At 68.5% G+C, this 56,480-nt stretch carries 53 protein-coding genes and 1 pseudogene (1 of these 54 running past the window's edge); 20 read left to right on the top strand and 34 right to left on the bottom strand.

The features are described 5' to 3' along the window. From N8A90_RS16930 to N8A90_RS16905, 6 genes are all read left to right on the top strand, one after another. Positions 1-1,729 carry the 3' portion of a non-ribosomal peptide synthetase gene (locus tag N8A90_RS16930; RefSeq protein ID WP_262076141.1) on the top strand. Its footprint begins 233 nt before the window's first position, so only the last 1,729 of its 1,962 coding nucleotides appear in the window; its start codon lies beyond the left edge, outside the window; its stop codon occupies positions 1,727-1,729. Positions 1,730-1,959: 230 nt separating this feature from the next. Beyond that, the gene (locus N8A90_RS16925; protein WP_262076140.1) at positions 1,960-3,765 is read left to right on the top strand and encodes a fatty acyl-AMP ligase; all 1,806 of its coding nucleotides are present in this window, start codon (positions 1,960-1,962) and stop codon (positions 3,763-3,765) included. A gap of 10 nt (positions 3,766-3,775) precedes the next feature. Then, positions 3,776-4,033: an acyl carrier protein gene (locus tag N8A90_RS16920; protein WP_262076139.1), complete on the top strand. Its 258-nt coding sequence runs from the start codon at positions 3,776-3,778 to the stop codon at positions 4,031-4,033. Next, positions 4,030-5,211: a serine palmitoyltransferase gene (gene spt, locus N8A90_RS16915; RefSeq protein ID WP_262076138.1), complete on the top strand. Its 1,182-nt coding sequence runs from the start codon at positions 4,030-4,032 to the stop codon at positions 5,209-5,211. The genes N8A90_RS16920 and spt overlap by 4 nt, the downstream gene beginning before the upstream one ends. Beyond that, a complete protein-coding gene (locus tag N8A90_RS16910; RefSeq protein WP_262076137.1) occupies positions 5,208-6,098 on the top strand; it encodes a hypothetical protein in 891 nt (296 codons plus the stop codon). The genes spt and N8A90_RS16910 overlap by 4 nt, the downstream gene beginning before the upstream one ends. Positions 6,099-6,139: 41 nt before the next feature. After that, complete coding sequence (locus N8A90_RS16905) at positions 6,140-7,021, top strand: hypothetical protein (RefSeq protein WP_262076136.1); 882 nt, start codon at positions 6,140-6,142, stop codon at positions 7,019-7,021. Between the two features lie 28 nt (positions 7,022-7,049). Here N8A90_RS16905 and N8A90_RS16900 read toward each other — a convergent pair whose 3' ends face one another. Both N8A90_RS16900 and N8A90_RS16895 read right to left on the bottom strand, forming a co-directional pair. After that, positions 7,050-8,129: a mitochondrial fission ELM1 family protein gene (locus N8A90_RS16900; protein ID WP_262076135.1), complete on the bottom strand. Its 1,080-nt coding sequence runs from the start codon at positions 8,127-8,129 to the stop codon at positions 7,050-7,052. After that, positions 8,129-9,142 (bottom strand): NAD-dependent epimerase/dehydratase family protein, encoded by a 1,014-nt coding sequence (locus N8A90_RS16895; protein ID WP_262076134.1) that lies wholly within the window; start codon positions 9,140-9,142, stop codon positions 8,129-8,131. Before N8A90_RS16895 ends, N8A90_RS16900 begins: the two co-directional genes overlap by 1 nt. 105 nt (positions 9,143-9,247) lie before the next feature. Here N8A90_RS16895 and N8A90_RS16890 point away from each other — a divergent pair, with 105 nt between their 5' ends. Beyond that, positions 9,248-9,550 carry an HNH endonuclease gene (locus tag N8A90_RS16890; protein WP_262076133.1) on the top strand — a complete coding sequence of 101 codons (303 nt, stop codon included), beginning with the start codon at positions 9,248-9,250 and terminating at the stop codon, positions 9,548-9,550. Positions 9,551-9,568: 18 nt separating this feature from the next. On the opposite strand, the gene N8A90_RS16885 is transcribed toward N8A90_RS16890, so the two are convergent. From N8A90_RS16885 to N8A90_RS16845, 9 genes are read right to left on the bottom strand one after another with little or no spacing between them, the layout of a single operon-like run. After that, entirely contained in the window at positions 9,569-10,081 is a 513-nt protein-coding gene (locus N8A90_RS16885) for a nucleoside deaminase (protein WP_262076132.1), read from the bottom strand. A 17-nt stretch (positions 10,082-10,098) separates the two neighbouring features. Beyond that, positions 10,099-10,863, bottom strand: coding sequence for an alpha/beta fold hydrolase (locus N8A90_RS16880; RefSeq protein ID WP_262076131.1), 765 nt, complete (start codon positions 10,861-10,863; stop codon positions 10,099-10,101). After that, positions 10,860-12,083 carry an MFS transporter gene (locus tag N8A90_RS16875; protein ID WP_262076130.1) on the bottom strand — a complete coding sequence of 408 codons (1,224 nt, stop codon included), beginning with the start codon at positions 12,081-12,083 and terminating at the stop codon, positions 10,860-10,862. The genes N8A90_RS16880 and N8A90_RS16875 overlap by 4 nt, the downstream gene beginning before the upstream one ends. Continuing rightward, positions 12,080-12,502 carry a carboxymuconolactone decarboxylase family protein gene (locus N8A90_RS16870; protein ID WP_262076129.1) on the bottom strand — a complete coding sequence of 141 codons (423 nt, stop codon included), beginning with the start codon at positions 12,500-12,502 and terminating at the stop codon, positions 12,080-12,082. Before N8A90_RS16870 ends, N8A90_RS16875 begins: the two co-directional genes overlap by 4 nt. Then, positions 12,499-13,731, bottom strand: a complete 1,233-nt coding sequence (locus tag N8A90_RS16865) for a lyase family protein (protein WP_262076128.1) — start codon at positions 13,729-13,731, stop codon at positions 12,499-12,501. The genes N8A90_RS16870 and N8A90_RS16865 overlap by 4 nt, the downstream gene beginning before the upstream one ends. Before the next feature lie 25 nt (positions 13,732-13,756). Further along, entirely contained in the window at positions 13,757-14,350 is a 594-nt protein-coding gene (locus N8A90_RS16860; RefSeq protein WP_262076127.1) for a rhomboid family intramembrane serine protease, read from the bottom strand. Positions 14,351-14,399: 49 nt separating this feature from the next. Next, on the bottom strand, positions 14,400-15,605 hold the full coding sequence (locus N8A90_RS16855; protein ID WP_262076126.1) for an MFS transporter: 1,206 nt from the start codon (positions 15,603-15,605) through the stop codon (positions 14,400-14,402). Beyond that, complete coding sequence (aroC, locus tag N8A90_RS16850) at positions 15,605-16,705, bottom strand: chorismate synthase (protein ID WP_262076125.1); 1,101 nt, start codon at positions 16,703-16,705, stop codon at positions 15,605-15,607. The genes N8A90_RS16855 and aroC overlap by 1 nt, the downstream gene beginning before the upstream one ends. Before the next feature lie 58 nt (positions 16,706-16,763). Further along, positions 16,764-16,949, bottom strand: a complete 186-nt coding sequence (locus tag N8A90_RS16845) for a hypothetical protein (RefSeq protein ID WP_262076124.1) — start codon at positions 16,947-16,949, stop codon at positions 16,764-16,766. 122 nt (positions 16,950-17,071) lie between these two features. On the opposite strand from N8A90_RS16845, the gene N8A90_RS16840 reads away from it, so the two are divergent. From N8A90_RS16840 to N8A90_RS16820, 5 genes are all read left to right on the top strand, one after another. Then, the gene (locus N8A90_RS16840) at positions 17,072-17,494 is read left to right on the top strand and encodes a cupin domain-containing protein (protein WP_262076123.1); all 423 of its coding nucleotides are present in this window, start codon (positions 17,072-17,074) and stop codon (positions 17,492-17,494) included. A gap of 114 nt (positions 17,495-17,608) precedes the next feature. Next, a complete protein-coding gene (locus N8A90_RS16835; protein ID WP_262076122.1) occupies positions 17,609-18,613 on the top strand; it encodes a DUF2167 domain-containing protein in 1,005 nt (334 codons plus the stop codon). A 12-nt stretch (positions 18,614-18,625) separates the two neighbouring features. Then, complete coding sequence (locus N8A90_RS16830; RefSeq protein WP_262076121.1) at positions 18,626-19,354, top strand: site-2 protease family protein; 729 nt, start codon at positions 18,626-18,628, stop codon at positions 19,352-19,354. Positions 19,355-19,375: 21 nt separating this feature from the next. Further along, positions 19,376-19,516: a hypothetical protein gene (locus tag N8A90_RS16825; protein ID WP_262076120.1), complete on the top strand. Its 141-nt coding sequence runs from the start codon at positions 19,376-19,378 to the stop codon at positions 19,514-19,516. A gap of 60 nt (positions 19,517-19,576) precedes the next feature. After that, entirely contained in the window at positions 19,577-20,158 is a 582-nt protein-coding gene (locus N8A90_RS16820; protein WP_262076119.1) for a GbsR/MarR family transcriptional regulator, read from the top strand. Positions 20,159-20,242: 84 nt separating this feature from the next. Here the strand turns inward: N8A90_RS16820 and N8A90_RS16815 are convergent, their stop codons facing one another. Beyond that, positions 20,243-20,611, bottom strand: a complete 369-nt coding sequence (locus tag N8A90_RS16815; protein ID WP_262076118.1) for a hypothetical protein — start codon at positions 20,609-20,611, stop codon at positions 20,243-20,245. Between the two features lie 160 nt (positions 20,612-20,771). Continuing rightward, a pseudogene (gene cydX / locus N8A90_RS16810) lies at positions 20,772-20,893 on the bottom strand (cytochrome bd-I oxidase subunit CydX). Between the two features lie 149 nt (positions 20,894-21,042). Here cydX (N8A90_RS16810) and N8A90_RS16805 point away from each other — a divergent pair. Both N8A90_RS16805 and N8A90_RS16800 read left to right on the top strand, forming a co-directional pair. Then, the gene (locus tag N8A90_RS16805) at positions 21,043-21,339 is read left to right on the top strand and encodes a hypothetical protein (RefSeq protein ID WP_262076117.1); all 297 of its coding nucleotides are present in this window, start codon (positions 21,043-21,045) and stop codon (positions 21,337-21,339) included. A 290-nt stretch (positions 21,340-21,629) separates the two neighbouring features. Continuing rightward, positions 21,630-22,757 (top strand): sensor histidine kinase, encoded by a 1,128-nt coding sequence (locus N8A90_RS16800; protein ID WP_262076116.1) that lies wholly within the window; start codon positions 21,630-21,632, stop codon positions 22,755-22,757. 92 nt (positions 22,758-22,849) lie between these two features. On the opposite strand, the gene N8A90_RS16795 is transcribed toward N8A90_RS16800, so the two are convergent. The 13 genes from N8A90_RS16795 to N8A90_RS16735 form a co-directional block, all read right to left on the bottom strand. Continuing rightward, on the bottom strand, positions 22,850-23,455 hold the full coding sequence (locus N8A90_RS16795) for a class I SAM-dependent methyltransferase (RefSeq protein WP_262076115.1): 606 nt from the start codon (positions 23,453-23,455) through the stop codon (positions 22,850-22,852). 324 nt (positions 23,456-23,779) lie between these two features. Then, complete coding sequence (gene cydX, locus N8A90_RS16790; protein WP_262076114.1) at positions 23,780-23,902, bottom strand: cytochrome bd-I oxidase subunit CydX; 123 nt, start codon at positions 23,900-23,902, stop codon at positions 23,780-23,782. Between the two features lie 26 nt (positions 23,903-23,928). Then, entirely contained in the window at positions 23,929-25,083 is a 1,155-nt protein-coding gene (gene cydB, locus N8A90_RS16785) for a cytochrome d ubiquinol oxidase subunit II (protein ID WP_262076113.1), read from the bottom strand. 13 nt (positions 25,084-25,096) lie between these two features. Next, on the bottom strand, positions 25,097-26,710 hold the full coding sequence (locus N8A90_RS16780; RefSeq protein WP_262076112.1) for a cytochrome ubiquinol oxidase subunit I: 1,614 nt from the start codon (positions 26,708-26,710) through the stop codon (positions 25,097-25,099). Between the two features lie 33 nt (positions 26,711-26,743). Continuing rightward, positions 26,744-28,441, bottom strand: coding sequence for an amino acid ABC transporter ATP-binding/permease protein (locus tag N8A90_RS16775; RefSeq protein ID WP_262076111.1), 1,698 nt, complete (start codon positions 28,439-28,441; stop codon positions 26,744-26,746). Then, the gene (cydD, locus tag N8A90_RS16770) at positions 28,438-30,156 is read right to left on the bottom strand and encodes a thiol reductant ABC exporter subunit CydD (RefSeq protein ID WP_262076110.1); all 1,719 of its coding nucleotides are present in this window, start codon (positions 30,154-30,156) and stop codon (positions 28,438-28,440) included. Before cydD ends, N8A90_RS16775 begins: the two co-directional genes overlap by 4 nt. Positions 30,157-30,365: 209 nt before the next feature. Further along, on the bottom strand, positions 30,366-31,523 hold the full coding sequence (locus tag N8A90_RS16765; protein WP_262076109.1) for an acyltransferase family protein: 1,158 nt from the start codon (positions 31,521-31,523) through the stop codon (positions 30,366-30,368). 18 nt (positions 31,524-31,541) lie between these two features. Continuing rightward, a complete protein-coding gene (locus tag N8A90_RS16760; RefSeq protein WP_262076108.1) occupies positions 31,542-32,504 on the bottom strand; it encodes an NAD(P)H-dependent flavin oxidoreductase in 963 nt (320 codons plus the stop codon). 85 nt (positions 32,505-32,589) lie between these two features. Continuing rightward, complete coding sequence (locus tag N8A90_RS16755) at positions 32,590-34,380, bottom strand: acyl-CoA dehydrogenase (protein WP_262076107.1); 1,791 nt, start codon at positions 34,378-34,380, stop codon at positions 32,590-32,592. Positions 34,381-34,452: 72 nt separating this feature from the next. Continuing rightward, the gene (locus tag N8A90_RS16750; protein WP_262076106.1) at positions 34,453-35,397 is read right to left on the bottom strand and encodes an electron transfer flavoprotein subunit alpha/FixB family protein; all 945 of its coding nucleotides are present in this window, start codon (positions 35,395-35,397) and stop codon (positions 34,453-34,455) included. Positions 35,398-35,399: 2 nt separating this feature from the next. After that, positions 35,400-36,149, bottom strand: a complete 750-nt coding sequence (locus tag N8A90_RS16745; RefSeq protein WP_262076105.1) for an electron transfer flavoprotein subunit beta/FixA family protein — start codon at positions 36,147-36,149, stop codon at positions 35,400-35,402. A gap of 146 nt (positions 36,150-36,295) precedes the next feature. After that, positions 36,296-37,576 carry a mechanosensitive ion channel family protein gene (locus N8A90_RS16740; RefSeq protein ID WP_262076104.1) on the bottom strand — a complete coding sequence of 427 codons (1,281 nt, stop codon included), beginning with the start codon at positions 37,574-37,576 and terminating at the stop codon, positions 36,296-36,298. After that, complete coding sequence (locus N8A90_RS16735) at positions 37,576-38,529, bottom strand: histone deacetylase family protein (protein ID WP_262076103.1); 954 nt, start codon at positions 38,527-38,529, stop codon at positions 37,576-37,578. The genes N8A90_RS16740 and N8A90_RS16735 overlap by 1 nt, the downstream gene beginning before the upstream one ends. Positions 38,530-38,615: 86 nt before the next feature. Here N8A90_RS16735 and N8A90_RS16730 point away from each other — a divergent pair, with 86 nt between their 5' ends. From N8A90_RS16730 to mltB, 4 genes are read left to right on the top strand one after another with little or no spacing between them, the layout of a single operon-like run. Beyond that, positions 38,616-39,536 (top strand): AAA family ATPase, encoded by a 921-nt coding sequence (locus N8A90_RS16730; protein WP_262076102.1) that lies wholly within the window; start codon positions 38,616-38,618, stop codon positions 39,534-39,536. 10 nt (positions 39,537-39,546) lie between these two features. After that, positions 39,547-40,524: a DUF58 domain-containing protein gene (locus tag N8A90_RS16725; protein WP_262076101.1), complete on the top strand. Its 978-nt coding sequence runs from the start codon at positions 39,547-39,549 to the stop codon at positions 40,522-40,524. After that, on the top strand, positions 40,515-42,512 hold the full coding sequence (locus N8A90_RS16720; RefSeq protein WP_262076100.1) for a DUF3488 and transglutaminase-like domain-containing protein: 1,998 nt from the start codon (positions 40,515-40,517) through the stop codon (positions 42,510-42,512). Before N8A90_RS16725 ends, N8A90_RS16720 begins: the two co-directional genes overlap by 10 nt. Before the next feature lie 53 nt (positions 42,513-42,565). Next, complete coding sequence (mltB, locus tag N8A90_RS16715; RefSeq protein WP_262076099.1) at positions 42,566-43,651, top strand: lytic murein transglycosylase B; 1,086 nt, start codon at positions 42,566-42,568, stop codon at positions 43,649-43,651. A 144-nt stretch (positions 43,652-43,795) separates the two neighbouring features. Here mltB and N8A90_RS16710 read toward each other — a convergent pair whose 3' ends face one another. From N8A90_RS16710 to glpD, 7 genes are all read right to left on the bottom strand, one after another. Continuing rightward, on the bottom strand, positions 43,796-45,526 hold the full coding sequence (locus N8A90_RS16710) for an ABC transporter substrate-binding protein (protein ID WP_262076098.1): 1,731 nt from the start codon (positions 45,524-45,526) through the stop codon (positions 43,796-43,798). 89 nt (positions 45,527-45,615) lie between these two features. Continuing rightward, a complete protein-coding gene (locus N8A90_RS16705; RefSeq protein WP_262076097.1) occupies positions 45,616-45,924 on the bottom strand; it encodes a DUF2160 domain-containing protein in 309 nt (102 codons plus the stop codon). Between the two features lie 12 nt (positions 45,925-45,936). After that, positions 45,937-46,749, bottom strand: a complete 813-nt coding sequence (locus N8A90_RS16700; protein ID WP_262076096.1) for a carbohydrate ABC transporter permease — start codon at positions 46,747-46,749, stop codon at positions 45,937-45,939. A gap of 328 nt (positions 46,750-47,077) precedes the next feature. After that, positions 47,078-47,968 carry a carbohydrate ABC transporter permease gene (locus N8A90_RS16695; RefSeq protein WP_262076095.1) on the bottom strand — a complete coding sequence of 297 codons (891 nt, stop codon included), beginning with the start codon at positions 47,966-47,968 and terminating at the stop codon, positions 47,078-47,080. Beyond that, positions 47,965-49,035 (bottom strand): ABC transporter ATP-binding protein, encoded by a 1,071-nt coding sequence (locus N8A90_RS16690; RefSeq protein WP_262076094.1) that lies wholly within the window; start codon positions 49,033-49,035, stop codon positions 47,965-47,967. Before N8A90_RS16690 ends, N8A90_RS16695 begins: the two co-directional genes overlap by 4 nt. Positions 49,036-49,057: 22 nt before the next feature. Next, positions 49,058-50,131: an ABC transporter ATP-binding protein gene (locus N8A90_RS16685; RefSeq protein ID WP_262076093.1), complete on the bottom strand. Its 1,074-nt coding sequence runs from the start codon at positions 50,129-50,131 to the stop codon at positions 49,058-49,060. After that, a complete protein-coding gene (gene glpD / locus N8A90_RS16680; RefSeq protein ID WP_262076092.1) occupies positions 50,073-51,704 on the bottom strand; it encodes a glycerol-3-phosphate dehydrogenase in 1,632 nt (543 codons plus the stop codon). Before glpD ends, N8A90_RS16685 begins: the two co-directional genes overlap by 59 nt. 167 nt (positions 51,705-51,871) lie before the next feature. Here glpD and N8A90_RS16675 point away from each other — a divergent pair, with 167 nt between their 5' ends. After that, positions 51,872-52,642, top strand: a complete 771-nt coding sequence (locus N8A90_RS16675) for a DeoR/GlpR family DNA-binding transcription regulator (protein ID WP_262076255.1) — start codon at positions 51,872-51,874, stop codon at positions 52,640-52,642. Between the two features lie 15 nt (positions 52,643-52,657). Next, the gene (glpK, locus tag N8A90_RS16670) at positions 52,658-54,151 is read left to right on the top strand and encodes a glycerol kinase GlpK (protein ID WP_262076091.1); all 1,494 of its coding nucleotides are present in this window, start codon (positions 52,658-52,660) and stop codon (positions 54,149-54,151) included. A 22-nt stretch (positions 54,152-54,173) separates the two neighbouring features. On the opposite strand, the gene N8A90_RS16665 is transcribed toward glpK, so the two are convergent. Further along, positions 54,174-56,480 (bottom strand): calcium-binding protein (locus N8A90_RS16665; RefSeq protein WP_262076090.1); only part of this gene is annotated, 2,307 nt, incomplete at its 5' end.

The raw sequence follows: 56,480 nt of genomic DNA, 5'->3' as shown, positions 1-56,480 counted from the left end.
CGGCGGCATCGTCCCCGTGCCGCTGGCCCCCGGCGCCACCGATGCGCACCGCCAAAAGCTGCTGCGTGTGTTCGCGCAGCTCGGCCCGAAGGCATCGGTCTACATCGACACCCCGTCGCTGGAACGTCTGGACAGCTACGCCGCGGCCCAGGGGCTCGCACAGGACGCTGCGGCGCTGCGTGCCCGCGCCCTGATTCCGGGCAGCCTGGACATCGGCGGCGAACCGGGCCGGCCCCTCCCGCCGCGCCCGGACGACCTGGCGTTCATCCAGTATTCCTCCGGCTCCACCGGCGAACCCAAGGGCGTGCTGCTGACGCATCGCAACCTGTGCGCCAACATCGCGTCGATCATCGAGGCCGGCACCTTCTCCGATCGCGACGTGGCACTCAGTTGGATGCCGCTGTCGCACGACATGGGGCTGATCGGCTTCCATCTGAACATGCTGGCCTGCGGCGCCAGCCACGCGATCATGCGCACCGATCTGTTCGCCCGGCGGCCCCTGCTCTGGCTGGAGCAGGCCAGCCAGCGCCGGGCCACGGTGCTCTGCTCGCCGAATTTCGGCTACCAGCACTACCTGCGGCAGTTCGCGCTGAAGCCGCCTCAGGGGCTGGACCTCGCGGCCGTGCGCTTGGTCTTCAATGGCGCCGAACCCATCTCGGCCGAACTGTGCCGGCGGTTCACCACCGCGCTCGCGCCGCATGGGCTGAAGCCGAACGCGATGTTTCCGGTGTACGGGCTGGCCGAAGCCAGCCTGGCCGTCAGCTTTCCGCCACCATCGAGGGCCCTCGAAACGGTGGACCTCGATCGCACCGCCCTGCGCATCGGCGCACCGGTCCAGGTCGTTCCGCATGGATCGGCCCACGCGGCCGAATACGTGAAGCTGGGCCGCGCCGTGCCGGGCTGCGCGGTCCGTATCGCCGACGACACGGGCGCGGAACTCGGCGAGCGGATCGTCGGCCATGTGCAGATCCGGGGCGACAACGTGTCCAGCGGCTATTTCGGCGACCCGGCCGGCACAGCGGCGTCGAGATCGTCCGAGGGATGGCTCGATACCGGCGATCTGGGGCTGAACATCGACGGACAACTCGTCATCACCGGACGGGCCAAGGACCTGATCATCGTCAACGGCCAGAACTACTACCCGGCCGATCTGGAGCTGATTGCACAGCAGGTTCCGGGGGTCGAGCCCAACCGGGTGGCCGCCGTGGGGGTACGCGCTGCCGACGACGACACCGAGTCGGTCACGCTCTTCGTGATACACCGGGGAAGCCTGGGGGATTTCGTGCCGAAGGTTCACGCCCTGCGGCGTGTCATCGGTCAACAGACCGACCTGGAACTCAAGGATGTCGTCCCGGTGGACGCGATCCCGAAGACGACCAGTGGCAAGCTGCAGAGGTACGCTTTGGCCCATGCCTTCAAAAAAGGCGAATTCGCTACAATACTGACCGAACTGTCAGGGTGTCTGTCAGCGGATACCGCGACACAGCCTGCCAGGAATGGGCCGAAGTCCACGGCCCTGCGCCTCAAGGAGATCTGCGGGCCTTTGATTCCAGACCAGCAGATCACGGTCCAAACCAACCTGCTGGAAATCAACCTCAAATCGCTCACCCTGGCGCGCATCCATGAAGCGATCGAGCGTGAATTCCCCCAACGCATCGAGGTCACGGATCTTTTCGATTACCCGACGCTGGAGCAGCTGGCGAAACTTCTGGACGAAACCCAGACCTGATCACTGTGCATACCATTTATGACAGTTTGACGTTTGCAGATTTCTCAATCCCGCAGACCTTGAATTTCTTCCATGGGGCACGCAGCTGGCGGATGCCCCAAACCGTACAGTACGGTACAGTACCGTCCAAGTTTTAGAGTGAAGCCGTGCATGCCCAATATGTTGTGTTCTAGCGTTCTCCCGAGAGTTCAGGAGCACGAAAAGCGGGAGGGTGCACGGTGACGGAAGCAATGCTCCTCGGTACGACACCGACGGCCAGCGGCGTTCCGCTGCGCAGCGCGGTTTTCACCACCCTGATCGAAGCCCTGGACTACGCCGCGACCGGCGAGACCGGCTTCAACTACTACGACGGACGCGACAAGCTCTCGGCCGTCCTGCCCTACCGCGAACTGCGTCGCCGCGCCCTCGAGATGTCGCGTCGCCTGGCGCCGCTCGGCCGCGGTCAGCGGCTGGCCCTGGTCGCCCATACGCATCCCGACTTCGCCGTGATGTTCTATGCGTGCCAGTACGCCGGGCTGGTGCCGGTGCCGCTGCCCGCGGCCGTGCACCTGGGCGGCCGCGAGGCCTACGTGCGCCACCTGCGCCAGCTGATGCGCGACTGCCAGGCCGTCGCCGCCTTCGCCCCTTCCGAGTTCGTCGGCTTCCTGAACGAAGCCAGCGAAGGCTTGCCGCTCACGCTGTCCGGCACCCTCGGCGACTTCCTGGCACTGGATGCCCAGGCCGACGTGCCGCCGCCCCCCGTGTCCACGGACCTCGCCTACCTGCAGTACACCTCGGGCAGCACGCGCTTCCCGCGCGGCACCATGATCACGCAGGCCGCGGTCATGGCCAACCTCAGCGCCATCTTCAACCATGGCTTCGCGCTCACGGCGGACGATCGCTTCTGCTCCTGGCTGCCGCACTACCACGACATGGGGCTGGTCGGCATCGTGCTGGGCTGCATGGCGACGCAGCGTTCGGTCGACTACCTGCCCACTCGCGAGTTCGCGATGCGCCCGCGCCTGTGGCTCAAGCTGATTTCGCGCAACCGCTGCACCATCTCGTACAGCCCGCCCTTCGGCTACACGCTGTGCGCTCGCCGCCTGCGTCCGGCGGATATCGAGGCGCTCGACCTGTCCTGCTGGCGCATCGCCGGCGTAGGCGCCGAGATGATCCACCCCGAGTCCCTGCGCCAGGTGGCCGAGATCCTCGCGCCGGCCGGGTTCGACGAACGCGCCTTCCTGCCCAGCTACGGCATGGCGGAGTGCGCGCTGGGCGTGAGCTTCGCGCCCGTGGGCAGCGGTCCGCGCAGCGACCTGATCGACATCGACCGGCTGTCCCGCACGGGCGAGGCGCGTCCGCCGATCGAGGGCGAGGCCTCCGTCAAGGGCAAGGCCTTCATCGACTGCGGCCGGCCGCTGCCGGGCTTCGAGGTCGAGGTCCGCGGCGATCGCGGCAACGTGCTGCCGGACCGTCGCTGCGGCACGGTGTACCTGCGCGGTCCCAGCGTGATGTCGGGCTACTTCGGCAACCCCGAGGCGTCGCACGAGGTGCTGTCGGACGACGGTTGGCTCAACACCGGCGACCTGGGCTACCTCGCCGACGGTTCGCTGTTCGTCACCGGCCGCGCCAAGGACCTGATGATCATCAAGGGCCGCAACATCTGGCCGCAGGATCTCGAATACCTGGCCGAGCAGCAGCCCGAAGTCCGGCCGACCGATGCTTCCGCCTTCACGGTCACGGACGAAGACGAGAACGAAACCGCGGTGCTCGTCGTTCAGTGCCGGGAAACCGACCCGGTCAAGCTGGCGTCGCTGTCGGTGCGCCTGAAGCAGGCGATCCACGCCGAATTCGGCATCCATTGCCTGATCGAGCTGGTGCCGCCGCACACCCTGCCGCGCACCTCCTCAGGCAAACTCTCGCGCAGCATGGCGCGCAGCGACTTCCTCAAGCGTTGTGGCGAGGAACCGCAGGTCGGTTTCGTCAAGGACGACGCGCGCGTCCAGACCCACCACGCAAGCATCGGCCGCGACATTGCCCTGACGACCCCTGACTGAGCCTTCACCCGTGACCGAATTGAATCTGGCGACCATCGAAAGCGCCATCCGCGAAGCACTCGACGCCATCCGTCCCGGCACGGCTGGCCTGGGGGGCGACGCCGACCTGATGCAGGAGGCCGATCTCGACTCGATCGGCGTGATGGACCTCGTCATGGAGATCGAGGACCGCCTGGACCTGTCGATCCCGGTGGAGACCCTGGCCCAGGCCCACACCATCAACGGGCTGCGCGCCGGCATCGCCCAGCTGAGCGGCGGTACCGCGTGAGCCTGCTGGACAAGTTCGGCGCGCAGCGTGAGTTGCAGGCCACCCTGGCCGCGATGGGCGGCGTAGCCCCGATCGCGACACCGATGGACGAGGTGCACTCGGCCACTTCCGCCACCATCGGCGGGCGCCGCATGATCCTGGCCGGGACCAACAACTACCTGGGCCTGACCTACGACGCGGCGTGCCGCGCCGCCGCCATCGCGGCCATCGAAGCCCAGGGCACCGGCTCCACCGGCTCCCGCATGGCCAGCGGCAACTACGCCGGCCACCGGGCCCTGGAGCGCGAGCTGGCCGACGCGGTCGGCTGGCCGTCCTGCATCGTCTTCTCGACCGGCTACCAGACCAACCTGGGCGTGCTCTCCGCCCTGGCCGACACCGGCGACTATCTCCTGGTCGATGCCGACAGCCACGCCAGCATCCACGACGGCTGCCGGCTGAGCAATGCCACGACCATCCGCTTCCGGCACAACGACCCCGAGAACCTCGACCGGCGCCTGGCACGCCTGGGCGACGATGCGCGTCGCGCGCTGATCGTCGTCGAGGGCGTCTACAGCACGCTCGGCGACCGCGCGCCGCTCAAGGAAATCGCCGAGATCAAGCGGCGCTACGGCGCCTGGCTGCTGGTCGACGAGGCGCATTCGTTCGGCGTGTTCGGTGAACGCGGTCTCGGGCTGTCCGAGGAGCTGGGCGTGCTCGACGACGTCGACTTCATCGTCGGCACCTTCTCCAAGAGTCTGGGCGGCGTCGGCGGCTTCTGCATCGGCCGCCACGCGAAACTCGAATACGTGCGGATGGTCAGCCGCCCGTACATCTTCACGGCGTCGTCGTCGCCGCCCTCGATCGCGGCAACGCGCGAGGCGCTGCGTCAGCTGCTCGACGGCCATGCCCTGCGCGAGCGCCTGTGGCGGCACGCCGAGCGGCTCTACGCCGAGGCCACGAAGCTCGGCTACCGCCTGGGCACCACGACGCCCGGCCCGGTCGCGGCCCTGGTCTTCACCGAGCGCGCCGAGGCGCAGGCGCTGTGGCAGGCGCTGCTGGACAGCGGCATCTACACCAACCTGATGATCCCGCCCGCCACGCCCGCCGGCCTGAGCCTGGTGCGCATCAGCCTGAGCGCGGCGCACAGCGACGAGGACATCGGGCAGATCATCGCGGCGCTAGAACGCGCCCGCCGATGAGCACCGCTGCGGCGTCCCTGCCGTCCTCTTCTGCGCCTTCTCTCGCACCTGACCGTCGCTTCGCGGTCGTCACCACCTGCCACGCCGCCGGCTACCAGACCTACGGGCAGACCATGGTCGAGACCTTCCTCGAACACTGGGCGCACGAGGTGCCGCTGATGCTCTACCACGAAGGCTTCGAGCCACCGTCGGCACCGGGGCGCATCGAGGCGCACGATCTGGTCGCCGCCAGCCCGGCGCTGGCCGCCTTCAAGGCGAGGCACCGGAACAATCCCCGCGCCCACGGCAAATGGCGACCGCGCCAGCGGCTGCGTGTCGGCCCGCTGTCGATTCCGCTGCCGTGGCGCGTCCGCAAGGCCGGCTACCGCTGGGACGCCGTGCGCTTCTCGCACAAGAGTTACGCGATCTTCGATGCGGCACGCCGCACCGACGCCGACGTGCTGATCTGGGTCGACGCCGACACGCGCTTCTTCGCCGACGTGGACCTGGCCGAACTGTCCGCGCTCGCACCGGCGGACAGCGCCGTGTCCTGCCTGCGGCGCCCCAACCACACCGAGTGCGGCTTCGTGGCCTACAACCTGCGGCATCCCGAAACACAGCGCCTGCTGGCCGAGTTCGAGGCCATGTACACGCAGGACCTGCTGTTCGCCGAGTACGAGTACCACGACTCCTACATTTTCGACGTCGTCCGGCAGCGTGCGCAAGCGCGAGGCGCCAAAGTCCACGACATCGCCGAAGGCGCAGGCTGGAAGGCCTCGCACGTGCTCATCAACTCACGCCTGGGCCGCTTCATGGACCACATGAAGGGCGACCGCAAGACCGACGGCAAGAGCCGCGCGGGCGACCTGCTCGTCGCGCGCGACGAGGCCTACTGGCAGCGCAGCTAGAACGCCGTCGGACGCGGTCGTCGCAGAGGCGAAAATACGGCATGCGCAACGCCGTCTTCATCCACACCAACCCCAAGCAGATCGTCGGCGCCCTGGTGGCGCAGCATGCGCTGGTCCGGCACAGCGCCGCCCCGGAGCGCTTCGACGTGCGCATCCTCCGCACGACGGACTTCCCGGCCTTCGAGCGCTTCGAGGGCCGGCGCTACCTGCGCGAGGGCCGGCAGGTGCTGTGGCGCAACGACGACCTGCAGTCGTTCACGCCGCTGCGCTTCGCCGTGCCGGCGCAGATGGGCTATGCCGGCCGCGCGGTGCTGATCGACCCGGACATCTTCGCGCTCGGCGACATCAACACGCTGCTCGAGCGTGACATGGGCGGTGCCGCCGTGATGGCGCGCCAGATGGACGGCGATTTCCGTCGTCCGCTGCACTACGCCTCGAGCGTGATGCTGATGGACTGCGCACGCCTCACGCACTGGCAGTGGGAAACGGATTTCGAGCGCGTTTTCCGCGGCGAACGCGACTACCGCGACTGGATGTGGCTGCTGCTCGAGCCGCCCGGCAGCGTCGCGGCGCTGGAGCCCGAGTGGAACGACTTCGACCGGCTCACGCCCGCCACCCAGTTGCTGCACAACACGCACCGCCGCACGCAGCCCTGGAAGACCGGCCTGCCTTCGGACTTCACGCCGCGCGGCACCACGCTCAAGTCGCGCGCGGGCATCTGGCTGCGCAAGCTCACGGGGCGCGGCGCGGGCCACTACCGCCGGCATCCGGATCCGGCGCAGGAGCGGCTGTTCTTCCGGCTGCTGGGCGAATGCCTGGACGCCGGCTCGATCGACCGCGCCCTGCTCGACGCCGAGATCGCGCGCGGCCATGTGCGCCGCGACGCGATGGACTGCGTGGCGGCGGCCCGCGCCACGGCCTGAATGCGCACGCGGGCCTGATCAGGCCGTGTCAGGCCTGATCGATCAGTGCGCGGATGCGCGCCAGCGTCGCCTCGCGCTCCTGCCGCGCGATGTCCAGCACGCGCCCGCTGGCATCGAACGCACCGGCCTCCTCCAGCGCACGGTGCAACAGCCCCAGATCGCGCAATGAGGACAGCAGGCCCAGGTCCTGCAGCGCCTCGAAGCTGCGCGCCACCAGCGAGCCCGGCCGCCGCGCCGCAGCGGTGCGCCAGGCCGTCGCCAGGCGCCAGCGCCAGTCCGGCTGGCGCGGGAACGCGAAGGGCACGACCGGCCGGCCGGTGAGCAGCGCCTCGGTCAGCATCGACGCACTGTCCGTCGTGACGACGATCCGGTCCGCGCGCTGGCGCAGCGCGCCATAGGGGTTCTCGCCTTCGCCCCAGCGGACGACATGCGAGGGCACGTCCAAGGTCCGGGCCAGCGTCTCCATGGCCGCAGCGGGCGTGCGCGGGCTGCCGAGCACCCAGGCGCTGCCGCCATGCGTTTGCACCTGCGCCTGCACGAGTCGCGCCAGCCCTTGCGCGGCTTCGTCATCGAGCACGAAGGGCCGGCTGTCGCCGCCGACCATCACCAGCGTCCAGGGTCGCGGCATGCGGGCCACCTGCGGCTGCAACGCCACCGGCAGCGGCACGTCGACCGGCGAAGGCGGCAGCATGAAGGGCAGGCGATGGCTCAGCACGTTGTCGCGTTCCGGCACCGCGTACTGCGGCGTGGTGAGGACCAGGTCGAACCACGACAGCGGCGCCCACGGGCGGTTGACGTGGACCAGCCGGGTCCGCCCGCCGGACCGGCGCCGGATCCACCGCGCGGCGGGCACGCTCTTGCGCCCGGCCGCCAATACCACACGCGGCCAGGGCGGCTGCAGCGCTGCCGGGTCCCGGCTGCGCCAGCTCCACCGCGAGGCGCCCAGCAGCACCGGCGGCAGCCCGGCCGCGGCGTTGAAGCGCAAAGGCACGGTGCGGTACGGCACGCCCAGCGCGTCGGCGATGGCCAGCAACTGCTGGTTGTCGCCATGGCGCGCGCCCAGCAGCACCCAGATCGGGACCGCAGCGACATCGAGCGATGCCACCATCACCCCGGCAGCCAGCCGGCCGACCGGTACCAGGCGACCGCATCGGCAAAACCGGTATCGATGTCGAACTGCGGGGCCCAGCCCGCCGGCCGCGCGAGTTCGGCCGGCGAGACGCCCCAGTCGGCATGGCGCAGTTCGCGCAGCTTTTGGGAGTTGAGCATGGCCGCCGAGCCGCCGAGGCGCGCCAGATCGCCCACCCAGGCGATGCCGCGCAGCAGCCCCGGCGGCGCCTGCACGAAGCGCGGGGATGGGTTGCCGACGGCACGCGCGGCGGCGCCGAGCAGTTCATCCCAGCGGTAGCCCTCCGGCTGGCCGTCGGCCGCTGCCAGCACCCGGCCTTGCGGGGTCGCCGCAGCGAGCAGGACGATCAGCCGGGCCACGTCGCGCACATGGATCAGCGCCGCGCGCGCGTCCGGCCCGCCGAGCAAGGGCACGCGCGGCCAGTGGGCCACCTGGAAGAAGCGCAGCGTCTCGCGGTCGCCCGGACCGTAGACCGCGGGCGGGCGCAGCACGGTCGTGCGCGCGCCCATGGCGTCGAGCGCAGCAGCCTCGCCGGCGCGCTTGCTGGCGGCGTAGTCCGAGAGCAAGGGCTCGCGCGCGGCCAGGCTGGACACCAGCAGGAAATGCGCGCCGGGCGACACCCGCCGGGTAGCCTGCGCGATCCGCGCGACGCCCTGTTCGTTCACGGCGAAGAAGTCGGCCCGGCGTGCGGCCTTGATGAGCCCGGCCAGATGGATCACGGCGTCGGCGCCCTCCACCAGCCGCGCCAGCGCCGCCTCGTTGTCGAGCGAGCCGGCCACGACCTCGGGTGTCGACTGCCGCCATTCGGCGCCGGAGGGTTCGCGCCGCAACAGCAGCCGCACCCGCCAGCCGGCCTGCACCAGTGCGGCGATGAGATGCCGACCGATGAAGCCCGTGGCCCCGGTCACGGCGACCAGGGGCGCACGCGCGGCGGTCTCTCCATAGGTCGGAGGGAGAAGAGACGGCAATGGCATCGCGGGGAGAGGAGGCAAGGGGAAAGTCCGAGAGCGGCGCGGTCCGTGAGCGGCGCGGTCCGCGTGCTCGGTGCAGAGGCGGATAGCATAGAGCACCGCGACCCGACAGCCCCAGCCTTCGGCATGACCAAGCCCCTCCTTCTCTGTCTCCTGCTCGCCACCCTGCCCGGCCTGGCCGACGCCCGCAGCAAGCACCGCGACCACGCCGAGCAGCGCGCCTTTCGCCAGGAGCACCCCTGTCCCACCACCGGTCAGGCTGAAGGCGCCTGCCCGGGATGGCAGGTGGGCTATGTCGTCGAACTCTGCGCCGGCGGCCAGGACAAGCGCGAGAACATGCGCTGGCTCACGCCGGAGGACAAGCGCTTCATCAAGCAGAGCATCGGCAAGGACTGCAAGAAGCTCAAGCACGCACCCCTGCCGAACTGATCAGCAGCGGCTCGCCCTTTAGCGCGAGGCCCAGAACGCCCGCTGCATCGCCACGGTTTCCTCGGCGATCTCCGGCACTGGTCCGATGAGTTCGACCGGCTTCTGGCAGTGGTCGAAGACATAGCGCGACGGCACACTCATCGTCGGGTTCTCGGCATGGCTGCCGGTCTCGGCCAGCAGCTGCGCCTCGGTCATGCCGTAGACCACGCGGCCGATGTTGGCCCAGTAGGCGGTGCCGGCGCACATGCAGCAGGGCTCGACCGCGGTGTAGAGCGTGCAGCCCCACAGGAACTCGGGCGTGAAATTGGTCGCCGCCACCCGCGCGAGCGTCGACTCGGCATGGTTGACCGTGTCGATGTTGCACTGCTCGAGCAGCACCGTCTCCTGGTCGGGGCCGACCAGCACGGCGCCGAAGGGATGGTGGCCGAGCGAGACGGCGCGCTGCGCCACCGCGTTGGAGCGGCGCAGGTGCTTGAGCATCTGCGCCTGCGTGGGGCGCAGGCCCTGCGCCGGTAAGTCGGGGGCGAACATGGCCGTGTTCTGCGCCGTCACAGGCTGCGCCAGAAGTCGATCAGCAGTGCGACGAATTCGTCGGGCTTCTCCACCGCGCTCAGGTGGGCCGCGTCGAGGGTCGCGAGCTTCGCGCCGGGAATCTGCGCCACCATCTGCTCGGACATGGCCAGCGGCGTCGCCAGGTCCTGTGTGCCCGCGATGACGAGCGTGGGCACGGTGATGCGCGTGTTGCTCGTGCGGAAGTCGATGCCCGCGACCGCCTTGCAGCTCTCGACGTAGCCAGCCGCATCGGTCTGCACCAGCATCTCGCGCAGGGCCGCAGCAGCGGCCGTGCCTTCGGGCGTGGCGCGCCAATCCGGCGTGATCCAGCGCTCGACCGCGCCATCGGCCACGGCGGCGACGCCGTCGGCCTGCACCCGCGCCACGCGCGCCGTCCACGGCGCGGCGTCGGGGTAGTGCGCGCTGGAATTCGCGATGACCACGGTCTTGAGCAGTTCGGGGCGGCGCACCGCCAGCGCCTGCGCCGTCATGCCGCCCATCGAGAGGCCCACGAAGTGCACCGGCTCGCCGGCCGCTTCGCGCTCGATCAGCGCAGCCGCATCGTCGGCCAGCGTCTCGATGGCGAAGGCGCCGGGCACGACGGCGGAACCGCCGTGGTCGCGGTGGTCGTAGCGGATCACGGTGTGAGCGCGCGCCAGGCGCGCGGCCACGGCGTCCCACATGTGCAGGTTGCAGCCGAGCGCATGGCTCAGCACGACGATCGGGCCTTCGCCCTCGCGCAGGACGTTCAGGGAAATCATGTCAGGGTCTCCTTGCGGGTTGCGGCTACCGGCAGACGCGGCAGCCAGAAGAAAGCGATGAGCATCAGCGACATGCCCGCCAGCAGCATCGGCACGACCATCGGCCAGGCGCCGTTGGACGATTGCGGGTCGACGAAGCCGGCCGCGGTCTGGCCGACGACGAAGCCGACCGCCATCATGCCGAAGCCGGACCACGACACGGCCCGGCCGGCAAGATGCGGCAGGTCGCCCACCGCGCCGGCCTGGCCGCAGGGCTGGTGGATGCCATGGCCGAGGCAGTACACGGCGTGGCCGAGCAGCAGCGGCACGATCGACTGCGGCGCCAGCGCGCAGCCGGCGACCTGGATCAGCGGGCCCGCCAGGCTCAGCGTCGCACCGAGCTGCACCGTGCGCACGATGCCCAGGCGCCGCAGCAGGCGCCGGCACATCGTGGTGCTGCCGATGTAGACCAGCGAGCCGGCGGCCGGAATCCAGCCGTACATGATCGGCGAGAGGCCGAGGTAGCCGATGTAGACCATCGGCGAGAGCAGCAGGAAGGCGAAGATGCCGCTGTAGGTGGTGGCCGCCAGCGTCGCCCAGGCGCGGAAGCTCGGACTGGCGAACACCTCGCGCACGCTGCCCTGGGGTGCGGCCGGCTCACCCGCACCGGGCTGGCGCAGCGTCTCGCCGAAGCGGCGCAAGCACAGCACCCACAGCAGCGCCGCGTACGTGGCCATGCCGCCGAGCACCCAGCGCCAGCCCAGTTCCTGCACGGTGAAGGCGCCCATCACCGGCGCGATCAGGGCGACCACACCGAGCCCCGTGAGGCCGCGCGCCATGATGTGCGGGCCTTCGTGCGCCGGGTACAGGTCGCGCACCGCCGCACGCGCGCAGACCAGGATGGCCGCCATCGCGACGCCCTGCAGCACACGGAAGCCGACCAGCACCGCCATGCTCGGCGAGAAGATCGCGCCGCCTGCAGCGATGGCGTAGACCGCCAGGCCGGTGAGCAGCACGGGGCGACGCCCGAAGCGGTCGGCCAGCGGGCCGCAGGCGAGCTGTGCGATGCCGAAGGCCAGCACGAAGGCGGTGAGGCTGGCGCTGGCCGAGCCGAGTTCGCGTGCGATCTCGGGCAGCGCGGGCAGGTAGCTGTCGGTGGCGACCGGCTGGGCCGCCAGCAGCAGCGGCAGCAGCAGCGCGAAGGAGAGCGCAGGCGATGGCGCGACGGCCGTCGCGCTCACTTGGGCAGCTCTTCGAGCAGGCCCTTCTCGCGCAGGATCGCGGTTGCGATGCCGAAGGCGTGGTTGGCCACCGGCACGCCGCAGTAGATGGCCGCCATCATCAGCACTTCCTTGATGTCCTCGGGCGTCAGGCGCGACTCGGGCGGGCCGTCGAGCGCGGCGCGCACATGCATCGCGAATTCCTCGTAGGCATGCGTGCCGAGCATCATCGACAGCACCATGTAGCGGCGCGTCTTGTCGCCCAGCGCAGGCCGGCCCCAGATGTCGTGCCACGCATGGCGCGTGATGAGCTCCTGGAACTCGGCGTTGAAGGTGGTGCGCTTGGCGAGCGACTGGTCGACCCAGGCGTCGCCCAGCACGCGGCGGCGCTGCAGCAGGCCGCGTTCGTAGTCGGGATGAGGTGCTTTTTCGTCGCTCATGGCGAACCGTCCTTGGATGATGTGTTGTTGCGAATCGCGTCGAAGCGCGCTTGCAAGTCGTGCGCCTGAGCGCGTGCGAGTTCGGCCGCGCCGTCGGCGAGCGCCGGGTCGAACCATTCGTCGGCGGCCTGCACCGGCAGTTCGGCGCGCAGCCGATCGATGTTGGCGCGCATGCGCGCGGCATCGACGTTCAAGCCCGGCAGCGCACCCGCCAGCGCATGGGCGCTGCCCTGCACCGTGAGCCACAGCTGCGGCCATTCGGCCAGTTCGGCCTGCCACGGCCCGAGGGCGCGCTGGTGCTGCTGCGGCATCGCAGCCAGCAACGCGGCGACCTGCTGCGGCGCGCGCTGCGCGGCGGCCAGCGCCACCATCGACGCGACCGGGTTGCGCTTGTGCGGCATGGCGGACGAGCCGCCCCGACCGGGCTCGGCGGGTTCGGTGACCTCGGCGACCTCGTACTGGCCCAGCAGCGAGATGTCGAGCGCGATCTTGCCCAGGCTGCCGGCCAGCAAACCGAGTTCGCAACCCAGCGCCGTCCAGCGGTCGCGCTGGGTGTGCCAGGTGGCGCCGGGGTCGCGCAACTGCAGCGCGGCGGCCAGGCGCGCACGCACCGCGGCGCCCTGCCCCTTCATCTGCGCCAGCGTGCCGACCGCGCCGCCGAGTTGCAGTTGCAATGCCGCTTGCGCCGCCACCTGCAGGCGCTCGCGGCTGCGCACCAGCGGCGCGGCCCAGCCCGCGCACACCAGGCCGAAGCTGGTGACCGAGGCCGGCTGCATCAGCGTGCGCGCCAGCATCGACGTGGCCGCGTGCTGCCCGGCATGGCGCAGCAGCGAGGCGATGGCGGCGTCGACATCGGCCAGCAGCAGCGCCAGGGCGTCGCGCGTCACCAGCACCATCGCCGTGTCGATCACGTCCTGACTGGTCGCGCCGACGTGCACATGCGGCAGCGCCTCCGGATGGCGCTGGCCGACGATGTCCTTCAGCGCCTTCACCAGCGGGATGGCCAGGCTGCCGGCGCGGCCGCTGTCGAGGCCGATCTGCACCGGGTCGACCTCGTCGAGGCTGCAGCAGGCGGCAATGGCCTCGGCCGCCTGCACGGGGATCAGGCCGACGCCGGCCTGCGCACGCGCGAGCTCGGCCTCGAAGCGCAGCATGGCGCCGATGACGGACGGTCCGTCGAAGACCGCCCGCATGGCGGGGGTCGAGAGGAAGCTGTCGAAGATGCTCATGGCAGAAGATCCTTGGCCCCGATGGTCAGAGGCGGCGGCCGAACGGCAGTTGCCCGCGCCAGTAGCGCAGCGTCAGCCAGCCGCCAAGGATGCCGCCCAGATGGGCGAAGTGCGCCACGCCGCTCATGCTGCCCGTCACGCCGAGGACGAGTTCGATCACGCCGTAGATCACCACGAAGAGCCAGGCTGGCATCGGGATCGGCGGGATCAGCGGGACGATGCGACGGTGCGGAAACAGCATCGCGAAGCCGAGCAGCAGCCCGAACAGGCCACCCGATGCGCCCACCGTGGGGTTGGGGCTGCCGCTCCACGCGGCCACCAGCAGCTGCGTGAGCGCGGCGACCAGCACGCTCGCGAAGTAGAAGACCAAGAGGCGCTTGGCGCCCCACACGCGTTCGAGCTCGGCGCCGAACATGAAGAGCCCGAACATGTTGAAGACCAGGTGCGACAGCCCGCCGTGCAGGAAGGCATAGGTGATCACCTGCCACGGCATGAAGCCGCCCGAGCCGACCGGCCACAGGGCGAAGGCGGCCAGGCCATCGATGCCCAGCGACTGCAGCAGGAACACGATCACGCAACTGAGGATCAGCGCCTGGGTGGCGGGCGGCATGGAAAACATCGGGGCTCCGTTTCTGGACAGGAAAGAAAGAAAAGTTGCGCGGTGCGACTCAGGCGGTGGCGCGGGGTTCCAGGGCGGCCTCGGCACGCAGCATGCGCCAGGCACACCCTGTGCCCAGCAGCGCGAGCACGGTGGCGGCGACGTACATCGCCACGAAACCGAAGCGGCTGGCCAGCGCACCGCCCGCCAGCACGCCGGCCACGCCCCCGACACCGTAGCCGACCACGGTGAAGAGCGCCTGGCCCCGCCCCCGCAGGCGGCCGGGGAAATGGCGCGTGATCAGCGCGATGCAGGTCGTGTGGTGCGCAGCGAAGCTCAGGCCATGCAGCAGTTGCGCGAACAGGATGGCCGCCAGCCACTGTCCGGCCACACCCGTCATCGCCATGCGTACCACCGCGACCGCGCTGCACAGCAGCAGCCAGTGCGACATCGTCAGCCGGCCGATGAAGCGCCCCTGCACGAAGAACCAGGCGACCTCGGTCACGATCGACAGCGCCCAGAGCGCGCCGATCATTCCCTTGTCGTAGCCGAGCGAATCGAGGTAGAGCGAAAGAAAGCCGTAGATCGAGAAGTGCGCGGTGACGTGCAGGCACAGCGACAGCAGGAACCAGCGCACCACCGGCTGGCGCAGCACAGGCATGACGGGCACGTGTTCCTTCCCATGCGCTGTGCGCGGCTCGCGCACGTCGGGCAGGCGCCAGGCGGCCAGCAGCACCAGGGCCAGCGTGACGGCCGCCCACGCGGGGAAGTGGCCCATGCCGAAGCGGTCGAACCACTTGCCGGCGACGAAGACGGTGACCAGGAAGCCCGCCGAGCCCCACAGCCGGATGCGCCCGTAGCGGCCCCAGTCGCCGGCCACCAGCTGCGCCATCGCCGCCTCGGTCAGCCCCATCATCGAACTGGTGTGCGTGAAGAGCAGCAGCAGCACCAGCGCGATCCACCAGGCATTGCCGGGCACCCAGAGGCCGAAGGACACGGCCAGCGCGATGGCGGCGCTGATGCGCAACAGCCGCACGCGTTCGCCGGTGCGGTCGCTCAGCGCGCCCCAGGCATAGGGCGCGAACACGCGGGTGAAGGACTGCACCGCCGCCAGCAGGCTGATGGTGAGGATGGGCAACCCCTGGTCCTTCAGCCACAGCGGCAGGTAGGGGTTGAAAAAGCCGATGTGCGCGAAGTAGCTGGCCGACAGCGCTGCGAAGGCCAGCAGGTGGCCATGGCCGCCCGCTGGCGACGGCGAGGACGGCGCCGCCGCCACTACAGAAAGGACGCCTGCGGCGGCACGGTTTCCGCGAGCGCCACGTCGCCGTTCTGCGCGCGCTGGCGCAAGGCATGTTCCATCACGACCAGCGCCAGCATCGCCTCGGCGATCGGCGTGGCGCGGATGCCGACGCAGGGGTCGTGCCGGCCCTTGGTGACCACCTCGACCGGCTGGTTGTGGATGTCGATCGACTGGCGCGGGCTGAGGATCGAGCTGGTCGGCTTGATGGCGATGCTCACCTCCAGGTCCTGGCCCGACGTGATGCCCCCCAGTACCCCGCCCGCGTTGTTGCCGAGAAAGCCGGTCGGCGTGATCGAGTCGCCATGCGTGGTGCCGCGCTGCGTGACGCTGTCCCAGCCGGCGCCGATTTCCACCGCCTTGACCGCATTGATGCCCATCATCGCGTAGGCGATCTCGGCGTCCATCTTGTCGAACAGCGGCTCGCCCAGGCCCACCGGCACGTTCGACGCCATGACGCGGATGCGCGCGCCGCACGAATCGCCGGCCTTGCGCAGCGCGTCCATGTAGGCCTCGAGCTTCGCCACGTCGGCCACCGGCGCGAAGAAGGGGTTGTGCGGCACGTGCGACCAGTCCTCGAACGGGATGGCGATCTCGCCGATCTGCGTCATGCAGCCGCGGAACACGGTGCCGTACCGTTCGTAGAGCCACTTCTTGGCCACCGCGCCGGCCGCGACCATCGGCGCGGTCAGCCGGGCCGACGAGCGCCCGCCACCGCGCGGGTCGCGGATGCCGTACTTCTTCCAGTAGGTGAAGTCGGCGTGGCCGGGGCGGAACTGCTGGGCGATCTGCCCGTAGTCCTTGCTGCGCTGGTCGGTGTTCTGGATCAGCAGCGCGATGGGTGTGCCGGTGGTCCTGCCCTCGTACACGCCCGACAGGATCTGCACCGCATCGGGCTCGTTGCGCTGCGTGACGTGGCGGCTGGTGCCGGGGCGGCGACGGTCGAGGTCGCCCTGGATATCGGCCTCGGTCAGGGCCATGCCGGGCGGGCAGCCGTCGATGACGCAGCCGATGGCCGGACCGTGCGACTCTCCGAAGTTGGTGACCGCGAAGAGATTGCCGAAAGTGTTGCCGCTCATGGGGCAGGATTATCCCCACAAAGGGTCGCATCTGCCCCAGCGGGGGGCATCGCCGGCGCTAGGACACGCGGGTGTCCATCCGCTGGATCAGCTCGCCGATCTGCAGGTCGATGGCGAACAGCCGTTCGTTGAGGATCGCCGTCTGCAACCGCAGCGCCTCGACGATCGCCCGCGTCTGCGGATCGGGTGCGCTATCGACCAGAACCGACAGCTCGTGCAGCTTCTTGCGCAGTTCGTTGCTCATCGCGACTCCTCTCGTGGGTTCGGCACAGTATGGCGTCCGCGCGTGCCATCGCGCAACATCGCCGCGGGAACGCTTTATGCATGGTGCGGCGCAGCATCCCCCACCACCGAAGGAGATGGCCCATGCTGGACCGTACCGCCACCCAGTTCTCCCATGTGAAGCCCGGCGACACCGAATTCGTGTCCGGCGGCCTGCGCGACTTCTTCCTGTACCGCGACCTCGGCGTCGCCGAAGCCACCAACGGCAAGGTGATCGCCCATCTGGTGAAGGCCAACATGGCCCCCGAGACCGGCACCGGCTGGCACCGCCACGAGGCCGATTTCCAGATCGTCATCATGACCAAGGGCTGGGCCAGGTTCATGTACGAGGACAAGGAAACCCTGGTCGAGGCCGGCGACGTGGTGCATCAGCGCCCGGGCATCCGCCACTACCTGTTCGACTACTCGCCCGACATGGAGTACCTGGAGATCGTCTCGCCGGCCGACTTCAGGAGCGTCGACTGCGAGCCGGCCGCCGAGGTGCCGGCGCCGACGCCCTGGAAATAGTCGACGTTTTCGGCATCCCATTGCAAGACGCCGAGGGCCGCTGCCGCCGGGCGGCGCCGTTGGCTCGCTAGACTCTCGCGGTTCAAAAAAATCGATAACGACCGAGGGAGCCTCATGAACCGATATCTCAACCGCATCGCCGCGGTTTTTCTGCTTTCTTTAGCCGTCGCTGCGCATGCGGCCGACCCGGCATCCAGCACCGCGCTGGCCAGCGAACGCGACGCGGCGATCACCGCGGCACGCGCCTCCCAGACGGAAGGCCCCGCCGACATCGCGCTGCGCGACCAAGCCCACCTGAAGCTGCCCGCCGGCTACATCTGGGTGCCGACACCCGCGGCCGCCCAACTGATGCGCAGCATGGGCAACCGGGTCGACGACAGCTTCGTGGGCGCCGTCTTCCCCAAGGACGGTGCGAACTGGTTCGCCGTGCTGAAGTTCGTCCAGGAGGGCTACATCAAGGACGATGATGCCAAGGACTGGAACGCCGACGACCTGCTCCAGAGCCTGCGCGACGGCACGTCCGAGTCGAACAAGGACCGCGTCCAGCGCGGCATCCCGGAGATCGAAGTCACCGGCTGGGCGCAGAAGCCGGCCTACGACACCTCGACGCACCGTCTGGTCTGGTCCGCCACCTCGCAACGCAAGGGCAGCACCGACACCGACGACCAAGGGGTCAACTACAACACGTATGCACTCGGACGCGAGGGCTACATCAGCCTGAACCTCGTCACTGGCGCCAGCGAACTCGCGACCTACAAGCCCGACGCACTTCGCCTCCTGGGCGCCCTGAGCTACGACGACGGCAAGAAGTACACCGACTTCAATCAATCGACCGACAAGGTGGCCACGTATGGGCTGGCTGCCCTGGTCGCTGGAGTCGCGGCGAAGAAGCTCGGCCTGCTCGCCGTCATTCTTGCCTTTGCCGCCAAGTTCGCCAAGGTGCTGCTGGTCGCCGGCGGCGCGGCGTTGTGGGGCATCACCAAGGTATTCAAGAAGGAGCCGCCGGCCAAGGGCGCCCCGAGTTCGGGCACGACGCAGGCGGCGATGGACCCGCCACGATCAGCCGAATCGCCATCGCACCCGCCCGCCGAGGACGGGCCGCAGCAACCTCGCGCCTGAGAGGCCGAGACCGTGAAACTGCTACTCCTCCTGCTGAGCGCCGGCAAACTCGGCAAGGTGCTGCTGTCGGGCGGCTCGATGCTCCTGTCGGTCGTCGCCTATGCCTTCGTCTACGGCTGGCGCTACGCGGCGGGCTTCGTCGGTCTCGTCTTTGTTCATGAGATGGGCCATTTCCTCGCGGCGCGGCAGCGCGGTCTCGATGTCGGTGCGCCCACCTTCATCCCCTTCATCGGCGCGTGGATCGAGCTCAAGGAGCAACCGCACGATGTCGAAACCGAGGCCTGGGTCGGCTTCGCAGGGCCGCTCCTCGGCAGCATCGCTGCACTGGCCTGCTACCTCGCTGCACGGGAAACGGGCAGCGAATTGCTGCTGGCGCTGTCCTATGCGGGCTTCTTCCTCAACCTCTTCAACCTGGTGCCCGTGTCGCCGTTCGACGGCGGCCGGATCACCGCCGTGCTCACGCCGCGCATCTGGCTGCTTGGCGTGCCGGTGCTGGGCGCCCTGTTCTTCTGGCGCCCCAGCCCCCTGCTGATCCTGATGGTGATCCTTGCCCTGCCTCAGGTCGTCAAGGCCTGGCGGTACGACGCCAGCGATCCAGCCAACAAGAACTACTACGCGGCGACCATCGAGACGCGGGTCACCTACGGCCTGTACTACATCGGGCTGCTGGCCTTCCTCGCGATCATGGCGCACGACACCCACGAGATGCTCCAGACGATTCAGCACACCGGCCGCGTCTGAGAGGCTGAGAGTCTTTCATCCATGCTCGCCTTGCACGCCAAAACACCCCGGCTCGTCGTTGCAAATGCTCGCCATAGCCCGAGCTATGGCTGCGCTTTGCGCCTCGATCCGGCGCGTTTTGACGCGCCTTTCGAGCACGGCCAAAAAACTCTCAGCCTCTGAGTTGCGGCGCGGTGCCTTTCAGACATTTCTGAATCTCCGGGAACGGCACGACAATCACGCATGCCCGCCTCGCTCCCCGAACTCCCGCCCCTCAACCGCCAGTTCGTCGCCCACTTCGGCGAGATGGGCAGCAAGTGGGGCATCAACCGCACCGTCGGGCAGATGTACGCGCTGATCTTTCTGTCGGAGCGCGCGCTCAATGCCGACGAGATCGCCGAACTGCTCGCCTTCTCGCGCTCCAACGTGAGCATGGGGCTGAAGGAACTGCAATCGTGGCGCCTCGTGCGCCTGCGGCACCTGCCCGGCGACCGGCGCGAATACTTCGAGGCACCTTCCGACGTCTGGGAGATCTTCCGCGTGCTCGCCGAGGAGCGCCGCCGCCGCGAGATCGAGCCCACGCTGTCGATGCTGCGCGGCGCCCTGCTCGAAGAGCCGACCAACGATGCCGAACGCCACGCGCAGGAACGCATGCGCGAGATGCACGACCTGATCGACCGGCTGATGAAGTGGTTCGACGACGTGCAGCGGCTGGCACCGGAGACCGCCATGCAGCTGATGGGGATGGGCGCGACGGTGACGAAGGTGCTGGGGCTCAAGGATCGGTTGACGGGCGGGGGCAAGGAGAAGAAGAAGGCGGGTTGACCCTGGGGGCGTCAAGCCGTGGCGAGCTCTGACGCGCGAATTGATCAGGGCCCACGCCCCCATCGCCGTGCCTCCGCGGAGGGGTCAGACCCTCTGGTGCGCAGGATCCGCCGGGGGCTCCTCGTCCACGGAGGGCGTTTCCGCTCCGGCGCCCGCGGCCGCTCCACCGACGGCCCCCGCAATGCCACCGATCGTCCCGCCCACAAATGCGCCAACTGGCCCGGCCACGGCCACTCCTAGAGAGGCGCCTGCAGCAGCGCCGGCCATGACGGCGCCGCCGACGTACACCGACCGAGCTTCGCGGTCGGCTTCATCAGGAAGGAGCGTCTGCTGCGCCTCCGGTCGTGGGTCCTGGGAAGGGACGCCATAACCAGGTTTCGCCTGCTCGGCGAGATCGTCGTCGATGGGCGACACCCGAGAAACCGGGGTCGCTGAGGTCAATGGAGCATTCATGGGACTCTCCTGCGTGTTGGAGTCGACATGTTCGCTCCGCCACGCACACCGCCAGCCATCCTGAACGGTCAGAATTTGTCGGACAACGACTGCGCTGCGAACCGCCGAATGCAGCCAATGGCGTCCGGACAGACGATGCCCTGGAGGCGCCGCGGATTATTCAGGGCTTGTCCAGTTTGTCGTGACGCACGGCGTCATCCTCCATCAGCTCGTACCACATCGCGTTGAGCACCGCGAAGGTGGCTGCCAGCGGCAGCCCAGGATCCAGGCGAAATACCACATGATGCGCTTGGAAGGCGCGTGGCAGAACCCTGATGCAAGTCAACCCCCGTTGCTGCAAACAACGGCAAATTGTCGCCATGGATCAGGAAACTTCGAGTGAGCCCGAACGGGGCCGCTGCTGACGCCCTCCTCCGCTCGAGGAGCTACCCATGAGTGACGCCGAGTTCTACGTCATCGTCCAGGAACGTGGGCGGAGCGAGTACTCGTGGACGTTGGTGAGGAAGCAGGACAGTGGCTGTCCTGCCGAATGTGTGGCGGCGTCACCGAGCTTTTTTCCGGACTACGACGGGGCACTCGATGCGGGCTTCGACGCGCTTCAGCGGCTCGACTCGAAAACTCGCGCCGAAGTCATCGGCGACGGCTCCGTGCGTTCGGGGGTGGTCGCTGCCGGGCCTGCAACGCCGCAGCAATTCGACCGGTCGATGGAGATGCGGGTGAAGAGGTGATGGCGTCGCGGCGTTGACGCGTCAAGCGATGCCCGGCGTTTTCGCGCGATGAGCCTGTCGTGCCCCGTGGGCCGGCACAGTACCCCGTGGTCATCCTCGACTTTGCCGGCATGTGCAAACTCTGATGTAGATCAATCCTCGGCGCCTGGAAGGGCGCCCAATCGCGTCGTACTACACGGAAAGTGAGACGGCGCATGACCCAAGCAATCCACACACGCATAGAACGCCGGGTTTTCTCCACTGAACGCGCTTTGACTCTGTTGAAACCAAGGGCACGGACGGAGCACCGAATGCATCAATTCCTAGCCGACAACCGGGGCGAGTTGATTGAGCGGTGCAAGGCCAAGGTCGCGAAGCGGCCCCGGCGAGCAGTGACGGAAGCCCAACTCGCCAATGGCATTCCCTTGTTCCTGGACCAGTTGATGAAAACGCTGGAAGCACAGGAAAACGGTGAGGCCGACGAGAGTTTCAGGATTTCAGGTGCTGCAGGCGGTGACGCAGCGGCCTTGTCCGAGATGGGGTTGAGCGCCGCAGCGCACGGCAGGGAACTCCTGAAGCTTGACTTTTCAGTCGCCCAGGTGGTGCATGACTACGGCGACCTCTGCCAAGCCATCACCGACCTCGCGGTCGAGCGAGGCGTCCCCTTTTCCGTCGACGAGTTCCGCACGCTGAATCGCTGCCTCGACAATGCCATCGCCGATGCGGTCACGGAATTCGACGCCTGTCGGGATGCGAGCGTCGCGTTTCAGCATTCCGCCCAGGAAAGCGAACGCCTTGGCAGGCTGGTGCATGAGTTGCGGAATTACCTGCATACCGCCATCCTTGCATTCGCGGCCCTGGAATCGGGAAGAGTTGCAATCGGTGGTACGACCGGCGCAGTGATGAAGAGGAGCCTGACTTCGTTGGAGGCTCTGCTCAACCTGTCGCTGTCCGAGGTCAAGGGCGCGGCCGAGCCTTCGCTGGAGGCCGCGTTTTCGGTCGCGTCGTTCGTCGCGGATGCCCAGAATGCCGCCTCGCTCGACGCAAGCGCCAAGGGCTGCAGGTTTTCGGTTTCAGACGTCGATGCCGCCCTTGGCGTCTCCGGCCATCGGGAGCATCTCCTGGCGGCCTTGGTGAACTTGCTTCACAACGCCTTCAAATTCACCCACGCCCACACCGAGGTCACGCTGAGCGCCTACGCGGAGGGAGACGATGTCCTGGTCGATGTCAAGGACCATTGCGGAGGGCTTCCCCCGGGAGCGACCTCACGCATCTTCAAGCCCTTCGTTCAGGTCGGTACGAACAAGAGCGGTCTGGGGCTCGGTCTTTCTATCGCACGGCGGCACATCGAGGCTGACGGTGGCGCTTTGACCGTGCGGGATGTACCCGGAACAGGGTGCGTGTTCACCATCAGGCTTCCGCGCAGGACGCTTCAATAGCCGCGCAGCGCGCGTCATCGAGCCCGAAACAGACTTCGCGCCCGGCAGTGCGGTCTGCCAGGGCAACCCCGCCCAGCCTACTTTTGGGGACGTCACTCTGCTGCGCACTCCAACGAGAACAATGGCAACCCGGCTCGCCGGCTCAGCCACACGCCGCCGCCCACCTCCTGAAAATTCCGAGACAGCCCGGCTCGGTACAGCTCGGCGCTGTGGCGAAAGATACGAGGGTCGGTCAGGTCCTCGTCCAACACGCCGCGCTCGTAGTCCTCGCGCGTCACGGCCTCCACATACAGCGCGCCCTGACTCAGTCCGCCCAGGTTGCGCAGCGCACGCTTCAGATCCGGTGGGCTGAGGTAGGGCAACACCCCCTGGCAGATGACGAAGTCAAAGGGCGTGCTCGCTTGGTAGTCCGTCACGGAGCCGCGTTCCCACCCGTATCGGCCGCACAGGTATTCGCTGAACTCGACGCCGTGGTAACTGGCCGAGGGAAACTGTCGCGCCACGACGTCGCGCCAGAGCCCGATGCCGCAACCGACATCCAGCACCCGCCTGACGGGTACGCGCAGGTATCGCAAATAGGCGCAGACAAACGCACCCAGGCGCTCGACATGTCGAGGGTCCACCACTTTGGTCTTCTTGTCGAAGTAGTAGTGCTGGTAATAGGCTTCGTCGAAAGTAGCGGCGCCGGCTGATTGCATGGTCGCACCCCTCCTCGGGCGCTGCATTTTTTTCAAGGCAATGAACGGACCTTCCGGCTGTGGCCGCACCGACGACAGCATCGAGTTGACGCTGTCGGCGAACGACCACTGCGCCTCTGAAAACGTCCGGTCCCTATCGACTGTAGACGGTCGCAAGGCAAGTCGTCGCTGGCGGCTCTACCGCGCCCCTCCGCGGCAGCTTTGGAATCGATGCGGCCCCCCGTCGCAGGAGGCAACCGACCCGACACAGGGCGACTCCACGGTGCAAAGCAAAAAAAAGGCCCGCATCTGCGGGCCTTCGGTGCCACCACCATCGAGCGCCCCTCAGGGCTTGTCCATCTTGTCGTGACGCACGGCGTCATCCTCCATCAGCTCGTACCACATCGCGTTGAGCACCGCGAAGGTGGCTGCCAGCGGCAGCCCCAGGATCCAGGCGAAGTACCACATGATCGATTCCTTGTTTCGTTGAGGTTTCAGTAGGCGTGGCCGCGCTCGTCGCGGATCGCGTCGGCGTCGACCTTGCCCCACAGCACGTGGTAGACCCAGCTCGTGTAGGCCACGATGAGCGGGATGAAGACGACGGTCACCACCAGCATGATGAACAGCGTGAGGTGGCTCGACGAGGAGTCCCACACCGTCAGGCTGGCACGCGGGTCGATCGACGACGGCAGGATGAAGGGGAACATCGAGGCGCCCACGCTCAGGATGATGCCGGTGATCGACAGCGCGCTCGCCAGCACGGCCAGCACCTCGCGGCGCAGTTGCAGGCCCAGCAGTGCGACGAGCGCCCCGACGAAGCCCAGCGCCGGCGCCGCCCACAGCCAAGGCCGCGCCGCGTAGTTGGCGAACCAGGCGCCCTGCTGCACCACGGCGGTCTTGAGCATCGGGTTCGAGGGGCCGCCCACCGGCTGCACGCTGGTCACCTGGTAGCCATCGATCCAGCGCCACATCGCGTAACCTGCCAGCGCATAGAGCGCCACCGTCGCGATGGCGGCCACGCTGCCGTAGCGGCGCACGCGATCAGCCACGGGGCCCTGCGTCTTGAGCTGCAGCCATGTGGCGCCGTGCATCACGAGCATCGCCACGGACACCAGCCCGCAGAGCACGGCAAAGGGGTTCAGCAGGCCGAAGAAGGAGCCGTCGTAGAAGATGTGCATGTCCGGCGAGAAGCGGAAGGGCACGCCGCGCAGCACATTGCCCATGGCCACGCCGAAGATCAGCGCGGGCACGAAGCCGCTGAAGAAAAGCACCGCGTCCCAGCGCGCGCGCCAGGTCGGTTCCTCGCGCTTGCTGCGGAACTTGAAGGCGACCGGCCGCAGGATGAGCGCCGCGAGGATCGCGAACATCGCCAGGTAGAAGCCCGAGAAGGACACGGCATAGAGCTGCGGCCAGGCCGCGAAGATCGCACCGCCGCCCAGGATCAGCCAGACCTGGTTGCCTTCCCACACCGGGCCGACGCTGTTGATGATGACGCGGCGCTCGACGTCGTTGCGCCCCGCGAAGGGCAACAGGATGCCGGTGCCGAGGTCGAAGCCGTCGGTGACGGCGAAGCCGATCAGCAGCACGCCGAGCAGCAGCCACCAGATCAGGCGCAGGGTTTCGTAGGTGATGAGGTCGTGAAGGATCATGTCGTGCTCCTGGTCAGTCGGCGGCGGTCAGCGGCGCATTGCGGGCTGTGCGCAGCTCGGGTGCGGCTTCGTCTCGGTAGACCGCGGGCGGTGGCACCGGATGGTCGGCGGGGCCCTTGCGGATCGACTTGAGCATCAGCTTCATCTCGATGACGAGCAGCACGGTGTAGATGAGCGCGAAGCCCGCGATGGTGATGAGCAGCGTGGTCACGCCCAGACTGGAGACGGCCACGGCCGTCGGCAGAACGCCTTCGATCACCCACGGCTGGCGGCCGACCTCGGCCACGATCCAGCCGGCCTCGGCGGCGATCCATGGCAGCGGGAGCGCGAACACGGCCAGCTTGAGCAGCCAGCGGTGCGCATCGAGCCGGCGGCGCACCGACAGCACGAAGAAGGTGGCGGTCAGCACGATAAAGAACATGCCCAGCGCGACCATGATGCGGAAGGACCAGTACAACGGCGCCACCGCGGGCACGGTGTCCCAGGCCGCCTGACTGATCTGTGCGGGCGTGGCCTGCCGCGGATCGTCGACATAGCGCTTGAGCAGCAGGGCATAGCCCATCGAACGGCCGTCGCGCTCGAAGGCCTCGCGGGCCGCTGCGGGCACGGCCGCATCGCTGCCCGCCGCGCGGATGGTCTGCAGCGCGTCGTAGGCCTTGATGCCCTCCTTGATGCGCTGCTCGGCGAGCTTGACCAAATCCTCGATGCCGGGGATCTGGGTGTCGAGCGAACGCGTGCCGATCAGGCCCATCACCGCGGGGATGTGGATCGCGTAGTGCGTTTCGCGCGCGGCCTGGTCGGGGAAGCCGAAGGCGGTGAAGGCCGCGGGGGCGGGCTCGGTCTTCCACATGGCTTCGATCGACGCCAGCTTCATCTTCTGGTGCTCGGTCGACAGGTAGCCGCTCTCGTCGCCCAGCACGACGACCGACAGCGATGCGGCCAGGCCGAACGACGCAGCCACCGTCATCGAACGCTTGGCGAGCGCGAGGTGCCGGCCCTTGAGCACGTACCAGGCCGACACGCCCAGCACGAAGATCGCCGCGACCGTGTAGCCCGCCGACACCGTGTGCACGAACTTGGCCTGCGCCACAGGGTTCATCAGCACCGCATAGAAGTCGGTGACTTCCATGCGCATGGTCTGCGGGTTGAAGGCCGAGCCGACCGGGTTCTGCATCCAGCCGTTGGCGATCAGGATCCACAGCGCCGACAGGTTCGAGCCGATCGCCACCGCCCAGGTCGTCATCAGGTGGCCGACCTTGCTGAGCTTGTCCCAGCCGAAGAAGAACAGGCCGACGAAGGTGGCTTCGAGGAAGAAGGCCATCAGGCCTTCGATGGCCAGCGGCGCGCCGAAGATGTCGCCGACGTAGTGGCTGTAGTAGCTCCAGTTCATGCCGAACTGGAACTCCATGACGATGCCGGTGGCCACGCCCATCGCGAAGTTGATGCCGAAGAGCACGCCCCAGAACTTGGTCATGTCGCGCCAGACGGTGCGCCCCGTCATGACGTAGACCGTCTCCATGATCGCGAGGATCACGGCCAGCCCGATCGTGAGCGGCACGAAGAGGAAGTGGTAGAGCGCCGTCAGCGCGAATTGCAATCGCGAGAGGGCAACGATGTCGAGGTCCATGGGGGTTCCTTTGCTTTGTTCTTCGGTCTGACGTCAATCGGGGCGCAGCGCGCGCAGGGCGGCGTCGAAGGCCGGGGTGCCGCGATGCAGGTCGGCCACCAGGCGGCCGCGGTCGATGCGGATCAGTCGATCCGCCAGGGCCGCCTCGCGGCGCAGGTGGGTGGCGATGAGCAGTGTGTGGCCCTCGGCCCGGCCCGCCAGACGGCGCAGCACGTCATGGGCGGTTCGAGTATCCACCGCTTCGGTGGCCTCGTCGAGAAGCCAGAAGGGTGCGTCGCGCAGCAGCAGTCGCGCCAGCGCCAGGCGGCGCAACTGGCCGCCGGACAGGCCCAGGCCACCCTCGCCCAGCGGGGTGTCGAGGCCGCCCGACGTGGCGCGCACCTCGTCCGCGAGGCCGGCGGCCTCGAGCACCGACCACAGGCGCGCATCGTCGGCCGACGCATCGGCCAGGCGCAGGTTGTCGCGCAGGCTGTCCTGGAAGACCTCCGAGCGCTGCGTGAGCAGGCAGTGCGCCGGCACCTGCACGTCGCCATGCGTCGGTGCGATCTCGCCGGCCAGCACGGCCAGCAAGGTCGACTTGCCGGCGCCGCTGGGCCCGACGAGCGCGACGCGTTCACCTGCTGCGATGCGCAGCGAGACGCCTTGCAGCGCCGGCGCGGCGCTGCCGGCATGGGTCGCGTGCACGTCATGCAGCGACACGTCCTGGCCCATCGCGTCGACAGCCACGAGGGAAACAGCGTCGGCCATGCGCGGCGCCAGCCGATGCACGGCCAGCCAGGTGCGCCCGGCTTCGAGCGCGCCGCGGCGCAAGGCGGCGAAGGGTTCGGTCGCAGTGAGTGCGACCAGCAATGCGAGCGCGGCGGCCGGCGCGCCGATGGCGCCCTCGCCCACCAGCGCCCCGACGGCCAGCAACACGGCGGCGAGCGTCAGCGTGCCGGCCATGCTGTAAGCGGCCCCGGCGCGCACGTCGAGCCGGTTGAGCGCCAGGTCGGCGCGTGCCAGGCGCCGGTCCGCGGCGGCGAGCGCGTCGCGCTGCGCGTCGAGCCGGCCCGCCATCGCAAGCTCGGTCTGCCCCGACACCAAGTCCACCGCACGTGCGCGCAGCAACTCGGTGGCCTGGGCGCGTCGCATCGCATGCGGGCGTGCCCGCCGCGTGAGCCACAGCCCGATGCCCCAGCCCGACACGAGCAGCCAGGCCGTCAGCACGACGCCGAGCCACAGGTCCATGAAGCCCGTCACCACGCCGGCCAGCAGCGCGGCGCCGAGCGCGGCGATGGCCGGCACGCCCAGGCGCAGGTACAGCGATTCGAGCGCGTCGATGTCGGCCGTCAGCCGGAACAGCAGCCGGGCCGGCCGCGCCATCAGCGCGCGTGCCGCCTCGGGCCGCGCCCATCCGCGGAACAGCCGTTCACGCAGATCGGCCAGTGCGGCGAAGGTCGCATCGTGCGTCACCAGGCGTTCACCGTAGCGCGCACCGGTGCGGCCCAATGCCAGCAGCCGGATGCCGGCGGACGGCATGAAGACGTCGAAGAGAACGGCCGCCGTGGCGCTCAGCCCGGCCAGTGCCGTTGCCGTGATGAACCAGCCCGACAGCCCCAGCAGCGCCATGCCCATGAGCACGGTGAGCGCACCGAGCGCCGCACCCAGCGCGAGGCGCCGCGGGGCAGTGGCGACGAAGGGCCGCAGCACGGTGCGCAGTTCGTGCAGGCGACGATGGCGAGCGCGCGTCATGCGGCCTCCTGCGCCATCACGGCCGGCTCGCCGCCCAGTTGCACCACACGCTGCATGCGCGCGGCCAGGATCGGATCGTGCGTCACCGCGATCAGCGTCTTGCCCTGCGCCAGCCGCAGCAGGGCGTCGACCACGCGCTCGGCGGTGTCGGTGTCGAGGTGCGCGGTCGGCTCGTCGACCAGCCACAGGTCGGCCTCAGGCTGCACCGCCAGCCGGGCCAGCGCCAGCCGGACGAGTTCGCCGCCCGACAGGCCGCCACCGCCCTCGCCCAGCGCCGTGGCAGGCCGCGCCTGCGCCACGTCGCCGAGCCCGGCGTCGCGCATGGCCTGCACCACGTCGTCGTCCTGAACGCCGGCCCGCCCCATGGCCACGTTGTCATGCACCGACGCCGCGAAGACGTGCGGGCGCTGCCCCATCCAGCCGATGCGGCGGCGCAGGGCCGGCGCCGTCTCGTCGTTCAGCGACACGCCACCGATGGCGATGGCGATGTCACCCGACGCGGCCGGCATCAGGCCGGCGATCAGGCTCAGCAAGGCCGTCTTGCCCGCGCCGCTCGGGCCGGTGAGCGCGATGTGCTCGCCCGCCGCCACCTGCAGGTCGAGGCCGTCGAACAGCGCGGCCTCGCCGGCGTGCGCGAAATGCAGGCCGGCGATGCGCACCGACGGCGCGCCGCGGCGCACCACGGCGGGCGCATGCGCGTTCGGACGCCCCGGCATCGGCACGCCCGCTTCGGCCAGCGCGTCGAGCGCATCGAGGGCCGCCTCGCCGGCTGCGCGGTCGTGCCACACCGCCGAGAGTTCACGCAGCGGCTCGAAGAAGGCCGGCGCCAGCAGCAGCACGAACAGGCCTTCGGCCAGGCTCAGCCGACGGCCCCAGCTGCCGAACTCCAGCGTGCCGAGCAGGTGGAAGCCGATGTACACCGCGACCATCGCCACGCCCAGCGCGGCGAACAGTTCGAGCACCGCCGACGAGAGAAAGGCGATGCGCAACACGGCCATGGTGCGGCGGCGCAACGACTGCGCGACATCGCCCAGGCGCTGCGCCGTCGCATCGACCGCGCCCAGCGCGCGCAGCGTCGCGAGGCCGCGCAGCCGGTCGAGCAGGAAGGCGTTCATCGCCCCCATCTCGACCATCTGCTGCTGGCTCGCCGCCTGGGCGCGCCAGCCGACGATGGCCATGAAGATCGGGATGAGCGGCGCGGCGACCAGCAGGATCAGCGCGGCGACCCACGAGAACCAGGCCACCGCGACGAGGATGAAGATCGGCACCAGCATCGCGCGCCAGCGGGCCGGCTGGTAGCGCACCAGGTACGGCAGCACGGCCTCGGCCTGCTCGGCGATCACGCTGGCGGCCTGCCCGGACGCGGGCCGCGCCATGTCGAGCGGCGAGCGCGCGGCCAGCGCGGCGGCGACCTGCGCACGCAGCACCGACAGCTGCCCGCGCACTTCGCCGAAGATGCGGCGCGCGCCCCAGGCCTCGCAGGCGGCGCGCAGGGCGCCCATCGCGACGATGCCGAGCGCCGGCAGCCATACCGCGTCAATGCCCTCGCCCGCGCCCAGACGCTGAACCGCCCAGGCCAGCCACGCCGCTTGCGGCAGCCAGAAGAGCGCGGCCCCGCCCTGCACCAGGCTTCCCACCCCGGGCGCGGCCAGTCGGCGCAGGTAGGCGGTCGACGGCACGGTCGAGCCATCAGGATGGGCGGAAGACGAAGTCATCGGTTTCGATTTCGAATTTTCAGTATTTACTGAAACTTCATGAAGTTTAACGGAGATCGATTTTTGTCGCTTGCGCGCGCGCAAGCCGGCGCACGCCGGGTTATGGCATGAAGGCCGGAGAAACGGGGAGGCCATCGCGGCCCTGAATGCCTATCTCCTGCGGCGGAGGCCGTCGTGGTCACGGGGGCAGCGGCCCTGCGCCGGGCGCATCACGCGGCGCTCAGCGCGCCGAAAGCGAGCAGGCCGGCGAAAAGCGCCAGCACTGCTCGCCATGTGGCTGCCCGCATTTCCACTTGCCGGTGCAGCAAGGTGCCTGCCGCCCATGACAGCGCGAGCGCGCAGGCCATGCCCCACAGCGCCATCCACGCCTGGTCCGGCCACCAGTGGTCGACGACCGCGTTGGACAGCAGGATCACCGGAAAGTGAATGAGAAACAGCGAATAGGACATCTCGCCCAGATGCACCAACGGCTGCCACAAGGCGGGCCAGGCCGTCGGTCGTAGCCACTGCCGCCGCTGCGCCACGGCAATGGCCAGTGCCGCCACCAGTGCGACCGCGATGCGGCTGCGCCAGTCGATCGCCAGCGCGCCCGCACCGAACGATGCGAGCGTGAGCACGGCCAGCCGCCATGTGCTGTCGCGCGTGGCGCGGCCAATCCAGAAGGCCAGCATGCCGAGTCCGTAGGCCCCGAAGAAGTAGAGCGCGGTGTCGTCGAGCGCCGGGTCGCGGTTGAAGACCGCGAGCGACGCGGCCGCGAGCCCCAACACCAGCGCGACGGCCAGCCAACGCGCGTGCGCGGCGCCCACCTTCCACCGCCGCTCGAGCCAACGCACTCCCCAGAACCCCGCCAGCGCGAGCACGAAGAGCTGGAAGTCGATGGCCACGTACCAGACCCCGGTCGACAGCGCGTCGTAGCCCAGCAGGTCCTGCAGGAGCAGGGCATGGGCAATAAGCTGCGCGACCACCGGGGCATCGGGCACCGCCTCGTCATTCAGCCAGGGGCGCACGAGCGCAGCGACGACGACGCTGCAGGACAGCGCAGCCAGATAGGGCATGACGAGCCGCGCATAGCGGCGGAACACGCGCGCCATCGGACGCTCCACGCGCAACAGCCCGTCCGGCGCGAGGCTGCTCGCCGCCAGAAAGCCGGCAAGAACAAGAAAGACCTGCACGGCGAGCCGCCCGTGCTGCGCCAGCCAGCCGAAGAGCGACGGCGCCAGCGCCGAGGCGCTTTCGGCCATCGGCCCGTAACGCGCCAGGTGATGGCCGACGATCAGCGCGCAGGCGACACCCTTGACCGCATCGAGCAGCGGCATGCGCGCGCCCGCTGGATCGATCGGTATCGGGACGCGCGCAACGGTGGCCATGCGGCGGTCGCGAGGCGCCTAGAGCGCCAGCCGCTGGCGCGCCGCCTGGTATTCGCGCTTGAGCTTCTCGACGAAGGCCGCCACGCTGCTCACCTCGGTGATCGCGCCGATGCCCTGGCCCGAGCCCCAGATGTCCTTCCAGGCCTTGGCCTTGCTGCCGTCGCCGCTGGCGAAGTTCATGGTCTTCAGGTCGCCTTCGGGCAGGTTCGCCGGGTCCATGCCGGCGGCGACGATCGACGGTGCCAGGTAGTTGCCGTGCACGCCGGTGAAGAGGTTCGAGTAGACGATGTCGTCCGAACTGCCCTCCACGATCGCCTGCTTGTAGGCATCGCTGGCGCGCGCTTCCTCGGTGGCGATGAAGGCGGTGCCGATGTAGGCGAAGTCGGCCCCCATGGCCTGCGCGGCGAGCACCGCACCGCCGGTGGCGATCGAACCCGACAGTGCGACGGGGCCGTCGAACCACTGGCGGATTTCCTGGATCAGCGCGAACGGGCTCTTCACGCCCGCGTGGCCACCGGCGCCCGCGGCCACGGCGATCAGGCCGTCGGCGCCCTTCTCGATCGCCTTCTTCGCGAAGGTGTTGCTGATGATGTCATGCAGCGTCACCCCGCCGTAACTGTGCACCGCATCGTTCACGTCGGTGCGCGCGCCCAGCGAGGTGATGACGATCGGCACCTTGTACTTCACGACCATCGCCATGTCGTGCTCGAGCCGGTCGTTGCTCTTGTGCACGATCTGGTTGATGGCGAAAGGCGCGGCCGGCTTGTCCGGGTTCGCCTTGTTGTAGGCCGCCAATTCTTCCGTGATCTCGATCAGCCACTCTTCCAGCTGCGCGGCCGGCCGGGCGTTGAGCGCCGGCATCGCCCCCACCACACCAGCCTTGCACTGGGCGATCACCAGCTTCGGCGTGCTGATGATGAACAGCGGCGAACCGATGATGGGCAGCGGCAGGTTCGCGAGGACGGGGGGCAGCTTGGACATGAGGTCTCCGAGGGTGTTGTCTGGGATCTTTTTAAGGGATGCGGCGTGCGCCGCGCGTCCGGTCAGCGACACGCGCGGCCGGACTTCAGAAGGCGTCGATCGCCAGCGCCGTCACGCTCCCGGCACCGTCGACGATGCTGTCGCGGATGCCGGGCGCCTTGTTCAGGATGTGCTCCGCATAGAAGCGCGCGGTCACGACCTTGGCCTGCATGAAGGCCACGTCGGTGCCGGCCTGCGCCAGGTCTTCGGCAACCAGCAGCGAGCGCGCGAGCTGCCAGCCGGCCATCAGGTTGCCGGCCAGCATCAGGTAGGGCACGCTGCCCGCGAACACCGCATTGGGCGATGCCTTGGTCTGGCCGGCGACGAAGTCGACCACCTCGACGAAGGCTTCGCGCGCGGCCTTCAGGCGCTTGAGCACCGCGTGCGCATCGGCGCTGTCGCGCCTCGCCAGCTCGGCCTCGGTCGTCTCGATCTGCGCGGCGATGGCCTTGGCCGTGCGGCCGCCGTCGCGCGCCGTCTTGCGGCCGACCAGGTCATTGGCCTGGATCGCGGTCGTGCCTTCGTAGATGGTCAGGATCTTCGCGTCGCGGTAGTACTGCGCCGCACCGGTCTCCTCGATGAAGCCCATGCCGCCGTGCACCTGCACACCCAGCGAGGTCACCTCCAGGCTCATCTCGGTGCTGTAGCCCTTCACCAGCGGCACCATGAATTCGTAGAAGGCCTGGTTCTGCTGACGCGCCTCTGCATCGGGGTGGTGGTGCGACGCGTCGTAGGCGGCAGCAGCCACGCTCGCCATCGCGCGGCAGCCTTCCGTGTAAGCACGCATCGTCATCAGCATGCGCTTGACGTCGGGGTGGTGGATGATCGGCGCGCTGGCATTCATCGAGCCGTCGACCGGGCGGCTCTGCACGCGGTCTTTCGCGTAGGCCACCGCGTGCTGGTAGGCGCGCTCGGCGATGGCAATGCCCTGCATGCCGACCGCGTAGCGGGCCGAGTTCATCATGATGAACATGTACTCGAGGCCGCGGTTCTCCTGGCCCACCAGGTAGCCGACGGCGCCGCCGTGGTCGCCGTACTGCAGCACGGCGGTGGGCGATGCCTTGATGCCCAGCTTGTGCTCGATGCTCACGCAGTGCACGTCGTTGCGCGCGCCCAGTGCGCCGTCCTGGCCGACCATGAACTTCGGCACCACGAACAGGCTGATGCCCTTCACGCCCTCGGGCGCGCCGGTCACGCGGGCCAGCACGAGGTGCACGATGTTCTCGGCCATGTCGTGGTCGCCGTAGGTGATGAAGATCTTGGTGCCGAAGACCTTGTAGGTACCGTCCGGCTGGGGTTCGGCGCGGCTGCGCACCAGCGCCAGGTCGCTGCCGGCCTGCGGCTCGGTGAGGTTCATGGTGCCGGTCCACTGGCCGCTCACCAGCTTCTCGAGGTACACCGCCTTCAGCTCGTCGGAACCGGCCGTCAGCAGCGCCTCGATGGCGCCGTCGCTCAGCAAAGGGCACAGCGCGAAGCTCATGTTGGCCGAGTTCAGCATCTCGCCACACGCCGCGCCGATGGTCTTGGGCAGGCCCTGGCCACCGAAATCGACCGGGTGCTGCAGGCCCTGCCAGCCGCCCGAGGCGTACTGCGCGAAGGCGTCCTTGAAGCCGGGGGTGGTCGTCACCGCGCCGTCCTTGAAGGACGAGGGGTTGCGGTCACCCGCCACGTTGAGCGGCGCCACCACGTCCTGGTTGAAGCGCGCGCATTCCTCGAGCACCGCCTGGGCGGTGTCCAGGCCGGCGTCCTCGAAGCCGGGCAGTTTGGCGATCTCTTCGATGCGGGCCAGGTGTTCGATGTCGAACAGCATGTCCTTGACGGGGGCGATGTAGCTCATGTCTTGTCTCCAGGGTTCGGATGTGAAAAGGGCATCGCGAACGATGCCCTCTGTCGACGCGCGTGCGAGGCCTTACAGGGCCTTCGTCAGTTCCGGCACGGCGACGAACAGGTCGGCCACCAGGCCGTAGTCGGCCACCGAGAAGATCGGCGCCTCTTCGTCCTTGTTGATCGCGACGATCACCTTGGAGTCCTTCATGCCGGCCAGATGCTGGATGGCGCCCGAGATGCCGGCGGCGATGTAGAGCTGCGGCGCGACGATCTTGCCGGTCTGGCCCACCTGCCAGTCGTTGGGCGCGTAGCCCGCGTCGACCGCGGCGCGCGAAGCGCCCAGGCCGGCGTTGAGCTTGTCGGCCAGCGGTGCCATCACTTCGGTGAACTTCTCCGAGCTGCCCAGCGCACGGCCGCCCGACACGATGATCTTGGCGGCGGTGAGTTCCGGTCGCTCGCTCTTCGTGACCTCGCGGCCGACGAAGCTCGACTTGCCGCTGTCGGCCACGCCTTCGGCCGTCTCGACCGATGCGCTGCCGCCCGTGGCCGCGGCGGCGTCGAAGCCGGTCGTGCGCACGGTGATGACCTTGACCGCATCGCTGCTCTGCACGGTCGCAATGGCGTTGCCGGCGTAGATCGGGCGCTCGAAGGTGTCGGGGCTGACCACCAGCGTGATGTCGCTGATCTGCGCCACGTCGAGCTTGGCGGCGACGCGCGGGGCGACGTTCTTGCCGTTGGCGGTCGAGGGGAACAGGATGTGGCTGTAGTTCGACGCACCTTCGCCGCAAAGAGCCAGCACCTGCGCCGCCACGTTCTCGGCGAGGTTCTCGGCGAGGCTGGGGCTGTCGGCCACGATGACCTTGGCGACGCCGACGATCTGCGCGGCGGCCTTGCCGGCCTCGGCGGCGTTGGCGCCGGCCACCAGCACGTGCACGTCGCCCCCGCAGGCGAGTGCGGCGGTCACGGTGTTGAGGGTCGCGGGCTTGACGGTCGCGTGGTCGTGTTCGGCAATAACAAGTGCGGTCATGTTCAGATCACCTTCGCTTCGTTCTTGAGCTTGTCCACCAGGGCGGCCACGTCGGCCACCTTGATGCCGGCACCGCGCTTGGGCGGCTCGCTCACCTTGAGCGTCTTCAGGCGCGGCTTGACGTCCACGCCCAGGTCTTCGGGCTTGAAGACGTCCAGCTGCTTCTTCTTGGCCTTCATGATGTTCGGCAGCGTCACGTAGCGCGGCTCGTTCAGGCGCAGGTCGGTGGTGATGACGGCCGGCAGCGACAGCGACAGCGTCTCGGCGCCGCCGTCGACTTCACGCGTCACGCTGACCTTGTCGCCGGCCACTTCGACCTTCGATGCGAAGGTGGCTTGCGGCAGGTCGGCCAGCGCGGCGAGCATCTGGCCGGTCTGATTGGCGTCGTCGTCGATCGCCTGCTTGCCGAGGATGATCAGCTGCGGCTGTTCCTTGTCGACCAGCGCCTTCAGCAGCTTGGCGACGGCCAGCGGCTGGAGTTCTTCGGTGGTCTCCACCAGGATGCCGCGGTCGGCGCCGATGGCCATCGCGGTGCGCAGGGTTTCCTGGCACTTCGCATCGCCGCACGAGACGGCGATCACCTCGGTGACCACGCCCTTCTCTTTCAGGCGGACCGCCTCTTCGACGGCGATCTCGTCGAAGGGATTCATGCTCATCTTGACGTTGGCGATGTCGACGCCGGTGCCGTCGGACTTCACGCGAACCTTCACGTTGTAGTCGACGACCCGTTTGACGGGGACCAGAACCTTCATTGGTGTGACTCCATGGATTGCAAAACTGTGTGCCTCGGGGCAGCCGGTCATTCTAGGACGACCCTTTTCACGGGGCTGTCCCTATGGACACACGCGCTGTGGGCCACCTTCGGCGCAAAGAAAAGAACGGTCGTGCTTTTCTTGAATTATAAAGGCGCGGCTTCGGGGCGCGAGAAGCCATCGGGCAGCGACTCGACGCGCAGCACGCGCTGCGGATAGGGAATGTCGATCTTCGCGGCGCGCAGGCCTTCGAGGATCGCGATGTTGATGGCCGAACGAACGTTGTCCTTGCCCTTGTCGGGGTCGGTGACCCAGAAGTGCAGCGTGAACTCCAGCCCGTCGGGCGCGAAGTTCGTGAGGAAGGCGATCGGCGCTGGATCGGCCAGGACGCGCGCCTGCGCCACCGCCGCCCCGACCAGGATGGCCTGCACCTGCGCCACGTCGCTCTCGTACCCCACCACGATGGCCGTCGTGATGTTGAACTTGCGGTCGGCGATGGACAGGTTCTCCACGCGGCTCGTGATGAGCGACTCGTTCGGCACGATCGCCTCGCGTCCATTGCCGGCGCGGATGAGCGTGTAGCGCGTCTTGATGTCGGTGATGCGCCCCTCGAAGGTGTCGACCTTCACGTTGTCGCCGATGCGGATCGAGCGCTCCAGCAGGATCACGAAGCCGCTCACGTAGTTGGCCGCCAGCTTCTGCAGACCGAAGCCCAGGCCCACGCCGACCGCACCGCCGAGCACCGACAGCGCGGTCAGGTCCACGCCCACCGCCGACAGCGCCACCAGCAGGCCGATCAGCAGCAGGAAGGCGCGGACCGCGTTCGACGCCACCTTGCGCATCGACAGGTCCGTCACGGCCTCGCGCAGGATGCGCTTCTCGACGGTGCTCGAAATCCACAGCGCGATCACGAGCACGAAGCCGGCCGACAGCGCGCCTTCGAAGATGGTGCGAATGCTCACGTGGGTCTTGCCGAAGGACAGCGTGATCTGGTCGAGCTCGGCGAGTACCGGCGGCAGCAGGCCGACGATCCACAGCACCGCGCCGAGCCAGGCGATCCACGACACGGTGCGCTCCACCAGCCGCACCACCGCCGAGCCCGGGAACACCGCCCGCATCACGCGCGCGATCAGCCGGATCACCACCAGCGCGAGGAACACCGACACCGCGATGCGCAGCACCACGACCACCTGGTAGTTGAGCACCGCGCGCCGCGCCAGATCGGTGGCGACCAGCGCCAGCAGCGGGAACAGCAGCCCGTCGAAGGTGCGCTCGCCGAACCAGATGGAGTCCTTGGGCTGGTCGCGGCCGAACCAGCGCGTCACGCCCCACGCCACCGCGATACAGGCGACCAGCGCGGCCAGCTCGATCCAGAGGCTGCGCGCCTGCACCTGGCCCAGGCGGGCCATGAAGTCGTCGAGGTTCATCAGAGGTCCGCCAGGACCCGGACGTGCGCCTCCACGCTGCGCGCCAGGGCATCCAGGTTGTAGCCGCCTTCGAGCGTCGACACGATGCGCCCGTGCGCATGGCGCCGCGCCACGTCGCGCACGCGGTCGGTGATCCAGGCGAAGTCGTTCTCGTTGAGGCGCAGCTGGCCGAGTTCGTCGTCACGGTGGGCATCGAAGCCGGCGCTGATGAAGATCATCTGCGGCCTGAATTCCTCCAGGCGAGGCATCCACATCATCTCGATCAGTTCCCGCACGTCCATGCCTTTCGTGTAGGCCGGCACGGGCACGTTCAGCATGTTGGCGGCCGGATGGTCGACGTCGCTGAAGGGGTAGAACGGGTGCTGGAAGATGCCGACCATCAGCACGCGCGGGTCGCCCGCCAGGATGTCCTCCGTGCCGTTGCCGTGGTGCACGTCGAAGTCCACCACTGCCACCCGATCGAGCCCGTGCACCTCGAGCGCATGGCGCGCCGCGATGGCGACGTTGTTCAGGAAGCAGAAGCCCATCGCCTGCTCTCGGCAGGCGTGATGGCCCGGCGGACGCACCGCGCAGAAGGCGTTCTCGAGCTCGCCGGCCATCACCGCGTCGGTGGCGGCGATGGCGGCGCCCGCCGCGCGCCGCGCCGCCAGCACCGTGTGGCGCATCAGGGACGTGTCGGGGTCGACCATGGCCTGCGCCGGGCCGCCCGCAGGCTGGTCGGCAATCAGCCGCTGGCTGAGGGCTTCGAGATGTTCGAGGTGGGCTTCGGTGTGAGCGCGTGTGATCTGCGCCAGGGTGGCCAGCGGAACGTCGCCGCGCTCGAGCGCATCACCCACGCCGGTGACCAGCAGGCGGTCTTCGATGGCGTCGAGGCGTTGGGGACACTCCGGGTGGCCCTCACCCATGTCGTGTTTCCAGCAGTCGCGGTGTGTGAAGTAGCCGGTTTTACCCATGTCTCTGTCGCCGTCGCCGCACAGGGCGACCTCACGCCGCGTGGGGCCGGGGGGCCTTGCGGTATTGTTTGCATATGGATACAAAAATGGACGTTGCCGCGAAGCTCGCCAGTTTGCTGGGTCAGCTTAACACGGTGATCGTGGGCAAAGAGGCGCAGGTGCGCGACTGCGTGGCCTGCCTGCTGGCCGGCGGCCACCTGCTGATCGAAGACGTGCCGGGCGTGGGCAAGACCACCCTCGCCCATGCGCTCTCGCACACCTTCGGCCTGCAGTTCTCGCGGGTGCAATTCACCGCCGACCTGATGCCGGGCGACCTGTCGGGCGTGGCCATCTACGACCGCAACCAGCAGGCCTTCGTGTTCCACCCCGGCCCGATCTTTTCGCAGGTGCTGCTGGCCGACGAGATCAACCGCGCCAGCCCCAAGACCCAGAGCGCGCTGCTCGAGGCGATGGAAGAAAAGCAGGTGACGATCGAGGGCGAGACGCGGCCGCTGCCCACGCCCTTCTTCGTGATCGCCACGCAGAACCCGCACGACCAGCTCGGCACCTTCGCGCTGCCCGAGTCGCAGCTCGACCGCTTCCTGATGCGCATCTCGATCGGTTACCCCGACCGCGCCGCCGAGCGCGAGCTGCTGGCCGGCGCCGATCGGCGCGAGATGCTGGCTGGTCTCCCCGCACTGCTCACTGCGGGCGAACTGCTGGCCTTGCAGCAGCGCGTGCAACAGGTGCACGCTTCCGATGCCCTGCTCGACTATGTGCAGGACTTGATGGCCGCCACGCGCAACGGCCGCTGGTTCCTCCAGGGCCTGTCGCCGCGCGCGGGCATCGCGATCCTGCGGGCCGCCAAGGCGCAGGCGCTGCTGGCCAACCGCGACTACGTGGCGCCCGACGACGTGCAGGCGGTGCTGCCGCAGACCGTGGCGCACCGCGTGACGCCCGTCGGCGACGCCGGTCGCGGCGCCTTCGAGCAGGTGCGCGCCATGATCGCGGCCGTGCCACTGCCATGAACGCGCTGCCGTGAACCCGCTGGCGGCCACGCGCCGACGCATCGACGGCTGGTTCCTGTCGCGCCGGCCGCCGAACGACACCCTGGCGCTGACGCAGCGCAACGTCTACATCGTCCCGACGCCGGCAGGCTGGATGCTGGCCGCCACGCTGCTGGTGCTGCTGGTCGCGTCCATCAACTACCAGCTCAACCTCGGCTACCTGCTGACCTTCATGCTGGCCGGCTGCGTGGCCGTCGGCATGCACGTGAGCCACGCGACGCTGCGCGGCCTGTCGATGCACCTGATGCCGCCGGAGCCGCAGTACGCCGGCAGCGCCGCCGTCTTCCGCGTGGTGTTGCACAACGCGCGGCGCAGCGTTCGCTACGGCATCGGCCTGGCGGTGCGCGGCAGCGGGCACTGGGCCTGGTGCGACGTGCCGGCGCAAGGCAGCGAGACGGTCGAGATCGCCTTCCAGCCCGCGCGGCGCGGCCTGCATGCGGTGCCGCCGCTCACCGCCGAGACGCGCTTTCCGCTGGGGGCCTTCCGCGTCTGGACCGTCTGGCGCCCCGCCTCGTCGCTGCTGGTGTACCCGGCACCGGAGCCGCACCCGCCCGCGCTGCCTGCGGGTGAACCGCTGGCCGGCGACGCCAGCGCGTCGGTCGCCCGTGCCGCCAGCGCCGGCGAATACGACGGCGTGCGGGCCTACCGCCGTGGCGACCCGCTGAAGCTGGTGGTCTGGAAGAAGGCGGCGCGCGCGCAGGCGGCAGGCTCCGACGAACTGTTCAGCCGCGACACGCAACAAGCGCAGCGCCAGGAGCTCTGGCTCGATGCGCAGGCCGCCGCCCTGCCCGAGCTCGAAGCGCGCATCTCGCGCCTGTGCGCCTGGGTGCTGATGGCCGACCGGCTCGGCGTCGACTACGGCCTGCGCGTGGCCGGCCAGCAGGTGCCGCCCTCGCAGGGCGAGGCGCACCGCCGCCGCTGCCTGGAGGTGCTCGCCACATGCGGGTGACGAATTGGTTGGGTGCCCTGCCCCGCGACGCCCGCGACACGCTGTTCCTGCTCGGCGTGATCGGCATCGTGCTGCTGCCGCAGGTACCCGAGCTGCCGTGGTGGTGCACGCTGCTGACGGCCATCGTGCTGGCTTGGCGCGGCACGCTGGCGGTGCAGTCGCGCCCCCTGCCCGGCCGCTGGTGGCTCGTCGCGTTGCTGGCCGTGGCGCTGGCCGCCACCTTCGCCACCTACCGCACGCTGCTGGGCCGCGAAGCCGGCGTCACGCTGGTCGTGGTGCTGCTCGCGCTCAAGACGCTGGAGCTGCGCGCGCGGCGCGACGCCTTCGTCATCTTCTTCCTCGGCTTCTTCGCGATGCTGACGAACTTCTTCAGCTCGCAGTCGCTGCTCACCGCGGTGGCGATGCTGCTCGCGCTGCTGGGCCTGCTGACGGCGCTGGTCAACGCCCACATGCCGGTCGGCCGGCCGCCGCTGGCGCAGGCCGCGCGCACGGCCGGCGGGATGGTGCTGCTGGGCGCGCCGATCATGCTGGCGCTCTTCATGCTGTTCCCGCGCATGGCGCCGCTGTGGGGCACGCCGAACGACGAGATGACCGGGCGCAGCGGGCTGTCGGCCACCATGCGCGTGGGCAGCATCGCGCAGCTCGCGCTCGACGACGGCATCGCCGCCCGCATCAAGTTCGACGGCGGCCGCGCGCCGCCGCAGCGCGAGCTGTACTTCCGCGGCCCGGTGCTGTCGGACTTCGACGGCCGCGAATGGACCGCACCGCCCCCGTGGGAACGCGGCTTCCTCGGCGCCGACCTGCGCGTGCAGGGCGAGCCGGTGGGCTACGAGGTCACGCTGGAGCCGAGCAACCGACCGTGGCTGCTGGCGCTCGACGCACCGGTGAAGCCGCCCCAGATTCCCGGCCTGCGCGTCATGGCGACGCCCGACCTGCAGTGGATGGCCAACCGGGCCATCGGCGACCTGCTGCGCTACCGCGCCGAAAGCTACCCGCAGTTCCAGAGCGGGCCGCTGCGTCGCACCGGCGCCCTGCAGCGCTACGTCGCGCTGCCGCCGGGCTCCAACCCGCGCACGGTCGCGATGGCCGCGCAGATGAAAGCCGACCCGGCCCTCGCCGGCGCCGCCACGCCGGCTTTCGTCAACGCCGCGCTCGAACGCCTGCGCACCGGCGGCTACAGCTACACGCTGGAGCCCGGCCTGTACGGCAATGAGACGGCCGACGAGTTCTGGTTCGACCGCAAGGCCGGCTTCTGCGAGCACATCGCCTCGGCCTTCGTCGTGCTGATGCGCGCGCTCGACATTCCGGCGCGCATCGTTACCGGCTACCAGGGCGGCGAACTCAACGGCGTCGACGGCTACTGGGTGCTGCGCCAGGCCGACGCCCATGCCTGGGCCGAGGTGTGGGAGGGCGGCAAAGGCTGGACCCGCGTCGACCCGACGGCTTCGGTATCACCGGGGCGCATCGGCGCCTTCCAGCGCCTGGCCGCGCAGCCCGGCCTCTTCGCCGGCGCCATCGGCACCATGAGCCCCACGCTGGCGCAGAACCTGCGCGCGGCGTGGGAAGCGGTCAACAACGGCTGGAACCAGTGGGTGCTCAACTACACGCAGAGCCGCCAGCTCGACCTGCTCAAGAACATCGGCTTCGAGGCGCCCAGCCTGCAGGATCTGGCGACCGTGCTGCTGTGGGTGCTGATCGCCGCCAGCCTCGCCGGCGCCGGCTGGACCCTGTGGGAGCGCAGCCAGCACGACCCCTGGCTGCGCCTGCTGGGCCGCGCGCGGCAGCGGCTGGAGAAGGCCGGCCTGGTGCTGCCCGAGGCCGCGCCGCCGCGGCAGATCGCGACGCAGGCGGTGGCGCATTTCGGCGCAGCCGCCCAGCCGGTGCACGACTGGCTGCTGCGCCTGGAAGCCCAGCGCTACGCGAAGACGCCCGAGGCCGCGCTGCCGGCCCTGCGCGCCGAATTCCGCACCCTCGCCTGGCCGCGTTGAAACCGCCTGTGTCCGGCGCCGGGGCCGCGCGCGCGCAACGGCACAATGGGCCGATGCGACGTCCCTTCCCGATGGCCTCGGTGCTCCTGGCCGCCCTCCTCGCCTCCAGCGCCTTCCTGCCCGCCACAGCGGGCGCACAGACCAACGGCGAACGCCGTGCAGGCACCGCCGTGCGCGGCACCGTCCCCTACGCCACGCGCGACGACGCGATGCGCTTCGCCGACGACGTGGCCGCCCGGCGCAACCTCGACCCCGCGTGGGTGCGCGCCACCATCGGCGCGGCGCGGCTGCTGCCCAACGTGCCGCGCCTGATGCTGCCGCCGACCAGCGGCACCGCGAAGAACTGGGCCGCTTACCGCAACCGCATCGTCGATCCGGTGCGCATCGCGGCCGGCGCGCGCTTCTGGCGCGACAACGCCGCCACGCTCGCGCGCGCCGAAGCCGAGTACGGCGTGCCGCCGGAAATCGTGGTCGGCATCATCGGCGTGGAGACGCTCTACGGCCGCATCATGGGCAACTTCCGCGTGATCGACGCGCTGGCCACGCTGTCCTTCGACTTCCCGCAGTCGCACCCGCGCGCCGCCCAGCGCGAGGCCTTCTTCCGCAGCGAACTCGAGAGCTTCCTGAGCACCGAGAGCCGCACCGCCGAAGACCCGATGGTGCCGCTGGGCAGCTACGCGGGCGCCATGGGCATGCCGCAGTTCATGCCCAGCAGCATCGCCAAGTACGCGGTCGACTTCGACGGCGACGGCCGCATCGACCTGGTCAACAACCCGGCCGACGTGATCGGCTCGGTGGCCAGCTACTTCAAGGCCTTCGGCTGGCAGCGCGGCATGCCCTCGATCTTCCCGGTGCGCTTCGACACGGCCCGCCTGCAGATGCCGATCCTGATGGCGCCCGACATCAAGCCGACCTTCAGCGCCGACAGCTTCACGGCGGCCGGCGCGGTGCTCGACGGCAACGCGCAACCGTTCCCCGGCCTGCTCGCGCTCATCGAGCTGCAGAACGGCGCCGAGTCGCCCAGCTACGTCGCGGGCACGCAGAACTTCTACGTGATCACCCGCTACAACTGGAGCAGCTACTACGCGATGTCGGTGCTCGAGCTGGGCAACGAGGTCAAGGCGGCGATGGCGCAGTGAGCCGATGAGCGGGCTCAGTCGCGGCGTTCCCGGCAGACAGGGACGGATCGCGCGGGCTGGCAAAGCGACGCCGCCCCCGAAACGGCAAGGGCTGCTGCACCCTGCGGTACAGCAGCCCTCGTTGAGCGGGATTGACGCAGGTGCTCAGCGCACCTTGCCTTCCTTCCACGCCGTCAGCAGCTTGCTGTAGTCGATGGTCTCGCCCTTGGGCTTTTCATTGGCGAGCTTCTTCCACGGTGCGTGGTCATCGCTCAGCATCTTGGCCGGGTCGCCCTTGGCCGCCAATTTCGGCGCGCACTTGGCCATGCCGGCGCGCTCGAGGCGGGCCATCACCGCGTCCATCTCGTCGGCCAGGTTGTCCATGGCTTTTTGCGGGGTCTTCTCGCCGGTGACGGCCTCGGCCACGTTCTTCCACCAGAGCTGCGCGAGCTTCGGATAGTCGGGCACGTTGGTGCCGGTCGGCGTCCACGCCACCCGCGCCGGGCTGCGGTAGAACTCGATCAGGCCGCCGTACTTGTTGGCGTTCTGGGTGAAGTAGTCCGAGCGGATGTCGCTGTCGCGGATGAAGGTCAGGCCGGTGATCGACTTCTTCAGCGAAGTCGTCTTCGCGGTGATGAACTGGGCGTAGAGCCAGGCGGCCGCCGTCTTGTTGGCGTCGTGTCCCTTGAAGAAGGTCCACGAGCCGACGTCCTGGTAGCCGTTCTGCATGCCCTGCTTCCAGTACGGGCCGTTCGGGCCGGGTGCCATGCGCCACTTCGGCGAGCCGTCGTCGTTGACCACCGGCAGGCCCTTCTTGGTCATGTCGGCGGTGAAGGCCGTGTACCAGAAGATCTGCTGCGCGATCTGTCCCTGGGCCGGCACGGGCCCGGCTTCGCCGAAGGTCATGCCCATCGCCTCCTTGGGCGCGTACTTCTTCATCCAGTCGATGTACTTGGTCAGCGCATACACGGCCGCTGGCGAGTTGGTGGCACCGCCACGTGCCACGGACGCGCCCACCGGCGTGCACTTGTCGGCCGCGACCTTGATGCCCCACTCGTCGACCGGCATGCCGTTCGGGATGCCCTTGTCGGCGGTGCCGGCCATCGAGAGCCAGGCGTCGGTGAATCGCCAGCCGAGCGACGGGTCCTTCTTGCCATAGTCCATGTGGCCGTAGATCGGCTTGCCGTCGATGGTCTTGACGTCGACGCTGAAGAACTCGGCGATGTCCTCGTAGGCGCTCCAGTTGAGCGGCACGCCCAGGTCGTAGCCGTACTTGGCCTTGAACTTGTCCTGCAGATCCTTGCGCGCGAACAGGTCGGCGCGGAACCAGTACAGGTTGGCGAACTGCTGGTCGGGCAACTGGTACAGCTGGCCGTCCGGCGCCGTCGTGAAGCTGGTGCCGATGTAGTCCTTCAGGTCGATGCCGGGGTTGGTGAATTCCTTGCCGGCGCCGGCCATGTACTCGGTGAGCGACATGATCTTGCCGTAGCGGTAGTGCGTTCCGATCAGGTCGGAGTCGCTGATCCAGCCGTCGTAGATCGACTTGCCCGACTGCATCGAGGTCTGCAGCTTCTCGACCACGTCGCCTTCCTGGATCAGGTCGTGCTTCACCTTGATGCCGGTGATTTCCTCGAAGGCCTTGGCCAGCGTCTTCGATTCGTACTCGTGGGTGGTCAGCGTCTCGGACACCACCGAGACTTCCTTGACACCCTTGGCCTGCAGCTTCTTGGCGGCGTCGATGAACCACTTCATCTCGGCCGTCTGCTGGTCCTTGCTCAGGGTCGACGGCTGGAATTCGCTGTCGATCCATTTCTTGGCTTCGGCCTCGCCTGCCGAGGCACCGTGGGCGACGCACATCGCCGCTGCCAGTGCCAATGTCGTGTAGCGCATCTTCATGAGTTTGTCTCCTCAGTGGTTGCTTCCCCGGTGTTGTCGGATCACGGCCCCGGGGAAGCGGAGAGCCGGATGCCTTCCATCGTTCGCGTTCAGCCTTTTCGCATCACCAAGGCGAGCAGGGCCATCGACAGCACGAAGCCGATCCAAATCGACGGCTCGGCCTCGAGGCCCATCCATTCCTGGAACTTGCCCGCCAGGCCGACGAAGACGAGGTTGAAGTAGGCGGCCGACAGCAGCCCGATGAAGAGCCGGTCGCCACGCGTCGTTTCCATCGGCAGCCAGCCGCGTCGCACCGTGGTGGGCGACTTGAGTTCCCACACGGTCATGCCGACGAGCATGAGCGCGATGCAGGTGAAAAAAACGGCCACCGGGGTGGTCCAGACCATCCAGTCGAACATCGCGAGTGCTCCTTAAACGCGGCCCATCGCAAAGCCTTTTGCGATGTAGTGGCGAACGAACCAGATCACGATCGCGCCCGGCACGATGGTCAGCACGCCGGCCGCGGCGAGCGTCGCCCAGTCCATGCCCGATGCGCTGACGGTGCGCGTCATGGTGGCGACGATCGGCTTGGCGTTCACGCTCGTCAAGGTGCGCGCCAACAGCAGCTCGACCCAGCTGAACATGAAGCAGAAGAAGGCCGCCACGCCGACGCCGGCCTTGATGAGCGGCAGGAAGATCGTGAGGAAGAAACGCGGGAACGAGTAACCGTCGATGTAGGCCGTCTCGTCGATCTCGCGTGGAATGCCGCTCATGAAGCCTTCGAGAATCCACACCGCCAGCGGCACGTTGAACAGCAGGTGCGCGAGCGCCACGCCCAGGTGCGTGTCCATCAGCCCCACTGTGCTGTAGAGCTGGAAGAACGGCAGCAGAAACACGGCCGGCGGCGTCATGCGGTTGGTCAGCAGCCAGAAGAACACATGCTTGTCGCCGAGGAAGGAATAGCGCGAGAACGCATAGGCCGCCGGCAGGGCCACGGTCAGGGAGATCACCGTGTTGATGCCCACGTAGATCAGGCTGTTGATGTAGCCCGAGTACCACGACTCGTCGGTGAAGATGCGCGCGTAGTTGGCCCACGTGAGTTGCTGCGGGAAGAAGGAGAAGCTCGAGAGAATCTCCTCGTTCGTCTTGAAGCTCATGTTGATCATCCAGTAGATGGGCAACAGCGCGAAGACGATGTACAGCACGAGGAAGATGCTGCGCTTGTGGAAGCGTTTTTCGTTCATGTTCGCTGCTCCTGCGTCGGATGACGGGCTTGCGGGTGCTCCTGTCCGGGGCGCGTGCACAGGGCACCGGGTACTCCCCTCCGCGAATGTCCCCCGCCTTCGGCTCCTCCTTTATTTCGCTGCGGGGAGCACCCGGCACCCTGCGCACGTGGACGCGCTGGGGGCAGGCTGCCGCCGGTGATCAACCACTGCGCGTCCGGATCACGTCGATGGCGTGCTCTGCGCAGCGAAATAAAGGAGGAGCCGGCAGCCGAAGGCTGACGGTGGGGGACATTCGCGGAGCAGAGTACGCCGTCGGCGTGATCCCGCCCCGAACCCCATGAACGTGTCATTGCTCGACCTCCACTTGCTGGGTACCGACGCGCTGCATCCAGTTGTAGAGGATGAAGCACAGCAGCAGGATGATCAGAAAGTAGATCAGCGAGAAGGCCGCGGCCGGCCCGAGGTCGAACTGGCCAACCGCCTTCTGGGTGAGGTACTGCGACAGGAAGGTCGTCGCGTTGCCCGGCCCGCCGCCCGTCAGCACGAAGGGCTCGGTGTAGATCATGAAGCTGTCCATGAAACGCAGCAGCACCGCGATCATCAGCACGCCACGCATCTTGGGCAGCTGGATGTAGCGGAACACCGCGAACTTGCTGGCCCCGTCGATGCGCGCGGCCTGGTAGTAGGCATCGGGAATCGAGCGCAGGCCGGCATAGCCGAGCAAGGCGACCAGTGGCGTCCAGTGCCACACGTCCATCACCAGCACGGTGAGCCAGGCATCGGTTGCGTTGCCGGTGTAGCTGTAGTCGACGCCGATCTTCTGCAGCACGAAGCCGAGCAGGCCGATGTCCGCGCGGCCGTAGATCTGCCAGATGGTGCCGACCACGTTCCACGGGATCAGCAGCGAGAGCGCGACGATCACCAGCACCGCCGAAGCCTTCCACCCGGTCGCCGGCATCGAGAGCGCCAGGCAGATGCCCAGCGGGATTTCGACCAGCAGCACCGACAGCGAAAAACCGAGCTGCCGGTAGAGCGCCGAATGCAGCTCGTCGTCGCGCATCACCGCGGCAAACCATTCGGTGCCGACGAACACACGCCGATCGGGCGAGATGATGTCCTGCACCGAATAATTGACCACGGTCATCAGCGGCACGATGGCCGAGAAGGCGACGCAGATCAGCACCGGCAGGATGAGGAACCAGGCCTTCTGGTTGATGGGTTTGTTGGTGGCGTTCATACAACCAGCTCCTCGTCGCGGTAGTAGCAGGTGTGCGGGTCCAGCACCTTGAGCCACACGATGTCGCCGACGACCGGCATCCGCGCGTCGGACGACAGCCGGGCCTTGAGCTTCGTGCCGCCGGCATCGGCGCTGAGCATGGCGTGGGTGCCGACGTCCTGCACCTGCGTCACGGTGGCGGGAATGGCGCCGGGCGCCTGCGGGTCGGCGATGCGGAGGTACTCGGGACGGATGCCGAGCTTCAGCGCGCCGTCGGGCAGTTCACGCAGGCCGGCGAGCCGGGTGCCGGCGACATCCAGGGCGCCGCCCTGGCTCTGCGCCGGCAGGAAGTTCATGCCGGGCGAGCCGATGAAGTGCCCGACGAAGGTATGGGACGGACGCTCGAACAGCGCTTCGGCACTGCCCACCTGCACCGCCTTGCCGCGCGTCATGACCACCACCTCTTCGGCGAAGGTCAGGGCCTCGACCTGGTCGTGCGTGACATAGATCAGCGTGAGCTTGAGTTCGCGGTGGATCTGCTTGAGCTTGCGCCGCAGCTGCCACTTGAGGTGCGGGTCGATCACGGTGAGCGGCTCGTCGAACAGCACCGCCGACACGTCCGAGCGCACCAGGCCGCGGCCCAGCGAGATCTTCTGCTTGGCGTCGGCCGCGAGCCCGGCGGCGCGCTGGTCGAGCTGCCCGCTCATGTCGAGCATCTCCGCGATCTCGCCGACGCGCTTCCTGATCTGCTCGGCCGGCACCTTGCGGTTGCGCAACGGGAAGGCCAGGTTCTCGGCGACCGTCATCGTGTCGTAGATGACGGGAAACTGGAACACCTGTGCGATGTTGCGCGCCTGCGGCGTGGCGCGGGTGACGTCGACGCCATCGAACAGCACGCTGCCCTGCGACGGCGCCAGCAGGCCCGAGATGATGTTGAGCATGGTGGTCTTGCCGCAGCCCGATGGGCCGAGCAGCGCATAGGCGCCGCCGTCGCGAAAGCTCATCATCAACGGCAGCAGCGCGTAGTCGCTGTCCTGGGTGGGGTTGGCGCGATAGGCGTGCGCCAGGTCGAGGTCGATGCGGGCCATGTCTGCTCCTGCCTCCGTGCTTTCAGTGGATGGGACGCCAGGCCGGCGCGACGGCCAGCCGGTCGGCCGCGTCGAACACATAGGCCTGCGCGGCATTGAAATGCACGCCGACCGCCTCGCCCAGCTCGAGCCGGTGCACGCCCGTGAGCTGCGCCACCAGGTCGCCGACCGGTGTCTGCACGTGCACGAAGGTGTCGGAGCCCGAGATCTCGGCCACCTCGACCTGGCCTGCGAGCGCCAGATCGCCGGGTCGGGCGCTGAGGTCGAGGCTGCTGGCGCGCAGGCCGACGGTGACACGGCCCGCCACGCCGGCCCCCAGCGCCATAGGCAGCAGCGGCCCGTTGTCAATCTGCACCCCGCCGGCCACCGCCGTGCCGGCCATCAGGTTCATCGGCGGGTCGCTGAAGGCACGCGCCACCCGCAGCGACTGCGGCGCATGGAAGACCTCGGCCGTCAGCCCGTACTGGAGCAGTTCGCCCGCATCCAGCACCGCGGTGTAGCCGCCCAGCAGCAGCGCCTCGCCCGGCTCGGTGGTGGCGTAGATGACCGTCGAATCGCCGCCGGCGAACAATTGTGCGAGTTCTTCGCGCAGTTCTTCGCGCAGCTTGTAGTCGAGGTTGACCAGGGGCTCGTCCAGCAGCATCAGGGGCGCGTTCTTGGCCAGCGCACGGGCCAGCGCCACCCGCTGCTGCTGGCCGCCCGACAGCTCGGCCGGCAGACGGTCGAGGAACATGCCGATGTGCAGCCTGTCGGCCAACTCGCGCACCCGGGCGTCGATGCCCTTCTCGCCCCGCAGCTTGAGCGGCGACGCGATGTTGTCCGCCACCGTGAGCGACGGATAGTTGATGAACTGCTGGTACACCATCGCGACGTTGCGCTCGCGCACCGGCCGGCCGGTGACGTCCTCGGCGTCGACCAGGACGCGGCCGCTGCTCGGCACGTCCAGGCCCGCCATGATGCGCATCAGGCTGGTCTTGCCCGCCTGCGTCGCGCCCAGCAGCACCGTGACGGCGCCGCTGCGCGGTGTCAGGCTCTGCTCATGGAGCCACGTCTGCGCGCCCACCTTCTTGGTGATGCGCTCGAGGGTCAATTGCATCGGTTTGTCTCTCGTCGTTTTGATCGTCGAACCATCGCGCGACCGCGGCACGCTCTCGCGGCGTGTAGCGCAGGCCCAGCTTCGAGCGGCGCCACAGGGCGTCGTCCGCCGTGCGAACCCATTCCTGCGCGTACAGGTAGCGCAGTTCGGCATCGTGCAGGCCGGGGGCCACTTCGACGCCCAGGTCGGCCAGCGCGGTCGCATCGCCCAGCACGTCGGTGATGCGCGCGCCGTAGGCATGGGCCAGCCGGCGCGCAAGCGGCGCGGGCAGCCAGGCATGGCGCTTCTGCACGGCAGCGACGAAGCGCTCGAAGTCTTCGTCGGGCCGCGTCGGCGCGCCGATCCAGCCCGACAGGTCGCCGCCCGCGAGGAAGGCGCCTTCCGTCCAGGCCGGCCGCGCGTCGCCCAGCATGCGGCCGACCTCGTCCGCCGCGTCTTCCGCCAGCTTGCGGAAGGTGGTGATCTTGCCGCCCCACACCGACAGCAGCGGCGCGGCGGCGGTGTTGGCTTCGAGCAGGTAGTCGCGCGTGACGGCCGAGGGGTCGCCCGACGCATCGTCCAGCAGCGGGCGCACGCCCGAATAGGTCCACACCACGTCGGCGGGGACGACCGGCTTCTCGAAATAGCGGCTGGCCTGGGCGCAGAGGTAGTCGATCTCTTCGGGCGAGATGCGCGCCGCGCCCGGGTCGTCGGCACCGATCTCGACGTCGGTGGTGCCGATCAACGTGTAGTCGTCCTGGTACGGGATCGCGAAGATGATGCGCTTGTCCGGGTTCTGGAAGATGTAGGCATGGTCGTGGTCGAAGATGCGCTTGACCACGATGTGGCTGCCTTTCACCAGACGCAGGCTCTTGGTGGCGAGCGCCTCGCCCTTCGCGGCCTTGGCCGTGTTGCGCAGGAAGCTCTCCGCCCATGGGCCGGCCGCGTTGACCACCGCGCGGGCCCGCACGGTGCGGATGCCGTCGGGGCCGTCGAGCGTGGCGGTCCAGCCCGTGGCGTCGCGCTGCACCGCCGTGCAACGCGTGCGCGTGAGGATCTGCGCGCCGCGCGCACGGGCATCGACCGCGTTGAGCACCACCAGCCGGGCGTCGTCGACCCAGCCGTCGGAATACACGAAGCCGCGCTTGTACTGCGGCTTGAGCGGCTGGCCGGCCTTGTGCTGGCGCAGGTCGACCGTGCGCGAGCCGGGCAGCACCTCGCGCTTGGCCAGGTGGTCGTACAGGAACAGCCCCATGCGCACCATCCAGGCCGGACGCATCGACGGGTCGTGCGGCATCACGAAACGCAGCGGCCACATGATGTGCGGCGCGCTCTTGAGCAGCACCTCGCGCTCCTGCAGCGCCTTGCGCACCAGCGAGAACTCGTAGTACTCCAGGTAGCGCAGGCCACCGTGGATCAGCTTGGTCGACGACGACGAGGTGTGGGCGGCCAGGTCGTCCTTCTCGCACAGCACCACCCGGAAGCCACGGCCGGCCAGGTCACGCGCGATGCCGCAGCCGTTGATGCCCCCGCCCACGACGAGCACGTCGCATTCGGTCGTCTTGGCCGCAACGGGAGAGGACAAATCGTTCACAAAGGAGGGCCGCTCTGAAGTGACTGCTGGGTTGCCGGAGGTGAGAGAAGGACTTTCGCCTTTGTTCATTTTGGTTCCTTATGACGCGCATAAGATTCTAGTTTTCCCCTAGACAGTTCGTTTTCGTTCGATTTAGAGTGTTGCATCCATCCCACCCCATGCCACGCCTGAACCCCAACCCCCGCCAGCTCCGCCTGCTCGACACGGTCCGGGCCCGCGGCACGGTGATGGTGGAAGAACTGGCGGACATGCTCGCCGTCACGCTGCAGACGGTGCGGCGCGACGTCCAGCGGCTGGCGGACGAAGGGCTGCTCACGCGCTTCCACGGCGGCGTGCGGGTGCCCAGTTCGACCACCGAGAACATCGGCTACCCGCAGCGCGCGTCGCTGCACGCCGAAGGCAAGGCGCGCATCGCCCGCGCCGTGGCGGCGCGCGTGCCCAACGACTGCTCGCTGATCCTCAACGTCGGCACCACCACCGAAGCCATCGCGCAGCAACTGATGCGGCACACCGGCCTGCGCGTGATCACCAACAACCTCAACGTGGCGACGATCCTCAGCGGCAACCCGGCATGCGAAGTGATCGTCGCGGGCGGCTCCGTGCGCCCGCGCGACCGCGCCATCGTCGGCGAGGCGACCATCGATTTCATCCGGCAGTTCAAGGTCGACATCGCGCTGATCGGCGTGTCCAGCATCGAAGCCGACGGCTCGCTGCGCGACTTCGATCTGCGGGAGGTGAAGGTGGCGCAGACCATCATCGCGCAGGCACGCGAGGTGTGGCTCGCCGCGGATGCCAGCAAGTTCAACCGGCCGGCCATGATCCAGCTCGGTACGCTGTCGGACATCGACCGGCTGTTCACCGACGCCGAACCGCCCGCCCCCTTTCCCGCCCTGCTCGACAGCGCCCAGGTACGCTGCGAGATCGCGGGCGACCACTGATTGCGAAGGCGCACCATGACCCACATCCTCGCCCTCGACCAGGGCACCTCGAGTTCGCGCAGCATCGTGTTCGACCACGCAGGCCGCATCGTCGCCGTCGCGCAGCGCGAGCTGCCGCAGATCTACCCGCAGCCCGGCTGGGTCGAACACGACCCGATGGAGATCTGGCGCGGCCAGCTCGCCACCGCGCGCGAGGTGCTCGCCAAGGCGAAGCTGCAGCCGACCGACATCCACGCCATCGGCATCACCAACCAGCGCGAGACCACGCTGCTGTGGAACCGCCAGACCGGCCAGCCGGTGCACCACGCCATCGTCTGGCAAGACCGCCGCGCCGAGCCGCTGTGCGCCCGGCTGCGCGACGACGGCCTGACCGACACCATCCGCGACAAGACCGGCCTGGTGATCGACGCCTACTTCTCGGCCACCAAGCTGCGCTGGCTGCTCGACAACGTGCCCGGCGCACGCGGGCAGGCCGAGCGCGGCGAGCTGGCCTTCGGCACGGTCGACAGCTGGCTCATGTGGCAGCTCACCGGCGGCAAGGTGCACGTCACCGACGTGAGCAACGCGTCGCGCACGATGCTCTTCAACGTGCACGACAACACCTGGGACACCGACCTGCTGAAGGCCCTCGACATCCCCGCCGCGCTGCTGCCGGAGGTGAAGCCGTCGAGCGCGCACTTCTGCGACACCGACGCCGCACTGCTCGGCCGCTCGTTGCCCGTCGGCGGCGTCGCCGGCGACCAGCAGGCCGCCCTCTTCGGCCAGGCCTGCTTCGGCCCCGGCATGGCCAAGAACACCTACGGCACCGGCTGCTTCCTGCTGATGCACACCGGCGATGCGTTCCGGCCCTCGGCCAACGGCCTGCTCGTCACCAGCGCCGCACAGACCAGCGCGCAGCCCCAGTACGCCATGGAAGGCAGCGTCTTCGTCGGCGGCGCCGTCGTGCAATGGCTGCGCGATGGCCTGCAGGCCATCAAGGGCAGCGCCGAGGTGCAGGGACTGGCCGAGAGCGTGCCCGACTCGGGCGGCGTGATGATGGTGCCGGCCTTCACCGGACTCGGCGCGCCCTACTGGAACGCCGAGGCGCGCGGCACGATCACCGGCCTGACCCGCGGCACCACCGTCGCACACATCGCCCGCGCCGCGCTGGAAAGCATCGCCTACCAGAGCGCCGCCCTGCTCCAGGCCATGAGCCGCGATGCGGTGGCGGCCGGCGGCGCACCCGTCGCCGAGTTGCGCGTGGACGGCGGCGCCTGCGTGAACGACCTGCTGATGCAGTTTCAGGCGGATCTGCTGGGCATCCCGGTACTGCGGCCGGAGGTCACCGAGACGACGGCGCTGGGCGCGGCCTATCTGGCGGGGCTGTCGACGGGGTTCTTCAAGGACCTCGATCAGCTGTCGAAACTATGGCGCGTCGAGCGGCGGTTCATGCCGACGATGGGGCGCGCGCAGGCGGGTGAGGCGATGGCGCGCTGGGAGCGGGCGGTGCGGCAGGCGACTGCGGCCTGACGCTGCCCGCTGCTCACGGCACTCAGTGCCAGCTTGCGGCAAGCGCCGTTTCGAGGCCAGTCTGGTAGTTGGCCGGCAACGTGGTCTCAGCCGATGGCGGCGGTCCGAATGCTGCCATGGCGTCCACCAAACCCTGCACCTGGCTGTCCAGCAGGATCTTTCCGTCGCCAGCCTTGAACTGCTCGACGTGGTAAGCGCTGGATGAGTACCAGTTGCTCACGGTGACCCGATCCGCAGTGCCGATGACGCTGAGCACCAAGTCGGAGCCGCTTCTGGCAAACCAGAGTTGGTCCGCCGCAGTACCGGCGGCGAACTGAACGGCATCGACGTTGCCGGAAGTAGTGTCGTAGTCGTACACCGTGTCCTGGCCCGAGCCTCGGCCGAACAGGTAGGTGTCGTTGCCCGTACCACCGCTGAGCGAGTCGCTGCCCGCACCGCCGTCGAGCGTGTCGGCACCCGCCTCTCCCTGCAGGTTGTCGTTGCCGGCGTCACCGCGCAGGATGTCTGCGCCATTGCCACCATAGAGTAGGTCATCCTGCGCCCCGCCGATGAGCGTGTCGTTGCCGTCCTCACCATAGAGCGTGTCGGCACCGATGCCACCGTCGAGCGTGTCATCGCCCGCACGGCCGTAAAGCCAATCGTCGCCCCCAAGCCCTTGGAGCGTATCGCTGCCGGCATAGCCGACCAGGGTTTCGCTGCCGGCCGTCGGTGTGATGACCTTGTTCTTGAGCGTAGCCAGATCCCAACTGGTGCCGTCTGCGAAGCGGATGTTCTCCAGCGCATAGGCCGACACACCATCTTGATAGAAGTAGTTCTGCAGTTCCAGCCGGTCGGCCCAGCCAGTGCCGTTGACGCCAATGTACAGGTGATCACCACTGCGCCAGACGGTCACGTCCTCTGCAGTGAGCCCCTCGCCGAGCTGGATCGTGTCGACGTTGCCCGCGGTGGTGTCGTAGTCGGACACCGTGTCCTGGCCCGAGCCCCGCCCGAACAGGTAGGTGTCGTTGCCCGTGCCACCGCTGAGCGAGTCGTTGCCCGCACCGCCGTCGAGCGTGTCGGCACCCGCCTCGCCCTGCAGGTTGTCGTTGCCCGCATCACCACGCAGGATGTCTGCACCGTTGCCACCGTAAAGGATGTCATCCTGCGACCCACCGATGAGTGTGTCGTTGCCCTCTTCTCCATAGAGCGTATCGGCACCGATGCCACCATCGAGCGTGTCGTCGCCCGCCCGACCGTAGGTGTCGTTGCCCGTGCCACCGCTGAGCGAGTCGTTGCCCGCACCGCCGTCGAGCGTGTCGGCACCCGCCTCGCCCTGCAGGTTGTCGTTGCCCGCATCACCACGCAGGATGTCTGCACCGTTGCCACCGTAGAGCGTGTCGCTGCCGGCCGATCCGTTGAGAACATCGTCTCCGGAGGTTCCCTGGAAAATGCTACCTGAGGGCGCTGCGACCTGAGTGGCAACAAGTGCTTTAACGGTGGCGTAGTCCCATGTTGTCCCGTCGGCGAACCGCACTTGATCGAGCTTGTAGCCACTGGCTCCATCGCCCTCGAAGTAGTACTGCACCTTGACCAGGTCGGTGCTGTCCTTGAGCCTCAGCCACAGCTCGTTGCCCGAGCGCATCGCGATGATGTCCTGGGCCGTGATCCCTTCGCCGAACTCGATCGCGTCCACGCGCCCGGCACTGATGTCGTAGTTGTAAACCGTGTCCTGGCCCCAACCTCGCTCAAAGCGATACACGTCAGAGCCTTCGCCGCCGCTGAGATAGTCCGTGCCCATCCCGCCAACGAGCACGTCGTTGCCGGCTTCGCCGTACAGCGTGTCATTGCCTGAACCACCCTGCAGAAGGTCGTTGCCTGTACCGCCACTGAGGGTGTCTGTCCCGTCACCACCCAGCAGCGTGTCCGCACCTTCGGCTCCATAGAGCGTGTCATTGCCCACGCCTCCATCCAGTGTGTCGTCGCCGCCGTACCCGTGCAGCGCGTCATTGCCTTCCCCGCCTGACAGCGTGTCGGCTATGGCATAGCCGTACAGGGTATCGTTGCCGATGGTGTCTTCGGGTGACCAGACGGCCGGAATCAGCTTGGCCGGGAGGTCGATGCCCTGTGCGGGGGGCGCTGCCAGCGCCTGCATCAACGTGCGCGTGCGCAGCACTTCCGACTGGGCCGACTTGAGTTGCTCGTCGACGCTGGTCTTGTCGGCATTGGCACTGGTCGGGTCGAGTTCGACCAGGGCTTGGCCGGCCTCGACCCGGTCGCCGTCCTTCACCAGCACCCGCTGGACGACGCTGACCTGCAGCGGCTGAATGACCTTGGTGCGCTCGCTCACCAC

The organism is Variovorax sp. N23 (assembly GCF_025486315.1).
Lineage (GTDB): Bacteria > Pseudomonadota > Gammaproteobacteria > Burkholderiales > Burkholderiaceae_C > Variovorax.
This window is presented reverse-complemented; position numbering and strand designations above follow the sequence as displayed.

What these genes read in the sequence shown, in the direction of transcription:
- N8A90_RS16735 (WP_262076103.1), bottom strand. Translation starts at nt 38,529, where the DNA reads ATGGGTAAAACCGGCTACTTCACACACCGCGACTGCTGGAAACACGAC.
- cydD (WP_262076110.1), bottom strand. Translation starts at nt 30,156, where the DNA reads ATGACTTCGTCTTCCGCCCATCCTGATGGCTCGACCGTGCCGTCGACC.
- mltB (WP_262076099.1), top strand. Translation starts at nt 42,566, where the DNA reads ATGCGACGTCCCTTCCCGATGGCCTCGGTGCTCCTGGCCGCCCTCCTC.
- N8A90_RS16835 (WP_262076122.1), top strand. Translation starts at nt 17,609, where the DNA reads ATGAACCGATATCTCAACCGCATCGCCGCGGTTTTTCTGCTTTCTTTA.
- N8A90_RS16820 (WP_262076119.1), top strand. Translation starts at nt 19,577, where the DNA reads ATGCCCGCCTCGCTCCCCGAACTCCCGCCCCTCAACCGCCAGTTCGTC.
- N8A90_RS16730 (WP_262076102.1), top strand. Translation starts at nt 38,616, where the DNA reads ATGGACGTTGCCGCGAAGCTCGCCAGTTTGCTGGGTCAGCTTAACACG.
- N8A90_RS16905 (WP_262076136.1), top strand. Translation starts at nt 6,140, where the DNA reads ATGCGCAACGCCGTCTTCATCCACACCAACCCCAAGCAGATCGTCGGC.
- N8A90_RS16825 (WP_262076120.1), top strand. Translation starts at nt 19,376, where the DNA reads ATGCTCGCCTTGCACGCCAAAACACCCCGGCTCGTCGTTGCAAATGCT.
- N8A90_RS16705 (WP_262076097.1), bottom strand. Translation starts at nt 45,924, where the DNA reads ATGTTCGACTGGATGGTCTGGACCACCCCGGTGGCCGTTTTTTTCACC.
- N8A90_RS16925 (WP_262076140.1), top strand. Translation starts at nt 1,960, where the DNA reads ATGCTCCTCGGTACGACACCGACGGCCAGCGGCGTTCCGCTGCGCAGC.
- N8A90_RS16745 (WP_262076105.1), bottom strand. Translation starts at nt 36,149, where the DNA reads ATGAAGGTTCTGGTCCCCGTCAAACGGGTCGTCGACTACAACGTGAAG.
- N8A90_RS16805 (WP_262076117.1), top strand. Translation starts at nt 21,043, where the DNA reads ATGAGTGACGCCGAGTTCTACGTCATCGTCCAGGAACGTGGGCGGAGC.
- N8A90_RS16740 (WP_262076104.1), bottom strand. Translation starts at nt 37,576, where the DNA reads ATGAACCTCGACGACTTCATGGCCCGCCTGGGCCAGGTGCAGGCGCGC.
- cydX (WP_262076114.1), bottom strand. Translation starts at nt 23,902, where the DNA reads ATGTGGTACTTCGCCTGGATCCTGGGGCTGCCGCTGGCAGCCACCTTC.
- N8A90_RS16795 (WP_262076115.1), bottom strand. Translation starts at nt 23,455, where the DNA reads ATGCAATCAGCCGGCGCCGCTACTTTCGACGAAGCCTATTACCAGCAC.
- N8A90_RS16780 (WP_262076112.1), bottom strand. Translation starts at nt 26,710, where the DNA reads ATGGACCTCGACATCGTTGCCCTCTCGCGATTGCAATTCGCGCTGACG.
- N8A90_RS16890 (WP_262076133.1), top strand. Translation starts at nt 9,248, where the DNA reads ATGACCAAGCCCCTCCTTCTCTGTCTCCTGCTCGCCACCCTGCCCGGC.
- aroC (WP_262076125.1), bottom strand. Translation starts at nt 16,705, where the DNA reads ATGAGCGGCAACACTTTCGGCAATCTCTTCGCGGTCACCAACTTCGGA.
- N8A90_RS16695 (WP_262076095.1), bottom strand. Translation starts at nt 47,968, where the DNA reads ATGAACGCCACCAACAAACCCATCAACCAGAAGGCCTGGTTCCTCATC.
- N8A90_RS16700 (WP_262076096.1), bottom strand. Translation starts at nt 46,749, where the DNA reads ATGAACGAAAAACGCTTCCACAAGCGCAGCATCTTCCTCGTGCTGTAC.
- N8A90_RS16690 (WP_262076094.1), bottom strand. Translation starts at nt 49,035, where the DNA reads ATGGCCCGCATCGACCTCGACCTGGCGCACGCCTATCGCGCCAACCCC.
- N8A90_RS16760 (WP_262076108.1), bottom strand. Translation starts at nt 32,504, where the DNA reads ATGTCCAAGCTGCCCCCCGTCCTCGCGAACCTGCCGCTGCCCATCATC.
- cydB (WP_262076113.1), bottom strand. Translation starts at nt 25,083, where the DNA reads ATGATCCTTCACGACCTCATCACCTACGAAACCCTGCGCCTGATCTGG.
- N8A90_RS16710 (WP_262076098.1), bottom strand. Translation starts at nt 45,526, where the DNA reads ATGAAGATGCGCTACACGACATTGGCACTGGCAGCGGCGATGTGCGTC.
- N8A90_RS16775 (WP_262076111.1), bottom strand. Translation starts at nt 28,441, where the DNA reads ATGACGCGCGCTCGCCATCGTCGCCTGCACGAACTGCGCACCGTGCTG.
- N8A90_RS16685 (WP_262076093.1), bottom strand. Translation starts at nt 50,131, where the DNA reads ATGCAATTGACCCTCGAGCGCATCACCAAGAAGGTGGGCGCGCAGACG.
- N8A90_RS16870 (WP_262076129.1), bottom strand. Translation starts at nt 12,502, where the DNA reads ATGAGCGACGAAAAAGCACCTCATCCCGACTACGAACGCGGCCTGCTG.
- N8A90_RS16815 (WP_262076118.1), bottom strand. Translation starts at nt 20,611, where the DNA reads ATGAATGCTCCATTGACCTCAGCGACCCCGGTTTCTCGGGTGTCGCCC.
- N8A90_RS16720 (WP_262076100.1), top strand. Translation starts at nt 40,515, where the DNA reads ATGCGGGTGACGAATTGGTTGGGTGCCCTGCCCCGCGACGCCCGCGAC.
- N8A90_RS16860 (WP_262076127.1), bottom strand. Translation starts at nt 14,350, where the DNA reads ATGTTTTCCATGCCGCCCGCCACCCAGGCGCTGATCCTCAGTTGCGTG.
- N8A90_RS16865 (WP_262076128.1), bottom strand. Translation starts at nt 13,731, where the DNA reads ATGAGCATCTTCGACAGCTTCCTCTCGACCCCCGCCATGCGGGCGGTC.
- N8A90_RS16885 (WP_262076132.1), bottom strand. Translation starts at nt 10,081, where the DNA reads ATGTTCGCCCCCGACTTACCGGCGCAGGGCCTGCGCCCCACGCAGGCG.
- N8A90_RS16750 (WP_262076106.1), bottom strand. Translation starts at nt 35,397, where the DNA reads ATGACCGCACTTGTTATTGCCGAACACGACCACGCGACCGTCAAGCCC.
- N8A90_RS16755 (WP_262076107.1), bottom strand. Translation starts at nt 34,380, where the DNA reads ATGAGCTACATCGCCCCCGTCAAGGACATGCTGTTCGACATCGAACAC.
- N8A90_RS16845 (WP_262076124.1), bottom strand. Translation starts at nt 16,949, where the DNA reads ATGAGCAACGAACTGCGCAAGAAGCTGCACGAGCTGTCGGTTCTGGTC.
- N8A90_RS16910 (WP_262076137.1), top strand. Translation starts at nt 5,208, where the DNA reads ATGAGCACCGCTGCGGCGTCCCTGCCGTCCTCTTCTGCGCCTTCTCTC.
- N8A90_RS16840 (WP_262076123.1), top strand. Translation starts at nt 17,072, where the DNA reads ATGCTGGACCGTACCGCCACCCAGTTCTCCCATGTGAAGCCCGGCGAC.
- N8A90_RS16880 (WP_262076131.1), bottom strand. Translation starts at nt 10,863, where the DNA reads ATGATTTCCCTGAACGTCCTGCGCGAGGGCGAAGGCCCGATCGTCGTG.
- N8A90_RS16800 (WP_262076116.1), top strand. Translation starts at nt 21,630, where the DNA reads ATGCATCAATTCCTAGCCGACAACCGGGGCGAGTTGATTGAGCGGTGC.
- N8A90_RS16765 (WP_262076109.1), bottom strand. Translation starts at nt 31,523, where the DNA reads ATGGCCACCGTTGCGCGCGTCCCGATACCGATCGATCCAGCGGGCGCG.
- N8A90_RS16900 (WP_262076135.1), bottom strand. Translation starts at nt 8,129, where the DNA reads ATGGTGGCATCGCTCGATGTCGCTGCGGTCCCGATCTGGGTGCTGCTG.
- glpK (WP_262076091.1), top strand. Translation starts at nt 52,658, where the DNA reads ATGACCCACATCCTCGCCCTCGACCAGGGCACCTCGAGTTCGCGCAGC.